Genomic DNA, 57,671 nt, shown 5'->3' on the forward strand with positions numbered 1-57,671 from the left:
TCGTTGGCTCGATCGTGTACCTTCTCCAGCAGTAGCGACCTTATCCTGGATTCGGGATAACCACCTCGGTTGCTGAAAGGCATCGCAACGAAGGTTGTGTACGTGTCCGAAGAAAATTGCTCGGCGAAAGCGTCATCTCTTTGAAGCTGGTAGATTTGATCAACATTCATGTGCTTTGGACTTGTGCCTTATGGGAGCATCGAATTCGGGCAGGACAGTTCGATAGATCTAGGCTTAGAAGAGGTTCTATTTGTCTTCACCCCTTTTGAGTTCTCGCGGTAGAAAAGCATCCACTTCGTCGTCTGAGAATGTAAGGTCTTCCAATTTCTGAAGCGCCTCCTGGGCTTTCTTGTAGGCTTCGTAATTCGTACTAGGAGCTCCAGAGTACAAAGAATGGAGTTCGTTCAAGAGGTCGTCTCTGCGTTCGAGATAGGAATCAATTTTATTTCCGTCCATCCGGATGTCGGTCAAAAGAGACAAATACCTCTCTCTAATTAACCAAAGGTCTGCTGCGGCCTGCCGATGCTTCTGAGCAAGCTCTCCAAGGTCGAAATCCTTCGTATAGGAATTGAGAACAAGCAGCGTAGTTGAAACAAGGGTACCAACAATCGCAGCCCAATTCCCTGAACCAAGCAGAGTTGAAATAAATCCGCCGGTTGCAAGCGCGGACAAGATGAGCTGAGACAGCTTGATTTTGCCTAGGCGAGAAAGCAATAGGTCTGCGCACTTCTCGTGAGTCTTGTGCGAATACACGACCCGACCAAAGCACTCGCGAATCTGACCTTCGAGAGTCGTTAGCTGATCCGGAGTTCGGGCTTTATTCTGGGAATTTAGTTCCATAAATTTTCCTCCAATCCTGCTTTGCCGACCATTCTCTTTTGGGGCTAGATGTTTCGTGTTCGATTGCTGACTCCGCTATATTGAAACACTGAGTCGCTTTTTACTGAAAGTTGCCTTTTTTGTACACATATTGACCACTGCCTGGTGCCTTCCAATAGGACTTCTCCTTATCCTGATTCGCTAGATAGCGAAAAAAGTCACGCGACATGTAGTCATAGTACAAATACGATTTGTCTCGATACTCCCAATTTTCGATAAACTGGTAAGCCAGCGTATCGATGAGGAGACCTCCCATGGGAATATCCCACTCTCTTTTCCAAGCTCTTGCCATTCGGCAAAGCCATATAAGATTTCCATTGCAGACTGAGTTGCGATCCCGAATGGCCTTGATCTCTGGCCTAGGGTTTGTGGTCTTCCAAGTTCCACCTCGGTTGCTATCAGGAAAAGTGTAGCTGTCGGATTTGTTGTAGAAAACAGGCAATACTTCGAACGTTATGCCGTCAGTGAAGCTTACGACGACGACTTGCCCATCGCCATCAATACTAGAGGAAGAGTATGTCTTCTGCATCGAGTTTCGGACTGATTGCAGGAGAGCAGACTGTCCATTTCCTGTGTAAGCGTCGTACTGAAAGTAGAGTTCGGCTGGTAACTCGAAGACCATATCCAAATCGCTAAACCCAGTGATTGCTGTGTTTCGTCCATACGAACCCACATACAAGCTGTGAGACGTCTCCGAGGTCGTGTTCCAGAAATCAGCATTCAGTCGCCGAGTGATTGCTTTGTATCGATTCGCGATAGTACCTCCGTCCTTAACTCGGAGGTTATCGCAAAAGGAGCTGAACCACTCGCCTAGCCCCATACCAGTCGGGTTTTGCCGGTTAGGAGTTCTTGCATCATGCCTTGCTTGAGTTGGCGGGCTTTGGAGAGCTTGGCTTCGAGGGCGGCGATTTCCTCGTCCATGTCGCTGAGCGTTTCGGCGATGGCGGTTTGCTCATCTACTGTCGGAGGAACAAGAAGCTCCATCGACGCATATTCATTTCCGTTGATTCCGGGTTGACCGCTCCTCATCGAATTTACCCGAACCCAATCCCAGTACTGTTCAGTTTGGGTGAAAAAGAGCAGAAACTTAGACGAAAGCTTCTTAGGATCCACCTTAGCTCGAATTAGGAATCCAGCAAAGACCACGACACCGTCTTCAGGTTTGTAGAGGTATGTCTTTCCAACGCTAGCTCCCGTTCTCGCAAAGACGATCTCATCTGAACCCAATACATAATCGAGGGCTAGAGGGTGAGACACGCCGACTCTACCGTTCTCGATGAATCTTCCATCGTCGTCGATGTCCGTAATTCTTAGATACACCGGAATGTCTCGCTCCAAAGGAACGCCTGCTGCGTTGATTCCATAGTCAGGATTCGCAAGCAGACATTTGCGAAGCTGTACCTCTTTCCACTCCCCGGTGAAGCCGGGGAGACGTTTTTGGCCGGTGAGGAGTTGCTGCATGGCGCCTTGTTTGATTTGGCGTTTTTTGGCGATGAGGTGCTCCAGGGATTCAATGAGGGCATCCGCATCGCTTAAGGCCTCGGCGATGGCTTCTTGTTCGGCTTTGGTGGGCGGGAGCGGAATCGCGAAGCTCTTAACGGTCGCTATCGAAAACTCCAACCTTGTTGTTCCAACGGTTGCACTAGCAATCCGCGACTGAGTTGATGCACTCTCGAGCTGTTGAGCTACGTATTGCGGAGAGTTCGTCGAATCGATGCGCAATCGTGCTAGCTCACGGCTGATGTTGCCATTGAAACCTTCAGGAACCACACCGACTCGACCAATCGTACCTTTGATCGATATCAGAACATCTCCTGCGCTAACTCGGCTTCTTTGGTAGGGCTTTTCGAGAAAAGGCTCAGTTTTATGAAGATTCGCGCAACCGATCTCTTTCACATACTTGATGGCTACGATCGGTACACCTCCGTCTACATTTCTGCCAACTTGAACAACGCCGTAGCAGATCGGAGAGTCGCTCTTCACCAATTCCACCAAAGGCTTGAAAGACCAATCTTCCGGAATCTCTCCAACCTCCGTTTGCTTGTATCCATTTTTCACTGCCATGCGAAGCCCATCCTTTCTAGGTGCTGGCTGACTTTGGACTCTAGGTTGGTGACGCGGGTGGTGAGTTCGGGCAACGGTTGGGCGTAGCGTTCGGCGAGGTCTTTGACGCGTTGGGTGAGGCTTTGGCTGATACGGTCGGTTTCGCCGTGGATGGCGGTCGCGAGCGCGGCGAGCCACTTGTCGTCGACGACGAGCGTTTTGATGTCGTCGGGGGTGAGCTTGGGGTAGTGGGCGAGGGCGAGAGCATCAAGTTCGGACTCGGCTTGCTTGATTTGCTTTTTGAGGGCGGTTTCTTCTTCGGAGGATTCGAGATAGGCGAGTAAGGCGTTGGCTTCGTCGGTGGGGGTGTCGGAGCCGTAGGTGGCGGGGGACTCGGCGGCTGCTAGTAGATCGGGTTGTTGCGGCGGCCTCGGCGATGCCGCCCTACCTTTTATGCCTAACTCTTTGAGTCGGGCGGTGACAGCGGCTTTGTTGACCTTGTCCATTTCCGAGAAGGCTCCGTCGTCGCCGCTGTGCTCTTCTTCGAGTTCGGCGAGGCGGGCGGTGGCGGCTTCGAGCTGGGACTGGAGGGCGTCGAGCTCGGCTTGCTCGGCGGCGAAATAGCGGGCGACGATGAGGGGCTTGGGCACCAGCTCGCAGGTCCAGCCTTTGTCTACGGTTTGGCCCTTCTTTTTGCCTTTTGTAATTTCCTCGAGGATACGCTCGGGCTTGGCAATCCAGCCGTCTTGCGTGATGAGGTAGCAATCGTCTTGCATGGTCTCTTCCCAGAAGTCCATGAGGTGCTGGTACACGTCGTAGCGATCGATGAGTGGCGACTCGGCGTAGTGCTCGAGCAGGTCTTCCGAGAGCTCGTGGATGAGCGCCTTGGGATGAAAGCCGGGATCGAGCTGCTTGAGCTGAGCGGAAGCTTTCGTTCGCCAGGCGTCGAAGTGTTTTTCGAGGGAGGCGATGAAGGATGCGAATTCCTTGTGGGATTGGATGGTGGGTTTGATTTGGTCGGGAGCGACGGTGAGGTCGGAGTAGGCGCGTTGCGGCTGTCTCGGCGAGACAGCCCTACCTTTGAAAAGTGAGCTTTTCAGGCTGGGGCAGACTTGCCAGTAGCGGTCGAGGGCGTCGATGTCGCGTTGGGGGATGCCGCCGCGGAGGTGGGCCTCGATGTCCTGGATGTCCTCCTTGGCTTGGCTGTCGATGTAGCGCGGGAGGTTGAGGTTGAAGTCGTTTTTCTCGATCTCCTCGAAAGGGACCTCGCGGGCGTAGCCCGGCAGCGCGATCCGTTTCTTGAATACGTCCACGATCTTGTGGATATCCATGCTGCGGAGGCGGTTTTTGTTGCCGTCCTTCATGAAGCCGGAGGAGGCGTCGATCATGAAGATGGGACGGCGCTCCTGGGCCTGCTCCTTGTCGAGCACGATGATGCAGGCGGGAATGCCGGTGCCGTAGAAGAGGTTGGCCGGGAGTCCGATGATGCCGGCGAGGATGCCACGCTTGACCAGCTCCTTGCGAATCGCGGCTTCGGCATTGCCGCGGAAGAGCACGCCGTGCGGGAGGATGCAAGCGCCCTTGGCGGTGGACTTCATGGAGCGCACGATGTGCAGGAGGTAGGCGTAGTCGCCCTGCTTGGCGGGCGGGACGCCGAAGCCGTCGAAGCGATGGAAGTTGCGCGAGGCTTGGTCGACGCTGTCGCTGTCGGCCGGCACGCCGATCTCGTCGGGATGGAGGCCGCTGGTCCAGCGCTTGTCGCTGAAGGGAGGATTGGCGACCACGAAGTCGAAGGTCTGCAGGGCGTCGCCCTGGAGGAACTTGGGATTGGCGAGGGTATTGCCCGGACGCACGGTGGCGGTTGGCCGGTCGTGCAGGATCATGTTCATGCGGGCCAGCTGGGCGGTGGTGGAATCCTTTTCCTGTCCGTAGATGGTTATGTCGGAATCCGCCTCGCCCGCGACCTTGAGCAGCAAGGAGCCCGAGCCGCAAGTCGGGTCATAGACCGTGGTGGCGTTGGTCGTCTGGGCTTCGTGGATACCGAGGATGGCGGCCATGACACGGCTGACTTCGGCGGGGGTGTAGAACTGGCCCTTGGACTTGCCGCTCTCGGTAGCGAAGTGCCGCATGAGGTACTCGTAGGCGTCGCCCAGGATGTCGTCGCCTTCGGCCCGGTTCTTGGAGAAATCGAGCTCCTTCTTCTGAAAGATGGAGATGAGGTTGGTGAGGCGGTCGACGATCTCCTTGCCCGAGCCCAGCTTGTTGGCGTCGTTGAAGTCCGGGAAGTCCGCTTGGGAAAGCTGCTCGTTGGCGGCGGCCAGGGGGGCGATGATGCGCTTGTTGATCTGGTCGCCGATGTCGGTCTTGCCCTTGAGCTTGACCATGTCGGCGAAGCTGGAGCCGTCCGGGATGACGATGGGAGCGTACGGCTGTCCGGCGTACTTGTCGGAGATGTATTTCAGGAAGAGCAGCACCAGCACGTAGTCCTTGTACTGGGAGGCGTCCATGCCGCCGCGCAGCTCGTCGCAGCTCTGCCAAAGGGAGGAGTAAAGTTCGGATTTCTTAAGGGCCATGTAAGGAGGGAAAGTGATGGGTGAGCGCCGCGGAAAGGGAAGCGGAAAAAAGCAGTCTCGCGCCGGCGAGGGCGGCGCGTGGCAGCGTCAGCGAAAGTACGGAGCTAACGAAGGGCTGGGCAACGGGAAAAGTTGGGCTTTTGAATCGGGTACCTGGGGGGGCGAGATACGGCCGCGGGGGGGACGGAAAATTGTGTAATTTTTTAGGTAGGGGATAGCAAGTAAGGCAAATCCCCCCAGATCGACTTACACTATATTGGAAGGGGGCGTCGGTTGGGATCAGGATACACTGTGGTGGATGTTGTCGGTGTGTTTGCACTTGGGATTGTAGATGGAAAATGCAAAGCGCCGCTCCGTAATACGGAGCGGCGCTGAGTTTTGTGAATAGTGACAAGCCTTGCTAGAGTCCGAACGGTGTGGAGTCGTCGTTGTCCTTAGGCTTCTTAGGATCGGAATGGCCCTGCTGATTGTTGTCCTCGGAACGCTTCCGTTTTTTAGCTTTCTTCTTTGCCTTAGATAACGGCGGAAGTGGCGAAGGTTGAGGATCCAACCCAGCAGCTGGAGGCGACTTGTCGGCATCGTTGGATTTGTCATCGTTTGATCCCGAATCCTCTACTTCGGTCGGCGGTGGCGGAGTGGGGCGAGGCGCTTTATTTATTTCGCCGAAGCCCGCTGCTTTTATTTTCTTGGCAAGCTCCTTGTAGTACTCGTTGACCTTGTCCGCGCTTGGCTTGAGCACCCGCTGCATCACTTGGAATTTCATCTGGAAAGACTCTTCCAGTTCCGCCTCGGTGAGCGCTCTTTTCACGTTTTCGTGCAGGGGCATGACCGTGCGGTGTAAGACTCCAAGGAGTTTCAGAACGCTTTGGGCGTCTAGCACATTTTGAACGAGGGCTTCTGCGAACTTCTGCAAGGTGTACTTGGCAGCGTAACTTTCGCGAGCGTCCTGAATCACGCGGGCGAGGTCCTTGTCCCTTGAGAGCTCCTTCAGAAATTTCTCGGTGCTTCGGTCGACGTAGCAACTCAATACATAGTCAGGCGGTGGACGTCCGCTCGAAGCGCTCTTCTTGGCGAGCGAGGCCTCGGCTTCGGCGATGACAACCGAGTCGGTGATATGGCCGGTCCCAATAAGTCTTAGTGTACCGATGAGTCCCTCGCCTGCGCGAGGGGATTTTTGGTTGCCGGGGGTAGGTGGACCGATCTTTTTTCCATTGTCATCAATTTCTGTGGTTGCGAGGTGAGTGTGTATTGATCCAGCTTCGGTGTGTAGAATGGAGGCTAGGGCCATTGACCTCCAGTCGCACTCGCCCCAGCGACTGGGCAAGGACAGCACGAGTTTTTCGGTGAACGGCCCGAGGTCGTAGCCGTACTTGTCGAGGGCTTTCAGCACATAGTCGTGCTCGCCGGAAAACGTGACGGTCTCCTTTCGCAAGGGATGAGGGACATCATGCCAACGGGTGCGGCGGCCTTTGCCCTTGCCGCGGGACTCGGTCGCTTGGCGCTTCCGACGTTTCGCGGCCTTCGCTTCCATGTCGGGCACGAACTCGCCTTTTTTGTAGGCGGTGCCGTCGCGTCGCCAGGCCTTGCCGACACCTAGGGAGCGGTACTGGTAGCCGTCGATCTCGACGTATGCCTTAGTTACGACGAAGGTGAGCTCGGTTTCGGCCTCGGTGCGGGAGAGAACCTGATCCTTTCGAGAGCGATCTGACTTAGGATCGAGGTGTTCCTTGGACCCCTTGCTGTTCATTGAGCCGTTACTGGATCGTTTCTTTGGCGAGCTCATTGTGCGTTTTCTCCGTCGACGGTGAAGGGCTTGGCGATGCCGGTCTTAACGACTTCGGCGATCACGGCCATCGCATGCTTTCGCAGGTCGGCCTTACCGGCCTTGTCTGCGTACGCCCTCGCTGCTTTGCGACGGGTTTCCTTTTTGGCTAGGAAGGTCAAAATCTCAACTACGAGGTAGGTCATGATGCGCTCGCTGGTACTTGCCTCATAGCGCTTGAGGTATCCCTTCAGCTCCGCAGGGCTAAAGAAGCTAGTCGATCCTGCTTGAGGCTTGATGGAGACGGGCTCTTCGAACGTTTCGCCCTTACCAATAGCCTGCTCTGCTTTATTCAGTGCCTTTCGTGCGGCGGAGATGGCAGACTCGATGAGTCCTGGCATGGCGGCGATTACCTGTTCGCGTACCTCTTCAATAAGTTCGCTGGGGAAGTCTCGCGTTGTGGTTAGATCTCCGCTCAGCAAGCGCGAGATAGTTGTGGTTGGGAGGTAGTAACAGGCGACAGCGTCGTCGGCACCCTCGAGGTTCATTTGTGTGGATTTTTTTTCCATTTCGAGGGCGGTTATGGGCCGTTAGATCGCTCGCGAAAGTGATCCGACGAAGTTTTTTGAAATTTCTTCGACTGTTTTGTTTGGGCACCTCGCCTATAATAGTGCTGCGCGATAGGGGCCTCCTGACTTCCCGAGTGCCAATAATTTGAGATTCTGACTCAGGTGGGGCCTATCGCCAGCAAAGGTTGCCGAGGTTCACGATCCCTTCCAACAAGGTTTCCTCTGGGTCAAAAACCTTCCAGATCTTCAACCCTGGGGGATCCTGACAAGGTTTCCCCGAGACCAAAAACCTTCCCCGGCATGATCCCTTTGGAAACCTCGCCAAAGGTTTAATAATTAAACCTGCCCAATTTGAGGGTTCGGTTTAATTTTTAAACTTTCCTGCCGTAACCTTAAGGGTGCGCAAAGTTACGTTAGCGGCAAAGGTGCCCACAAACCTATCTGCAGGCTTAGACGAAATGGTGGCGCGGCACGGTGTGGGTAAGAGCTTGATCCTCCGACAAACGTTAGGCGCTTTGCTTGAGAGCGTTCCGGCGGGCCGTGTTTGTCGACTCGACACTACTGATCTGACGGGACCGGATTTGATCTCGGTCCAGCTTGATGAGAACTTCGTCGGGCGGCTGGTCGAGCGTTTTCCGTCGAAAGTGCCGGGGGAGATCCTCAAGTTTGCGGCCTGTTTGGCGGGCGAGGTTTTTGGTAGCGAAGAGCAGCTATGCCTGCCGTTGGGCCTAAGTCTGCTTTGGCCCAAGTCAGGGGAGTTCGTGGGGGTGCGCAACTTTGCCGCTGTCGTGCCAGGCGTTGGTCTGGCGTCGCTTGTCGGCAGCGAGGTTTTTGTGCGAGGCAAACCTTCGGGGCGCTCCTGGCGCAGCAGAAAACCGCCCCTATTCGACATGGAAGGCAAGGCCGTTAAGGGGTATTTGCGGCCAGGCAACAGATAATGCCGCCCCCGGTTGATGCAGTCTAGGATTGGTCGGAGCTTTGGAGTGCCGCAAGGATTGAAGCGAGCATCAGCACTTCTGGTTTCGATTTTCGAACACCGTTTTGCAGGGCCGCTTGCAGGTTGCGGGGCAGCTCGCGGTATACGCCGTCGGCGAGCAGCTTGAGCTGCTCGGCAATGCCGAGTGCAAGTTTGGTTTGCTCACCCAAATCGGACGTACTCGGAACCGGCACGCTGGTTGAGGGCAGCTCGACGTAGAAGCCAAGGAGTTGCTGTTTCGAAAGGCCCAGTTTGTTGGCCTCCTCCATGCTCGGTTCTTTTTGCAGCAGCCTTGAGACCTCCGCGAGCTGGCGGAGCGTGTACTCGACCGTGGTTCTGTTGTGCGTTTGTGGAGCGAGGTGAGGGCGGGCCACGTCGATTGAGATAAGCGTCGGCCGTGAGGTTTTAAGCAGCCTTGCGGCTGCTGATCGTGTAAGGCGTGATGTTCCCATCCTCCTTCTATGAGTGTTAACAGGGCGAATCCAAATCAGGCGACGAAAGCCAGGGTAGACGCTCTCGAAAACTTTTTTTTGCTTTGGCTTCCTTAAATAAAATAGGGGTAGCATGGCATTAGATCATGCAGATAGGAACGACCCTCAGGGTCAATTGACAGTAACCGTCGACGGTCGGAGCTACAGACTCGTCCATCGCATCCACTATAGGGGAGGCAAAGGGAAACGGAGCAAGAACCTTTACCTGCGAATGTCCGTGGGGGGCAAGCAGCGTTGGATCAATCTCAAAACCAGCGATCCCGACTTGGCCGTCTTAGCGGCGCGAAAAAAGCTTCTAGTTGGCCCGTCGCTCAAAGTCGAGGATGTCGATTTTTCGCCGGCTACCGTCGCGCAGTACTTGGCTGCCTTCAAGGCGCTCGGAACTTTGCCGCCGAAGACCTACCGAGACTACCGGAACAGGGTTCTGCGTGTCGTCGCGTGGATCAAGGGTATCGAAGTTCCAATCGCGACGAGAGGTCCTCGACGTATAGCTTTTGAGCGAGAGGTGGGAGCCGTAAGGCTATTGATGATCAAGGAGCGGGATCTGATGGCCTGGCGAGAGCGCCAGGTGGAACTTTGCCGTCGCGACGCGAAGGATCGGCTGAGCCCACGAACAGCAAACGGCTCGATCGCCGCCTGGTGGGCTGTTTTTCGGAAGTCATCGCTTTGGCCACTGTTTGGCCTGACAAGCTTTCCAGGGCTCGGGATGAAAAAGCTCTCTGCGAAGAAAGTAATTTTCCGTACTTTGGTCCCTCTGCAAGGCTTGATTGATAAAGCTAAACAAGAGCTCAGGGAGCAGGATCCCGATTGCTACGACCTGTTCCTGCTCGCTACTGCCCTGGGGCTCCGGCTCAAGGAAGCGGACATGTTGTTGTGGTCCGCTTTTAATTTCGACCGCAAGATTCTCGATCTCAAGGCGAGCGTCTTGTACGGATACAAGAGCTACCAGTCTGAGGGGGAGGTGAAAATCTATAGCGACAAGGTTCTGGATCATTTCCGTTCGCGCTTTGAAAATCGAGCCGGCGACTTCGTCTTGAAGTCCGAGCGCCCGGCCGGGGAGGACAAAGACACTACCTACTATCGCTGCGAACCGACGAGTGATCGCCTGAAGGCATGGCTTCGCTCCCATGGTGTTGTATGCGATAAGCCGATACACTACTTGAGGGGGACGGGTGGGAACCAAGTCCGCATCGATAACGACATATTCGCGGCGCAGTGCTTCCTGCGGCATGCCAGCGTCCAAACGACCATTGAGTTCTATTCTGAGGTAGACACGAGCTACAGCACGACTCTGGAATTCTAGGATCTTCCGGGAAGCCGAACTAACGTAAACCCCAGCCATGCCATCGCGTGCAAGGCTGGTGATTTTTTTTGGTTCTTCACCATTTTGCGGCGGCTGTCCGAAGCTCGGGAATTGTCGCTTGGGTAGCTCCGTTGGCTTCGAGCCGGTCGTTGCGGTTTGGGGGCTATCGGACCTGGGGGGCTGGTCCATTCGACGCCGAGAGGGCGGAGCTTAGCTGGGCGGGAATCTTTCTGGAAGGTGCGATTCTAGTGCCTTGTGCAAATCTCCTTGCCGCCAGCCTTTCGAAGAGGCAGCTTTTCCGTCGAAAGGCGAATCTAGTACAGAACTAGTACAGAATCGGAAAACGCTTTACATGCGGTTTTGGTGTCTCTCGTAAGTCGTTTATGATTAACGACTTATTGGTAGGCCCGCTCGGACTCGAACCGAGGACCAATGGATTATGAGTCCACTGCTCTAACCAACTGAGCTACAGGCCCAACTTACTGTCGTTTCACTCATAAGTCTGCACTTAGTGCAGGCTGATGTGCAATTTTTGCGAGTGCAAACTTATGTGCAATTTTGCGAGTGCAAATTCATGCGCAATTCGATGCCAGTGCAAACTTATGTGCAAACAACAACCAGTAATGGTGGATTAGCTGGATGCCTAAAATTCCAGCTACTGCAAGCCAAGAGTTAACCTTGGATTGTCGTAACCCTGATTCCCGTCTTCAGGGTTACATGCCGAGGGGGCATCGGAAGGGTTTTGTTTGGAGTCCCCGGGGGAGGGGTCTCCTTTTGGGGTGGCGTTCCTTGGGGCCTACGCCTTGTTCTGCAGGTCGGCGACGAAATCGTTTGTCCACTCGGCCCTGAAGACTCCAGGATTTTTCATGAAATGGACCATGTTTCGTTTGTTTGCTGGCATGCCAAGCTCGTGGCAAAGTTCCGCTGCTTCGGTGATTTCCGCTTTGATTCCCGCCGTTGCGACTCTGCTTCGCGCGCTCCTGAATAGAAGGTGCTTCGAACAGTACTCTTTCGCCATTTCAGGGTACCTGTTTCTGACGGCCCCGTGGGACTGTTTCAGTTCGTTTTCGCAAAGCGACCGAAAGGAAACCCTTGAGTACGCTCTGCTTGCTAGGGCTTTGTTGAGGAACTCTTCGGTTCTCTCGTGATCGAGCTCAGCTTTGCTTCTCCGCTTTTTAGGTCGGATGGCCAGCTTGAGTGGGTTTTGGGTTCGTTCTGCTGATCCTAACCCGAGATGTCGCTGGGTGAAGAACTCGACTGGTTTCACGTTGAAGCACTGGAGGACGTTGAGGAATTCGTCGATCTTTGGCAACGCGTTGTCCGCAAGCCACGAGCGAATGCATGATTTCGAGACCCCGAGGCTCTGGCTTTGCCCAGAGCTGCTGTCCAGGTTGAAGTATTCGAAATGCGCATGGAGCGACTTGCTGAAGCTAAAGCCGGAAGTGGCCCCGGTATAGGCGAGCAATTCGCCAATAGATCGGCTAGACCAGATGTAGTACTTGCGATTGTTGTAGCTACGGTGGGACCTTTCGTATTGATCTAGCTCCTCGGGCGGGTTTTCGCAGTATTCCTCGAGTTTGGCGTCGCAGTGGCTGCAGTATCCTATTTTGCCAGCAAGAGTACTGGCTTTGGCTTGCTTCTTGCAGCGGTTGCAAAACGTTTCAAGTAACTCGCCTTCCTCTGTCCAGTGTACCGGTTTGATTTCGAAGAGCAGGCGTTCGTATTGCGAGCTTTCCCACGGGGCGAAGTACTTTTGGGTCTTGAGGATTCCAGGTCCAATCACGTGGTTCCATCGAAGGGTTGTGAGGAGGGCCAATTGAGAGGCAGCCGTTAGCCTTTCAACCGCTTTTATCAGCTTAACCGCAGTTTCGGTTCCTGAATTCAATGTGCTGAACAGGCTGTTGTTGAAGCGATTGCGTTTCCCGAGATCGATTGAGGCATTTCGTGAAAGGTACGTCATCAGATCTGATAGCGGCACGTAGTTGGCGCTTGCCAGTCGTGTCAGGTAGGAGGTAAGCGACTCGACTGACGCTGTTCCAATTCCGAGGGGGGCGACGGTAACCAGTGAACTTTTCATGGGCGTGCTCCCAGTTCGTCCTCAGGCTTTTTGCGCTTCCCTGGCCTTCGGCTTCCTTTCGAGGACTCTTTGCGTTGATCTGGTGCCCTGCTGCGAGCGAAGAAGCTTCGGACTTCGTCTATTTCTTGAGGCCGTTGATTGTAGGGGTCCACAGGGTTGACTTGTTTAATTAGTTCCTTGGTGACCGTGCTTATCTCGAATTCCGACGCGACGGCTTCGCATCTTACCAGGAGTTCCTTCAACGCACCGATGCAGCCGTTCGTTGCGTCAAAGATGTGCTGAGCGTCCTTCCTTAGGTCCTCGCACAACTCGAGCGAAGTCTCTTTGAGGAATGCTGTGAGGGCCTGGCTGAAGACTTTACGTTCCTTTTCGTTGTGCGCGGAGTACGGTTTGAAGTGTAGGACGTGTGACCTGTTGATGACTTGGCCGTCCAGCGCTATAATCTTGGTCAAATGTCCCGTGCCGACGAACATATGCGGCACTTGGGTAATATTCATCAAATTCTTCAGGAACTGAAGGTTTGCGTATGTTTGCCTTGTACTTTCCAGGGATATGAAGAGATCCGCTTCGTCGATTATAACAAGCTTAACGTTCTGTTCCTTTATTCTTTTTGTGATCAGCTTGAGGGACAGGTCTTGGGTGGTCCTTTCTCGTACTCGAGATTCGGCGAAGGGATCGCCCAGCGCTTTTAGGTAGCTTACGAGAAAGGGTTTGTAGGTGAAAAAATTGGTTTGTCGAGGCGGGCAGTTAAAGTATATTGCGTTAGGTCCTCTGTTGTTATAGTCATCGTAAATCTCTCGGGCCAAGGTTGTCTTTCCGACTCGAGACACTCCGACCAGAAATATCATAAACTGTGTGAGTCTAGAGTTTATTAGGGATGTTGCTATCCTTTTGGCGCGCGCGTAATTGCCGTGCCGATATGGTGCGTTTTGCTTCATGATGCTAGATTGAGCTTTTTAGTCTTCGAACAGATCCATCTCGATGGGGTCAGTTGTCGTGTCGTCTAGGGCTATTTCGAGTTTCTGGTTCTCCTTCTTGTTGTTCTTTGGGGCGGGCGATTGGGGTTGCTTTGGAAGGGTCTTCTCCTTGATTTTAAGTTCCTGCAGCCATGCCGCCTTGTCGGTGACTCGTAATTTTTTAAGTAGCGGTCGCAGCGCTGCTTTTGCGCTTTCTAGGATGCTGAACTCTCTGATTTCCGCGACGGACATGATGTTTTTCTTGTGCCCTTTAAGTTCCGCCCTGTGGTATTCCCCCTTGTAGGCGAATTCGATGTAAGTGAGATCAAGTGGGTCGTATCTTACCGGTAGGCTTTCCTTGTCGAGTTCTGGTCTGCTGAGGATAGCGGAACAGTATGTGAGGTTGTGCAGCTCCAAGGCCCCTCTGCGTACTGTTCGCTCTCCGTTACCCGAGGCTTCCGGGAGTGTCGCGGAACGAAATTTGTCAGCGTCGGATACTATCCGTTTTTCTTCGCTCAAAAGCTTTGAGAAACTTGCATCGTGTTTTTCGCGAGGTGTCGTGCAGATGCTGCTGTGTATGAGCGTTTCGTTGTACTTTTTAACGTAGTTTGCGAAGGTGTCCTCGACGTCACATATTCGCCATACGGCACGGTTCTTCGCTTTGAATTCCCTTGAGACTGATCGTGGGTTTACCATGAGTACCGTGTTGCCTTTCATGTTGTGCCACAAGTCGAGGTTCGCCGTCTTGAAGAACCGTTCGACTTTGTTCCCGCACCTTGGCTTCCCTACGGGTCTGTAGTGGATATCCGTGCGGTATCTAGCGCATAGCCCCTGAAACATGCCGGAGCTAAATTCGCTTCCGCCATCGACGCTAAAGCAGGTTGGCATGTATCCTACGTTCGATAGGATGCTCCTCATCGTAAGCATTATGGACGCTCGGGAAGGCGGGATCATGAGGAAGCACCACCCCAGTATCATGCGACTGAACGTGTCGATTGCGACAGTCAGCCATAGCCTGCCTGATAGTTTTATCGACTCCTCCCCGATCGCTTCGAGGTCAATCTTCGTGTGGTCGATCTCGACGACGTGCCCGGCGTATTTGCCTACCGCCATCCCGGAGTGTTTCCCGGAGTAGTGTTGCTCCTTTTGGTAGGCAGCCTTTGGTCCTTCTTTTTTGAGGGTGACCAGACGTTCGCTAATTCTCTTGAAGGCCCTTGTGAAGCTTGAATAGGTAACGGCTGGAAGCTTTCTGCGTTCCGCTTCAATCGCATAGTCCGCCCATGCTTGATGCAAGTTCTTGCTCTCTCGAGAGACCGAATCGGTGAGTCCGAAATTTTCGACATCCCTGATGTTGGCCTTCTCAAGCTCCTTGTCGCTCAAGCCCAGGTACGCCCTAAATATATAGCTTTTTAGGAGGTTGATCGACTTGCGATCCGTTTTAGGTTTTGTATTGCCGTTTCGTATTCTAGGTATGAGCCCTGAGATTCCGCAGCCGTACGCTGAGAGTCCAAACTTGTACTGCGCTTTGTAGCTGTAATATGTTCGTCTCGTTAGGCATTTCTTGTCGCCTCTTTCGTATCTGGATATTTTTTTTAGCTTCTCTAGCGCAATTCTTTGCCTGTCTGGACTAGAGGCGTTGTAGGGGGTGTCTGGCTGTTGTGTATTGGAGGTATTGATCGTGCCCTCGCGAAACTTCTCTTCGATCGCGGCAGCGTTTAGTTCGGTGGGTTTATCGTTCTCGTCTATGGCTTGCAGTTTGCCGTTGTGCGAGCCGCAGATGCGGTAGGTTTTTGTGCCCCAGCGTATTTCCGATCCTTCGGACAGATTCAGCTCTCTTGGAAGGTCTTTAAGTCTTTGGGCACGCGGAACTGTATGTTCCGAGCATAATGAGCTGTATAGACGGAAATTCTTTATATCGTCAAGCGAGGTGCTGAAAACGTCGCTGTGAAACTTGCCGTTCGCGACGAGCCAGCGAGTGCATTCGAGGGTATCGTTCTTTCCTAATTCCTCGATGATTTCTGCCTGGGTGACCAATCCTCGGGAGCCAACCAGTTCGGCTATTTTTGTGGCCAACGCCTTGTTGGGTGCCTCCCTTTTTGTATAGCTTTTAAGTCGGCTTGCATTTTCGTGAAGAGCCGGACCTAGCTCCTCCCTCGTTACCAGTATATGCTGGATTCCCATCTTGGCGAAACTGGCTTCAGCTTCTGGATCGCGGTAACCGTTATGGTCCTTGATGAACTTGCTGTTCTGCTTTTTCAGCTCCTTTTCAATTTCCTCTTCCGGTTTCGTTTCGATGGCCACTTGGGTTCCGGTGTTGAGGGCTGCGAGGAAATCGGTGATGTAGTCCCTGGATGTCTCGCGCCCTAGCTTGTCGATGCGCTTAACCCGCACTGGAGGTGGTTGCTCCCAATATGCTGCGACGTGCGGGCAAACTTCCAAGGCGAGAGCGGTTTCGTACTCATGGTCAGATTCGCACCAAACCGTACGTCCCATTTTGTCGGACGCGAATTTCGTGAGGCGATTTCCGTAGCCTGTATCTGTTGGGTATCTCGAGGGTCCTTCGGCGATCCTTCTTTCGAGGTAGTGGCGATCGGGAGTGAGGTGGCTGATTTTGCTTAGTATGTGGTTCAAGTTCATGAGGAGGGTGTGGTTTAGGTTTAAGTGTTAAGAAAGTGTTAGAAAGGGGACGAAAGTGACAAATGGCAAGTGGAAAGTGAAAGGTGACTGGGGGTCGCGCTGTTAAAAGGCGGAAAACCTGGGCGACTTCGCACGAAATAATTTGAAGAAGTTGTCCTGATTGGCTCATCTTGAGGGCTGAAATGAAACTATCTGCGACAGGAACAGACTCTTTTGTGGAGCGAATGAAGGAAATCGTGGCCGACTCCGGCGGAATGAAGGCATTCTCCGAAAAAGTGGGGGTTTCTTATTCGTCTGTCAGGAAATACTTGAATGGAACTGACCCTTCTAGGGCGGTAGTTGCCCGTATTGTAACAACTTATAAGGTTAATTCCGATTGGCTGTTGAATGGCGTTGGCCCGAAGTCGCAAGCGGCCAAAGGGGGTGCCGAGCCTGAAAGTGCGTTCTTGAGGCAGTATCTTAAAGGATTTGCCAATGACCCTGATGTCGTGGCTGAAATTTGCAGTGGAGCTCGCCTTGAAGCAGGACGTTTGATTTCGATCGCAAACGGGGAAGAGCCCTCGTTGAGCGAGGCAATTAGGATATCGGAGGCCTCGAATTTGGGCAGGGTAGTGGGCGGTGGTGTCTCGGAGGAACCGAGGGCTGAGCTGGTTTGGGTGCCCGAGTTTGATTTATCTCTGTACAGGGAGATTTTGTTGGAATACTTCGATTTTCGGGAAGAGTTCCAGCGCAAGCGCGAGTTCTTGAGGAAATCGAAAAAGAAGGGTGCGGTCGTATTCCGCAGGGAATTTTTGCGGCAGGAGTTTTCCGGTGACCTGCACGATTTGGTTTGTTATAGGATGGACAACGACTCGATGTTTCCGGATGCCCCTCGCGGAAGTATTCTTTTTTTGGATATCTCTAGGACGAATCTAGAGAACGGTCGAATGTTCCTGCTTTACTTCAATGGCAGTTTGCTTGTTCGGGAGGCCAGGGACACCGGAGTTGTGGCTAGCTGGGAGCTTCACGACAAACGTTCGTCCAAGCCCATCCAGCTGAGCAACACCGAGCTATCGGATAACAACATTGTTGTTGGCATGGTGACCCATGCTTTCAAGAGCTGTGGTTAGGCGGATGGTTAGAGTGGGGGCTCGGTTTCCGTATCGGCTGCTGCAACCCCCGGTTGATCGAGAGAGGCTCATTTGGCTGCTGGAGGGCATATTGTTCGAATTTCTGGATTCTCAGGCTTGCAACCTATATATAAATCAAAGGGGGATTGGAGAGTTCGAGGTTCGGATGCGTCGACGAAAAGGGGAGGAGCTGCGTCGACTCTTCAAGGTCGACGCTGCCTATATGGACCCGTTGATTGGATTGATATTGCACTTGGCGAACAGGGCGTTTGCTGGGGAGGGGCCTCTCTTGTCTGAGTTTGGTCAGGAAAGGATGCGGATTTATGCGCAGTTCGAATCCAAAATCTACGAGATTCCCGTTCTTATGGTTATCAACCCTAAGGATAAGCGATTTATAGATTTTGGGCGCCCGGAGGTTCAGGAGGAGAATAAGGGCATCTGACCTGGGGCTAGCTCTGGTTGGGAATCTGCCGTTTTTTTAGTTCTGACATCGGTTGGGTTGCTCGTATTCAGATTCGTTGAATACTCGAGGAGGGTAGTGCTTTCTTTCGAGAATCAATCGCAGGATATGGGCAGGAGGATGCGTTTTGTCTGGTTTTTTAACTACGCTTCCCCGATCGCGTCCGGGGATCCTTGTTCGATGATATTTGTCGTTAGTTTTTGTTCCTGTAATCCCGAGTTGTGGGTTTGGCAATTGCCACCTCGCTGTCTTGGGGATCCGACAAATTTAATGCTCGTCGCATTTTTCCCGTTGGGACCTTTCCTGGCAGAGTTTTTTTCGGGGGGCGGTCAAGTCGGTCACGCTTGAGGCAGTTCTTCTCTTCGTTCGAGAAGTTTAGATCTACTCATTTCGTATGCTTGTTCTGGAGCATCGCGGATCTCTTGGATTAGTTCTGAAGCCCACTTAAAGTTCAATATCTTTGGTTCTGTAACCAAATGCGATATCGACGATCCCGTTATAGGGAGGCCCATTTTTGAGCAAATCCATGCGGCCTCTCTGATTTCCTCTTCGCGAGCGGTTCGTTTCACGTGCGCTCTCAGCTTTTTGTAAAGCGAGTGCGACTGTAGGAAGTCTTCCGCTAGGTCGGGAAGCAGTCGTTTCACTGCCTCAGGTTTGATCTCTAGGTCTTCCTTACAAAACTTATAGAACGATTGCGTTGCAAAAGCTTTCCTTTTTATTGCTTTGCTTAGCGATGCTTCAATGAAATCTCGCTCAATTCGGAGCGAATTGGTCTTCGTCGCGGGTGGTTCTGAGATTGGTTGTGTGTTCGTCTCAAAGTCTATCGCGATTTGCAGCTTGGTTTGGGTCAAGAGCTCGATCGGAGAGGTCTGTAGTGAGTGGCAAAGCTGAATGAATTGTTTGAGGGTGGGAAGCGTTTTTTCGTCTATCCAATCGTGTAGTAGTTTTGCGGAAAATGGAAGTCGACTTTTAGTCAGTTTAAGCTCCCCTTTACTCATGCAGGATAGGTGAGCCCGTAAGGCTTCGCTGAGGGAGAGTTTTGATGGGGACTTGCCGTAGGAGAGTAGATCGCCAACTGCTTTTGTGGCCCACGAGTAGTACTCGTTGTATTGGAGGTTTAGCATTACTCTGCTAGTATTGTCGAATCGTTTCGCTGTAGGATCGCTGTATCGGTCGAGGAGCCTGCCGCATTTGTAGCAGCAGTTGAGGCTGCTTGGGGAGGGGTGATACCCCGATGGCCTATGGCATGCGTGGCAGTGTTTTTCTAAGGCCTTTCCCTCTAGGCTTTGGTAGACTGGGGTTAGGGAGAAAAGGAGTGGCTCGTAGGTTAGAACTGAATTTGGATCGAACCAGCGGTCCCTTTTTTGGATTCCGTTTCGTATTATATTGCTCCACCTTGAGATCGTAAGGAAGCTTAGGTTTTGTTTGCTGGTCAACGTTTCAAGCTCTGTAATTATTTTATTTGTTTCTTCGCGAACGGAATTGATAGTGCTGAGAATCTTGCTTGTTTGGAATTGACTGGTCTTGTCCGAGATTAGTCCTGCTTTCGTATACAAAAGCTGGAGCAGCTTTGTGGGTTTAACGTCGTTTGCCCAGGCTGTGCGAATGATGTACGAATAAAGGGATTCGACCATCGGCGTACCGATGCCGATTGGTTCTACGGGAATCAAGTTCTCTTTGAATGCCATCGGATGTATAGTTTAGATAGTTATTTAGACGAAAATTGATCAGCAACGTTCCGGTGTGTGACGTGATTGTTGCTCGGTAAAACTCGGATGGGATTTTTTTTGGGGGGGCTCGCTAAGGGAGACATGGTAGGTCATCGGGGAGCGTTTTCCAGGTCAATGACAAAGAGCTCTGCTGGAAATCAACATTGAAGGCGAGCCTGTGTGTAATGTGGAGCTTGAGAGACATTCAGAATCGAGTCATTTGTGGTTCGGGATACCCCACCTGTAATTTAGCAAAGAATAGAGGTCCAAGTTGCTTGCGATCGCTCACGAGCAAATCGAGGGCTGTTTGCTTGTTCGGCTAGACCGAAATTTGCAGGACAATTAGTATTATGCATGTCATGCGGATGCTGAGTTCACAAAATTTCGGTTTTTAGCCTAGGGAGTGTCTTCAAATGCCGAGCCTTATAGTTTGAGCCAAATCATAGCGCCGCCCAAGGTGGTGAAGTCTGCGTAGGTTTCGGCCAGCTTTTCGTATCGGGTGGCGATTCTGCGATAACCCTTTGAACGACCGAACAGGTTCTCGATTTTGTGGCGTTCCTTGTAGGTTTGCTTGTCGAAATCGAGCTTTAAGCTTCTGCTGGCATTTGCCGCTATGACGGCGATGCCGCCCAATTGATCGACAGCCGCGCGGTTGGCGTCGATGTCTTAGCCCTTGTCCATCAGGGCGTACGAACCTTCGGGCAAATAGCTCTCCAGCAGTGACCTGGAGTTATCGTAGTCGGACTCGTTCGCTGCCCTGAGGTGGAAGCCTAGGGGGTATCCCAAGGCGTCGCAGGCGATGTGGATCCTGGTGAAGAGCCCTCCTTTCGATCTCCCCATCGCTTGGGCTTTTTGCCCGCCCTGAGGTCCGGAAGCGTCTTGATGGGCCCGGCAGTCGCTGCTGTCGACCATGACCATCTCCAGGTCTTCGCCGACGCGCTTGAGCGCTGCGAGCAGCGCCTCGAACAAACCGTTCTCGGTAAACCTGCGGAAGGCTGAATACACGCTTTTCCACTTGCCGAATCGCTCGGGCAAATCCCTCCAGCTCGCCGAGCAGCGTAATATCCAAAGGATTCCTTCGAGCTTCTTCAGCTCGTCCTTGGGCTTTCTGCCGCATCTCGAGCGCCCTTTTCGGCGCTCCCTGAAGTGGGGAGCTCATTTGAAGACACGCCCTAGTAGATCGAGGTCTTTTGTTAGAGGTGTTTTTTTCGCTGAGGTTGGCGAGTCACGCTCCGCAGCAACTGACCCCCGCAGTCTTTGCCTTCTTGGATCGGCTTCGACAGTTTGAGAATTTTCAACGCGCCTTTCATGACGAAGGTGAAGACGGTGGCGCCGATTAGAAGGTCGGGCCAGCGGCTATCCAGAAGGTAGACGAGGACTCCTGCAATGATCACGCCGCCGTTTACGATGATGTCGTTGGAGGTGAATATAGCGCTGGCTTGCATGTGGGCTTCGCTGCTCTTGGCTTTGGTGATGATGATGAGCGAGACGATGTTGGCCGCTAGTGCGAGCGTGGCTACGAGGATCATCCAGCTGAATAATGGCGTTTGGGAGTCGGTGAAGAAGCGTCGCAGCACTTCGGCGAAACCGAGCAGTGCGAGGCTTATCTGAAAGTAGCCGCTGAGCTTGGCGATTTTCTTCTTGGTGGCGACGGCGGCTCCGACGGCGAAGAGGCTGAGGCCGTAGACCATGGAGTCGGCGAGCATGTCGAGGGAGTCGGCCACGAGCCCCATGGAATGGGAGATCCAGCCGGAGAGCATCTCGATGAGGAAGAAGCTGAAGTTGATGCCGAGCACCCAACTGAGGGCGGCGCGTTGGATGTTGCCTTTCGAACGCTCGGCGGATGGGTCGTCGTCGGTGGTCTCGATGGCTTTGGCTCCGAGACCGAGGGTATCGAGCTCGGCGGCGATATGGTCGGGATCTCCTTGGTGGTAGACTTCTAGGGTACGATTGGGAATGTCGAATTCGAGCTGAGATACATGGCCGAGGGGCTCTAGGGCCATGCGGATGATCTGCTCCTCGGAGGGGCAGTCCATGTCTTTGACGTGGAAGGTGGTCTTATTATTGGGCATCTTCGCGTTTCGAATTCTTCTTTCCGAGCATGGTGTATAGGATGGGCAGAACGATGAGCGTGAGGATGGTCGAGGTCACCACTCCTCCGATGACGACGGTTGCGAGCGGGCGTTGGACTTCGGCTCCTACGCCGGTGGAAATGGCCATGGGGAGGAAGCCGACGGCGTCGGTGACGGCGGTGGCGAGGACGGGCTTGAGGCGTTGTTGGGCCGCGTTTATGACGGCGGTCCCCACGGCTTGCCCTTCGTCGATGAAGCTGCGGATGGCGACGACGAGGATTTGTCCGTTGAGCACGGCGATGCCGGAGAGCGCGATGAAGCCGACGGCGGCACTGACGCTGAAGTTGATATCCCGTAGCCATAGAGCGAATACGCCTCCAATGAGGGCGAAGGGTATGCCGGTGTAGATGAGCAGCACGTCTCGGAGATTCTTCATGCTGAAGTAGAGCAGCAGGAAGACGAGCAGGAGCGTGGCGGGCACGACGAGCATGAGGCGGTTTTGGGCGCGTTCGAGATTCTCGAATTGTCCGCCCCACTCAATGACGTATCCTTCTGGCAATGACACGGTCTGGCTGATCTTTTCTTGGGCTTCTTCGATGAAGGAGCGGGCATCGCGTTCGGCGATGTTGCATTGGACGCGGATGAGGCGGCGGCCCCACTCTCGGTTGATGGTGGCGGAGCCTTCGGTTTCGACGATGTCGGCGAGGGCACGTAGCGGGAGGCGTTGGCCGATCTCGGTAGGCACGATGGTGTTGGCGAGGGTTTCGACGTCGCTGCGGTGCTCGTCTGGGAGACGGGCGACGAGGTCGAAGTGTCGTTGTCCTTCGAATACTTCTCCTACTTCGCGACCGCCGACGGCTTCGACGAATTGGAGCACGTCGTTGGCGGGGATCCCGTAGCGGGCGATGGCTTGCTGGTCGACGCGGACTTGGAGGGTTGGCTGTCCGGTGAGCTGGTCGACGGCGATGTCGGTCGCGCCTTCGACAGTGAGGAGGACGCGCTGGATGTCGTCGCTGATGCGGACGAGTTCATCGAAGTCGTCGCCGTAAACCTTGATGCCGATGTCGGAGCGGATGCCGGAGACCATTTCGTTGAGACGCATCTCGATGGGCTGGGTGAAGACGATGTTTAGCCCGGGGAGATCTGCGACTGCGGCTTGCATGGCGGCGACGAGCTCGGCTTGGTTGTCGGCTTTGGTCCATGTGTCGCGTGGGTTGAGCGAAACGAAGATGTCGGTGAGCTCGGTGCCCATGGGGTCGGTGGCGACTTCGGCGGTGCCGATGCGGCTCCAGACGTGGCGGATCTCGTCGGGAAATTCTTTTTTGAGGAGTTGCTCGATCCGGGTGTTGTAGGCGGTGGATTCGTCTACGGAGATTCCGGCGAGGCGGATGGTGTTGATGGCGATGGCTCCTTCGCTGAGTCGTGGAAGGAATTCGCCGCCGAGTCGGAAGGCTTGCCAGCCCGTGAGGGCGAGCAAGGCGGCGACAGCGATCAGAACGCCTTTCTTGGCTTTCAACGCTCCCGCGAGACAGAGGCTGTAGGTGCCGAGCAAGGCTCTTTCGACGGGACCTTGGCTGTGCTTTTGCTTGCGGGGGAGGAAGTAGTAGCTGAGGACGGGCGAGAGTGTGAGGGCGAGGACGAGGGCTCCGAGCAAGGCGAAGATGAAGGTCCATGCCATGGGCTTGAACATTTTTCCTTCGATCCCTTCCAGGGTGAGAATGGGGATGAAAACGATGACGATGATTCCGATGCCGAAGGCGATGGGTCGCGCGACTTGCTTGGCGGATTCGAGGATGGTTTGCAGGCGCTCGCTGGCGGTGAGCGGTCGGCCGAGCTGCTGGGATTTTTGGGAGAGGTTTCGCAGGTTGGCCTCGGTCATGACGACGGAGCCGTCGATAATGATGCCGAAGTCGATGGCGCCGAGACTGAGCAGGCTGGCGGCGATGGCGAATTCGTACATGCCAAGTATCGCGAGCAGCATGGCGAGCGGGATGGCGAAGGCGACGAGGAGCCCGGCTCGGAAATTTCCGAGCAGGAGAAAGAGAACGAGGATGACGAGGACGGCTCCGAGAAAGAGGTTGTGCTTTACGGTGTCGATGACGGAGGTGGTCAGCTCGGTGCGGTCGTAGACGACTTCTAGGATCACGTCGTCGGGCAACGCGGGACGGACTTGGTCGAGCCGCTGCTTGAGGTTTTCGGTGACCTCCTGGCTGTTTTCGCCCATGAGCATGAAGGCGAGTCCGAGAACGGCTTCGCCTCGTCCGTCTGCGGTGACGGCGCCGCGACGGATCTCGCGGTCGATTTTGACCTCTTCCGCGATGTCTCGGACGCGGATGGGATTGCCGTCGAAGGAGTCGATGACGATGTTTTCGATCTGCTCGATGTTGGTTACGCGGCCGATGCCGTGCACGAGCTGGGAGACGCCGCTGGAGGTGATCACTCCCCCGCCGACATTGCTGTTGTTGGTTTCGAGGGCTTCGTAGACGTCGTCGAGCGTGAGGTTGAATTTGAGGAGCGCGGCGGGTGAAACGACGACGTGGTACTGGCGGACTTCGCCGCCCCATGAGTTGACTTCGGCGACGCCGGAAACTTTTCGTAGTTCCGGTTTCACTACCCAATCGTGCAGGGTGCGAAGCTCTTCGAGGGTGCGTTCGGGATTGTCGGATCTGACGACGTAGTGGAATACTTCGCCGAGTCCGGTGGCGATGGGGCCGAGCTGGGGGCGTTCGATGCCGTCGGGCAGTTCGACGGAGTTGATCCGCTCGAAGACGTACTGCCGCGCGTCGATGATTTGGGTCTCGTCGTCGAAGGTGGCGACGACTTGAGAGAAGCCGAATTTGGATACGGACCTGACGTTGCTCAGTCCCGGTAGGCCTCCGATGGAAAGTTCGATGGGGAGCGTGATTTGCTGCTCGATTTCTTCTGGGTTGAGCGATGGGGCTACGGTGTTGATTTGGACTTGTACGGGCGTGGTGTCTGGAAACGCGTCGATGGGCAGCATGCTCAGTCTCCAAATTCCAATGACGCTGACCGCAGCGAAGAGCAGTGCGATGAGCAGCCGGTTTTTAAGCGAGAATTCGACGAGTTTAGACAACATGATATTTCGTGTAGATATTTTCGAGATGGGCGAGGAGCGGCTTAGTCGTCCACGCAACCGGCTCCGAGGCGGGATTTTAGGAATTCGGACATGACGATGAAGCTGCCGTCGGTGACGACCGAGTCACGAGAGTCTAGCCCGGCGAGCACTTGGGCTTCTCCATTTCTGGATCGGCCAAGGGATACGCGGCGAAGCGCGAAGAGATCGGGAGCGTTTTGCACGAAGACGTAATTCGCCCCTTCATGGCGTTGTACCGATTTATTGGGCACAATTGCGGACAGTCGCTCTTTGCCGGTGGCGATGAGGATCTTGCCGAAGAGACCTGAGGTGAGCTGCTCCGCATTTTCGGAGACTGTAGCGCGAGCTCGTAGCATGCGGGTGTTAGGGTCGATGGTGGTGTCAACCCATGTGATCTTTCCCGTGATTCTGGCGTTTGGCAGCTCTGGGAATGTCGCTTCGACGGCTTGTCCGACTTGAAGTTGGCCGACGTATTCGGCGGATACGGAAATCTCCAGCCAACGAGTGGACAGGTCTGCGAGCGTGAAGAGCGGATAGCCCGCTTCTACTGCTTCGCCCATAACTGCCTTTCGCTCGACGAGAGTGCCGGAGAATGGAGCACGGACGATCAGTCGCGCGGATGTGTCTTGGTCTTCTTCTACTTGGGCGATCTCGTTTTCATCGAGTCCGAGGTTGAGCAAGCGCTGGCGGAGATTGCTGGCAGCGAGTTGGGCTTTGCGGTAGGTGGCCTTCGCTTCGAGCAGGTCTTTCTCGGATGTGACGCTTTCCTTTTGCAGGCGCGTTTCACGTTCAAAGGATTGCTTGCGTATGTCCAGTTCCACTACGGCGGAAAGATAGTCGCTCTTGGCGGCTGCGACTTCGGATGAATGGAGTTCTACGAGAGGCTCGCCCGCGACGACTGTTTCGCCTTTGTCTTTGTGGACACGGCGGGTAACGCCCCCGACGAGGGGCGTTACCTTAGCCAAGGTGTTCAGGTTGTACTGCGTTTCGCAAAAGGCTCCGATTGTTGGAGAGATTTCGCTCATGCGCGGAAACTCCGTTTTGATCCCGGCTTTGCTTGCGGAGGCTTCGGAGATCATACGGACTTTCATTTCGCCGCCTGGGAGAAGCGATGCGGCGAGGTCTGGCTGGCAGATGCCGCATTCGGCTTCAGCCACGCCGTGTTCATTGCAGAAAAGGGCGTGGGAGCTTTTTTCCGAACGGGTAGTCTGATTCGTAGACGCGGATCCGCCGTCGGCCTCTTTTAAATCTGGATGGCAAAGGTGGCATTCGTCTTCGTAGAGCGAGTGTTCTTTGCACCACATGCGGTCTTTTTCCTCAAGCTCGGGATGGCAGAGCCAGCAACGGTCTTCGTAGCGGGCGTGCTCCTTGCACCAGAGGCGGCCTTTGTCGCGTTTCGAGGCGTCGCAGATGAAGCAGGTCTCGCTCGCTACTTCGTGACTATGAGGGATAGGCACGTAAGCGACCTCCGAACCGTGATCGTGGCCGTCATGGTCGTGACCGGCGTGCTCGTCTACGTCGGCTTTCTCCTGCCCGCAGCCGCTTAGGATAAGCGCTCCGAGCGTAAGAGAGATCATCGCTAATAGCGAAGATCCGAATTTTGGATACGTTGTTTTTGATTTCATGATATGGATTGGTATGGGTGGTGATTAGTTGGGCAGGTCGGCGAGACTGCGGCCGATTAGCGATTCGATGGTGGCTGCTGCGAAGTGGTAGTCTTCGAGCGCTTGCAAATAGCTTTCCTGGATTTCGAAAAGGGTTCTTTGGGCGTCGAGCACGTCGAGAAATGGCAGCTTGCCTTCCTTGAACGCGAACTGGGTGCCCTGGTAGGCTTTTTCAGCTGCGGGGAGCGCTCGGTCGCGAATGGCGGTTGCTTCGTCGTAGGCATTTGCGAGCGCCGAGTAGGATTCGCCGAGCTGGCTTTCGAGGCGTAGCTCGGTAGCGCGTTGACGGCTGCGTGCGGAGGCCTCGCTGGCCCGGGCGGATTGGGCTTTGGCTTGTCCTCTGTCGAAGAGAGGAAGTGGTAGCGATATTCCTAATACAAGCGCTTCGTCGCCGCTCTCTCTGTCGCGTTTGAGGCCGATCCTGCCCCGTAGGTTGGGGACTGCTTCGGCTCTGGCTAGGTGTCGCTCTGCTATGCGTGAGCTGATTTCGATGGCCCAACGAGCGACTTCGGGACTATCGCCGATGTATTGGGCAAGCGTGTCTGGACTGGGGGCTGGCGACACTGCGTCCAGGTCGCCAGCGATGTCGGTGAACGTCACTACTCGTTCTCCCCAGCTTAGGGAAAGGTTTCGATAAGCGGCATCGCGGAGCCGCTCGGCTCGTTTGAGGGCAAGCTCGGCGGTGACGACTGGAACGACTACGCGGGAAAGTTCGACCGGTGAAGCGTCGCCCGCATCGACTCGGCTTTGCGTGAGCTGCTCGGTGGCTTTTGCCAGCTCCAGCTCTTGTTTGGCCAGTTCCAGCCTTCGCTCTGCCGCTAGAGCGGCGACGAAGCGGTGGGTCACCGTGACGATTGTTTGGATACGGGCGGCGTGGTAGTCCCAGTCGGCCAATTGCGAATCGAGCTCTGCTATCTTGCGCTGCTGCGTTCTTTTGCCGCCGAGCGGCAGGGTTTGGGCGAGGCTAAGTGTAGACTCTGCTTTGTCGGAACCGGAGAACTTTCCGGTGCCGCCGAAGTTTTCGCGCTCGTATTCAAGTTCTGGATTCTCCCAAAGACGCGCTTGCCTGATCCGAGCGAGGGAGCTCTGGGCATCCCAAGCGAAGGCTCGCAGCTCTGGGCTGCTCTCGATGGCAAGAGAGATCGCTTGCGGGAGCCTTAGCGTTCCTGTCGGCTTGGGCGCGTCTGCGGTTGCGGAGATTTCGCGAGGTGCGGGAAAGTCTGGCGCGGGCGTGTCGGCAGCATTTGCGGGTGAAGCAAGCAGGCTTGCGAGCGCGAGGGTTGTTAGTCCGAGTCGCCGGAGCGGAGATATTGATTGATAGGTGCTTTTGTATCTGGGCATGAAAAATCCTGTTTCATATTCGAAGAGTCAACCCGTGGCTCCTTGTTGGATGCTAGGGCTGGGAATTCGAGACGCGGCTGGGCGCTTCGAACGAATCTAAAACAGGATATCAGATGCGGAGCTGAATCGTCTCCGTGTATTGCTGGGAAGCCTTGGGAAATGCGATGGGCGGAGCTCGCGTGTCGAGGGTCTTGATCGCTCTCAGTTCGCTACAGATGGAAAACAAGTCTGTAGGGACCAAGCCAACTACGATAGTCCCCTTGACCAGCGTGCGGTCGAAACTTGGGGCGATTTCCTCGTCGCTCGCTTCGACTTCGTAGTCCGTGCAATGGTCGCACTCGAAAGGAAGCGGAACGCTCGAAAGCTTGCGGGCTTGCTCGAATGGGCAGCATTTCTCGGATTCTTCCGTAGCTTTGGCTGTCGCCACGCTGCAAACCTCCCCGGTGCTCTTCTCGATGCAGTAAGACAAGGCAGGACCATTCGCCAGCGCTATATTGCAAGCGAGGAGGATCAAGCTGAAGACTGCTACGAGAGGTTTCATGCGGATGGGTTTACGTATTTGAATGGTTCGCGATTGCCGGGACTTCAAGCTTATTATTGAGAATGGTTCTCGATTAATGGAGGAGTGTTTGTGTCGCAATATTGTCGAATTATACGCCCACCGTGGGTTTCACGTTTGTTGTGACGACATACTGGATCCTTTCGAGCGCTTGTTCGGGGGTGAGGAAATCGGGGAATTCGAAATGGACAATTTCCGCGATTCTCTTGCAATTCAGGGTCCCGTCGAAATGGGCCTGGATAAGAAAGTCTGCCCGATCTCGAAGCGGAAGAACAGGCTTGGCCATTGAGGGAATGCTCGCGTGGGTATTGAGGAAAAAGAAGGCGCGGCTAAGGGTATGTTCGATCTCGTCCGTAGAGAGGCTGGGATCTAGTTTTGATAAAATCGTAGCTAATTGGCGCTTTCCGCGGTTGCCATTCAATAACGATAAAACGTATGCAACCCAGCGATTTCCCGAATCGACCGCAGGAGGAACTATTGGACCAATCAAGTCGGGAGGCAGTGAGAGAAGGGGGTAGCGTGTCGCACTGTAGTCGTAGATTTCTTTACCTTGCGAATCGGATACTGTTATTCGCCAAGACGGGACGAACTCATAGCGAGTTTCCCAGGTGCAGAGGTGGATTGTTACGTTGTATCCAACTTCTAAGGATAATACCCTATCAATGGAGAAATACACTTGGTCCCAACTGTTTTTTCCGCCCACAAGTCCATTCGAAATGGATACACCTTCGGATAGTTCTGCGGTAAAGTAGACGATGAATCCTGAAAGGGTTGTGTCGCGGTCAATCTCAAATCGAAGGGTTTTTCTGTTGATTTCAGAATAGGTTTGTTTGGCGTCTAGCTTTGCGCTCAGGAAGAGCTGAGGGGCGGATACTACTCTACTTGAATCGAAGTGCGCGAGGAAGAGCGTCTTCAGTTGCTCGTGCAGAAAAGTATCGAAGTATATGCCGTATAGACTCGATTTCCATGGATCAATGTACCTTCTATGGAAACCGGTGTCCGATACGAGTGTTGCTGAAACCTCCAATCTGCTTGGGATCATCTTTCCGCCTGGTTTGAGGAAACGCTTAGCGGCATCCTGGTACATGGGAAGCATGTTCTCCTCGATTCCGAGGCTACCCAAGTTCTCTCCGACTATGACGTCTGCCAATTCTGGAAGCTCAATGTCATAGCTGACTCCACGAATGAACTCGATTCGATCGTCCATACTATTTCGTTTGGCGATTCTTTCAGCATAGCGAATGACAGGCCCGAGTTCGATAGCGTATACTTTTTTCGCTCCGGCTTCGACCGCGAAGAAAGCCAGCAGTCCAGACCCTGTTCCAAGATCTACAACGACGTCGCCTGCTTTCACTGTATCCAAGATAGCTTTCCGGTAGGCTTCGCATCGTGCCCGATCAGCTAGAAGGCGCTGGTGGGAGTAGTTTCTGCCTTCTAAGGAAGAAAGTGGTAGCTCGCGGAATCGCATTTCAGAGAAGCCTGTTGTCCCTTCTTCTTGGCTCGAATCTTTGTGAGTGGTGAGCGTTTTCACTTGTGAAAGGGAATCAGGTTCCGATCAGGGCAGTCATTTGTCTCACTTGGAGTTTCCAGCTCTAGAGTAGAATGGGCTATACCGAATTTATCGTGGAGCAAGCGCTTGATCTCCCTGCGAACTCGACCTCGGTCGCTGTCTTCGGAAGCTAGCGCTATGTGGGCTTCGAGGGCTCGGTGGTTTTCGTCTAGTTCCCAGATGTGCAAGTGATGGAGGTCGGCGACTCCGTCGATCTGTTGGACGGCTGTCTTGAGTTCGTCGAAGTCTAGGTCTTCGGGAGCGCCTTCCATGAGGATACGTGAGGTTTTTCGGATGAGGCCGAAGGACATGTAGAGGATGTATCCGGCGATAACGAGCGTGAGCGCGGGGTCGACCCAGTCCCAGGAAAACCAATACACAGCGGCTCCTCCGGCCATGACCGCCACGGAGGCTGCGGCGTCGGTGAGATTGTGCAGGAAGGCGGCTTTGACGTTGAGACTGCCTTTGGAGAGAGCCCAGAGGAGCCAGACTGTGCCGAGATCGACGACGAGGGCAACTGCCGAAGCGATCATCATCCACTTGCCAAGGATGGGCTGAGGATCGAAGAATCTGGATACGCCTTCGTAAACGAGGTAGAGGCCGACCATGATGAGAGCAGTAAGCTGGATCATGGCTCCGATGAGCTCGGCACGGCGGTACCCGAAAGTGTATTTACGGTCGGCTCCTTTGCGGGAAATCTTGCGGGCTACATAGGCTATGAGCAGCGCCGCGGCGTCGTTGGTGTTGTGCAGGGCGTCTGCCATGAGGGCCACGCTTCCGGCTATCGCGCCTGCAGCGAACTCGAAGACGGAGAGCCCTAGGTTTATCACTACGGACCAGAAAAGGGCTTTGTCGGACACCTCTTCGGATCCGTGACTGTGGGAGTGATCGTGGCTCATGGAGATTGGCGATGGTTGATCTTAGCGGTGGCGGTACCAGTCGAAGACGGTGAATAGGGTGAGAAGGAGCATAATCGCTAGTAGCATTAGCACAGAGACAGAGACTCGAAAGTGATCCGTTTGGACCATGGAGCGATGCCTTGCTACAAAGAGAGCTCCGAATGCAAGAGCGGTTACGATACTCATACCGGCAGCCAGATTCCTTCGCTCGCGTTGCTCCTTCGCTTTTGCTTTAGCGGAGCGTTTGGAAGTCGCGGGCTTTCTTTTCTTGAGGCTCATTCTGGTTCGTCAGTTTCCGTCCCGCAGGTTTCGGTGTGCTTTTGCGTAAAGGCCTCAATCTCGACGAGGTCGATTTGGGGGTTGGAGAGGTCGATGTACTTGAAGAAGCGTTTGAACTTATTTCCGTCGTCGAAGTCATTGCGCCTAAAACGGTAGGTGATGCGGTCGAGGAGGACTTCCTCCTCTTGGCCCTCGTCGTTCGTTTCTAGGTCAATTAAGTCTATATGCAGATGCGATCCCCAAGGCATGAATTTGTTACGGATTTTGAATACGGATCCGTTGATAGCAGTTTTTCCTTCCTTTTCGATTATCTCTACGTTCTTGATCTTTAGGAATTCGTGCTCGTTGGGTAGTTCGATTTTGGGCATGATCGCCCGCCCGTATGAGGTCGTTGCAATGATGCAAAGCAGGAAAAGCGAAATCTTTCTGGCGGTGGTCGGGGTCATGTTTTTCATGTCTGTCTTTCTGGGGTGTTTTCGCTCATCTAGGCGGCTGGTCCTTTGTTCACTTTTCCGTCCATTTTCGTGGTCGTGCGCTTTTTGAACGCTGCGGATGACTATTTTCGAGATGGCGGCGTCTCGGTTTTGTTCGGTGTCGTAGTTTATTGTCTGCTGCAAGTGGTGGCGACCAATTGCGGTCTTCTGAAAGTCGCGTTGCGAAATTTTCAGATATGCTATTTTCACCAGCGTGCCGTCGGCGTCATGCATTTCTATATGCAGATGGCTATCGGGAGGAAGTTTCTTGAAGCGGATCATTGAAAGGCGCATTTGGATCCATAACTCATCAGATCGATAAAGAGGTTTAGCCCAAACGACATTCACTACTTGCCCCTTGTCTTGAATTTCGACGTGTGGGACGTCCTTCGATTTGCGAGCCTCTGCAAATGTAAGGTGAATTGATAATGCGAAGAAAATCAGAACGTATCTTCGTGCGGTGTTGTGTGTGTGGAATACCTTCATTTTTATGGATGGTTGCAGCACTTCCTTGTTGGTTGGCAGCTCGCGTCCTGGGCAAGTTGGGCGAGAGCTGCTCGATGGTGTGTATGCGACCATTTAGGTCGCTGGCACTCTAGTGATTGTGTCCTTCGTGGCCGTGTCCATGGTCATGGCCTTCGTGATCGTCCTCGCCGTGTTCGCATACGCAGGCGTATTCTTTATATTCGCAAGTTGGGCACTTGCTGAGGTTGAGGTTGAATTTCTCGCGTACTGTCTTGGAATTTGGCGTTGCCTTTATATTGAGGACGATCGGCAAGTTGTTACCAGGCGGTAGCGCTTTATCGGATACGAGCACATTGCCTTTCGCGGCGAAGCTGAGGCGCGTGGGGTTGGAACGGTCGCCACCGATGACGCTGATGTTTTGACCTGCCGGGGCTACTACGTGGCCTTCGTCGTCGAGGAATGTGATCGTTACGGATCCGTCGTCGGCAACGAAGAATTCGAGATGTGGCTCTACGGAGTCTATGATGCGGCCTCCGTTGGGAGCTTTGATCTCTCCATGGTTCTGATCGTCGTGATCACCGTGGTCATGGCCTGCATGGTCGCTGTGGTCATGGCCGGAGTGGTCGTGGTCCGAGTGGTCGTGGCTTTGGGCGTTGGCGGTTTCGTATGCGAGTGTCGTTGCGAGTATTGCTACGAGTGTTTTGATTTTTGTATTCATAATAATATTTCAGTTGATTAGGATTATTCGGAAGCGGCGGCTTCTAGCCGGATCGCTTTTTCGGCCTGCTTGCGGCCAAATAGATAGAAGAGCGCTGGCGTGACGCCGAGGCCTAGAAAGGTGGAACTGACAAGCCCTCCAATGATGACGATGGCTACAGGATTTAGTATTTCCTTGCCGGGTTCGTCAGCGGCGAGCACGAGCGGTATCAGCGCCAATCCTGCAGAGATTGCGGTCATGAGGATGGGAACGAGTCGTTCCAAGGTACCTCGCTCGACCATCTGGCGGCTGAATGTCTCGCCTTCGAATCTCATCAGATGCAGGTAATGCGATATGAGCATGATGTTGTTTCGGGCCGCGATGCCAGCGACTGCGATAAAGCCGACAAGCGTTGCTATGCTGATATTATCGAGCGTGTAGCGCGTGTAGATAACGCTGCCGATGAGTGAGATGGGCAGAATCGACAGCACCAGCAGCACGAAGCCGAATCCCTTAAAGTAGCTATAGAGCAGGAAGACGATGATGAGCATAATGATGCACGACATCACAAATATCGTTTTTCTGGCCTCTTGCTGTGCTTGGTACTCGCCTTCGAATGAGATGGAGTAGCCAGTGGGCAGTTGGACCTGTTCTGCGACTTCCGCTTGGAGCTTTTCTACGACCGCGTTCAGATCTTCGACCGTTGGATTTATGGATACGACGAATCGCCGCACTGTGTTCTCGCGTAGGATCGTATTTGGACCGGTCGCTTGACGAATATTGGCGATGTAACTGAGCGGAACGCGTTGACCGCTTTGCGTATCAAGATAAAGCTTGGCGAGGCGCTGTGGTGACTCTCGCCATTCGAGAGGCAAGCGAACAACGAGATCGTAGACGCGTTGACCTTCGTAGATTTCGGCTACTGCCTCGCCTCCCATAAGTGCGGCGAGTTGTTCGTTGAGGTCGCCGGGTGTAATCCCGTAGGCGAGCGCACGCTTGCGGTCGATTTCGATACGGAGCTGAGGGATGGGAGCCTGCTGCTCGACTCTTGCTTCTTCTAGGCCGGGAATCTCTCTAGCGATGTCGGCGATTTGCGTACCGAGCCTTCTAAGTTCATCAAGATCCGAGCCGTAGACTTTTACGGCAACCTTTGCTGATACTCCGCTAAGCATGTGGCCTATACGGTCGGCGAGTGGTCCGCTCAGAGCACTAAAGGTTCCAGGGATGCCTTGCATGGCAGATCTGATATCGGCCATTACTTCGGCTCGCGAACGCTCGTAGTCCTTCAAGAATTCGATATCGAACTCGACAGTGGATACGGGGACGACGTGATCTCCCCGTTCTGCTCTTCCAACACGGTAGGCTACGGTTTCGACTTCGGGGATCTCAAGCAGCAGGTTTTGAGCAGTGTCTGCGATTTCAGTGGTCTGCTTAAGCGAAGTGCCGGGAGCAGTCGTGGTCGCGACTACGACTGTTGGCTCGCGGAAAGCTGGAAGGAAATTAGCCCCCATGCCCATGAAGGAAACGTAGGCGAAGTAGAGCAGCCCACCAGTCAGTAGAAAAACGACGAACGGCTGTGACAGCGACAGATTGAGCCAAGTCTTACGGAAGAGCCATTTTAGGAATCGCACGAAGAACACGTCTTTGTGCTCCTTGTTTTCCTTAGGATTGAGAAGGAAGGATCCGAGCACGGGCACAATGGTAAGCGACATGAAGAACGAAGCGGCCATACTGACGATGGTCGCTATCGCGATGGGCGAAAAGAGTCGCCCTTCTACTCCGCTGAGAGCAAGAAGCGGCACGAATACCAGTATAATGAGGATGGTGGCGTACAGGATGGAGGACCGGACTTCGGCGGAGGCTTCCGCTATGACGTTCAGGCGGGGTTTTGGGCTACCTTTGGCAGCGTTTTCCCGCAAGCGTCGGTACACGTTTTCTACATCCACGATAGCGTCATCGACTACCATTCCTATGGCGACTGCCAGACCGCCAAGCGTCATCGAATTGACACCTAGACCGAACAAATCGAATACAATAATTGTGGTGCCCAATGATAGCGGAATGGCAGTCAGAGTGATGAAGGTGATGCGTACATTGAGTAGAAATAGAAACAAAACCGCCGCTACCATGATTGCTCCGTCTCGTAGGGCTTCTTCCAGATTTCCAATGGATAGTTCGATAAAGTCAGACTGTCGGTAGATGGTGAGCAGCTTCACGCCTTCTGGGAAAGTGGCTTGGAGCTCGGCCATAGCGGCTTCGACCTTGGCGGTAAGACTCAACGTGTCGAAGCCGGGCGATTTCGTGACGCTGAGGACGATGCCAGGATAGCCTGTTGCTTCGTGGCTGGACTCGTCTTCGGAGAGCAACTTGCTGCCCATGCCGGCGTCGCCGCGCATCGGCTCGACGTCCCAACGAATGTCGGCCACGTCCTTGAGGCGTATTGGCCGGTCGTTCTCATAGTTTACGATCGTGTCGCCAATTTCATCAAGATCGGTGGTCATGGCTAGATTTCTGACCATGATTTCCTGGGCTGATTCGGTGAGGAAACCGCCGGTGGTGTTCTTGACGGCCTTCTGAGCTGCATTGTGTATTTGCTCGAAGGATACACCTAGAGCTAACATTCTGTCAGGATCCGGCTGCACTTGCACTTGCTTGACGCCTCCTCCCATTGAGAGGACTTCGGCGATACCGGGTATGGATTGGAATCGTCGAGCGACAGTCCAATCGGCTATGGTTCGCAGATCCCTGACGTCCGTGTTGCCAGACGGATCTACGAGTCCTACGAGCAGGATGTTTCCCATGAGAGAAGCGACGGGCGTCATGTAGGGGCTCACGCCTTCGGGCAGGGTCTCGGTAGCTCCGGTAATGCGTTCCTGAACGAATTGTCGTGCTCGATAGATGTCGGTGCCCCATTCGAATTCGACGAAGATGAGAGAGAGCCCGATGTCGTTGACCGATCTGATTCGAGTAACCCCAGTTACTCCCATGAGGGAATTTTCCAAGGGAACAGTGACGAGCGTTTCCACTTCTTCGGGGGCGAAGCCGGGAGCTTCAGTCAAGAGTGTAACGGTCGGTTTCGTGAGGTCTGGCAGAACGTCCACTGGAAGTTCGAGTGTCGTCTTGACACCCAAAACCAAGATGACCAGCGATGCGGCCACAATCAGTGCTCTCTGTTTGAGAGAAAAGCGTATGAGTAGATTGAGCATGGCGGCTAGGAATTGTTGTTGGAACGCTTTCTCCAGAGTAGTTGAGCGAAGACTACGCACACTAGTGTGGAGAGGCCGGAGTAGATCATCCACGGTAGGCTTGAGGAGCCGCTGTGCGATTCGTCGCCTTCGCCGTGGTCGTGTCCATGGTCGTCGTCTGACTTTTGGTCGTCGGTGATTTCGGACCCGTCTTCGTTGTGCGCGTGTCCATGGGCGGCGTCGAGGGCCTCCTTGAGCGAAACGCCGCTACCGCCTCCAGCAAAACTCAGGGAGTAGGAACCACGCGTCACGATTTCGTCCCCAGGGAAGAGGCCTGAGAGGATTTCCACGAATTGGTCGTTTTGTTCGCCGAGTCGAACGGGGGTGCGGATAAACGCGTTTGGAAGGTCGAAGTCTTTTACGAAAACGACTCTCTCCGCTGGGCTTCCTTGTAGTGACACCTTGGGTACCATTAGGACGTTCTGCCTCGTGCTGAGCACGATGGAGAACTCGGCTCGCATGCCGGGGCTGAGTTTTCCGTGAGGGTTGTCGAGAGTGAAAATGCCCTCGACTGTACCCGCTTCCCTGTCGGCATCTACGCCGAAACGCTGGAGTTTGGCCTCTATAAGCTGATCGCCAAGGGCTGGTATGCGTATGTGGGCCGAAGAACCGATCGTCACGAGTGCGGCTTCTTGCTCGGGGATCTTGGCTATTGCCCACATCTGCGAGCGATCAGCGATGTCGAGAAGTTCCGTGTCGGGCTCTACTGGCTGGCCTAGGCGAACGTGGGAATCAATGATCTTTCCCTGCTGGGGTGCTTTGAGTTCGATGCTTGGCGGAGGATCGCCGAGCTGTCGGCTTTCCACTCTGGCGAGCGTTTGACCTTTGTTGACGTAGTCTCCTTCGAAGGCTTTGAGCTCGACGACACGTCCCGCGATGCGGCTCGAGAGAACGGATCGGTTGGATGGGATGTCTTCGATGCGTCCGATTGCGAAAACAGTCGTTTCGAACTCTCGTTCATCTGCCTCCACTGTTTGGATACGCAAGTTATGTATGCCGTTCTCGTCGAGAATGACCATGTCGGCTGTATTCTGGGCTAGTAGGCTGTTTGCTCCCATGAGGAGAGCTGCTAGTGAAAGTTTAAGCTTCATTTTCTTCTAAAGGATTTATCGTTGGCTGATATTGAGTGCAGTAACGGCGCGCCACTCGACGAGGGCCTGCTGGTAGTCGTGAGCCATTGTTAGGTGGGCAGACTGGATCTTCAGCCGTTGCTCTTGGGCTCGAAAAAGTTCGTTGAGATCAACGAGCCCTGCTCCATAGGCGGAGTTCATTTGCTCGAGGTTCTGCTCTACGAGATGCGTCATGTTCGTTTCGTAGAGTTGGGCTTGCTCGTAGAGCTTCAGGGCTTTGGCCTTTTGGGCTGCTGCCGCGTTGCGAAGTTCTAACGAAGTAGCCTCAAGCACGGATTTCAGTTGGCTTTGCTTCGCGACGCGTTCCCGTGTCGCTGGCTCGTAGCGCTTTCGAACGGGCAATGGAATCGATACGCTAAGGCCTAGAAATCGGTCCGTGCCGATGCCAGACGGTTCGTCAACGGATCGCTCGTTTTCAAACCCTACGCCTACTGTTATATCGTCCCAACGTCTTCGCAGGGTGAGCTGGGTCTCTTTGTTCGCAATATCGAGAAGCAGAGTTTTTATTCTGTATTCAGGATGTGAATTTAGAAACGTTTCGTTTGCTTCAGCTAAGTCTGGCGAGCCATTGAGATGGACTAGCTTTTCGGCTAGCTGCAACTCTCGAGTGGGCTCCAGATTCAGGAGGGTTCGAAGATCCGATATTCGCGCGTCTCGCTCGTTTTCCAATCTCTGTATCTCCTGTTCAATTACGTATAATTCGATTTTGACTTGATTGGCGTCGAGTTCGGAAGCCTCTGCGGTTTCGATTCGCGACTCCACGAAGCTGGCGAACTCGGTGTTGAGCTTCACCAAAGATTGGCGGAGCTCTAGTTGGGCATCGATGTGGGCAAGGTCGTTGATGGCCAGCTCGACGTCGCGCACCAAGCGTCGCTCGAAGTTGCGAATCTCGGCATTCGCGAGCTGGATCTCGATATCGGCGATCTCCTTTTGAAGCCCGATGCGTTTGGCAATCGGGAATCGCTGTTCGAACGCGATGCCAAAGGAGGATTCGCCCTCGTCGTTGAAGAGCCAATCGTTCGAGTAGTCGATCGACAGCTCAGGATCCGCCCATTTGCCCGCGAGGTCTCGGCGAGCTTTAGCCTGGTCGACCGTATGCCGCGCTGCCAACAAGTACTTATTGTGGTCGAGCGCGCGTTGAACAGCCTGCGCTTTAGACAGCGCTAGGCTTGAAGTTGAGTCAGCATGAAGCGCTGAGATTATGGATACATTGAATGCAAGTATAGAAACTAGTTTTGAAAATCTGGACATAAAAAACTCCTGAAGTGTTTAGCGTGCCCGAACCATGGCAGGTTCGGAAGAGCGCCTGACGAGCATTCGCCAAACGTAGCTAGACAATCAGGAGAATCAGATTCTCAGTATTGTGGTTTCTATATGAATCGCTACCTGTGGAAGCGAAATGGGCGGCCCCCTCGCAGGTGCGAGAGAACCGCGAAAGGTGGATTTCGAAGGTGAAAAGTTTTCAACTTCGATGGCGACCAAGGCTTTTGCTAGATCCGCTGACGTATTAACTCTGTCATTGGATTTGATCGCATCGTTGCGCTCGCTGGTGTCGATTTCGGTATCGACGCATGATCCGCACCCAGTGTTGGCGTTTATTTCATCGGAGTGGGACGCATCGTCGTGGTGACAGCATTCGCCATGGCTTTCCTGCTTGTGAGTCGCTCCGGAAACCCGATGGGATTCCCCGTCCAAATGCTTGCAGAGCGTGATCACGCCAGTGCCCATGCCCGCCGCTTGAAGGGCGAACATAAAGAGGCTTAGGAATGCAACTACTCTGCTCATTGTCGTTTTTTAGACGCCGGTTGACTCGCGCTTATTGCAAGAAGTTTCAAGAATAATCACTTATTGGCTCCACCAATCCTTCTTATCGCCAACGCTTTGCAAAACCAATGCCGACGAAGAAGTCTGGGGCGTTGTCGTCCTTGTCGAACCAAGATTTTCTCATTTGAAGCTCATCGGGGGGGGGGGCTTCCCCCGAAATCAATTCCCTCTGCGTCAGTACGGCGTAGGGTCGAACGCTTTTGATAGTACTTATCGTCAAGTGGTTCTGGCATGAAATTTTGAATTTGGATCGATCTGAATTCTACTGGAGCAAACGTAGTTCTTGGTTGTTCAGCCTACGTTCGGTTGTCGAGCCCTCAGCCCGGAGCGCAGCGACTTAGAAAATCTATTTCGGATTACCGCACAAAGCATCGTGAACCCAAGCTGCAAGCCATTGAGGCCTTCCCGTTTTGATAACTTCCAGAGGGCGCATTCTCTCATCACCGATTAGCGGAAACCTCTCATTCGGAGTACATAGCAAATTGGCGAGCAGATCTCTATCGCCATCGGTTGCGACCAAGCCAAAAATAGATTTCTCGAATGCCTTAAGCTTAGCTTGGACGCTAAGCTAAGCCAGTGTTCGATTCTGCCTAGCAATTCCATAATCCCCGTGGCTCCTTCCCTCGTTTTGCAAGCGTCGCAAGGTCGCCTGCCGCCCAGCCCCGCAAGTGGCCTAGCCAGCTAACCGCTAACGGATTTCCCGTCCCCCGAAGAGTTCCCATGCCCTGCGGCAGACCTCCTGTTCCTTCGTGCTAGCTTGACCCTCGTTGCTCGCTTCAGACATGAGTCGAAGCATGTCCGATGGCCAGCACACCCTCGTTTGGCCAGTCCAAACCAGCTGGCGAGGCTTCTCGCCAACTCTGCCAAAGCATACGTATAGCAAGCAGAGTTCCCCCGACGCGAAACTACAGCCGCTCGAGAAGCCTCGGAGACGAACAACCTTGCGGGCAACCCGAGTCGTAGCGACGAAAATCTACCCTTCAGAACCGGGCGCCTTAGCACGGAGCTAATCACCGGGCCTGGCTGCGAACCAGGTCGCTCCCGTCTGCATGATACTTAGCCCTCTGCTAGCTTTTGTTAATCGATAACCAAATTACGAATTGAGCCGTCGCAATGCCATCAAAGTCATTCGAGGCTCGAACATCGGCTAGAGCACGGCTCGTTCGCAGTTACGAAGGATGGCCACCGAAAACTCAAGGCGGAAGCCAAACAAGGAATCCTAGCCCCGCCCTGCAAGGCTTCTCCTCGAAGCATATTGTCCATGAACTGTCTTCTCGTCTCAATACCTTCACTTCGACAGCCCCCCATGCCAGCAAATCATAAGGGTCAACGAAAAGGCCCCACGCAGTTTGCAAGTAATAACGCGGTATGGGACAGCCTTTGTCCTATGCCTTGGGGTACAGTTAGAAATCCGGGCAAATAGAGCGATAGTTCAACCTCTCTTGGCCGCGAGCTGCCAGATAATTGATCAAACAAGGAGATGAAGCTACAAGACATTAAGCAAGCCCAGCACAGGGCACACGAACTCAAGGACCCAAAGCTCTTTGAGAAAATACTGGTAGACCTTCAGAAGCTTAGCAAAAAGGACGCCGAGAATTTTTTCGGAGCAAAGCTAACCAGACTGGATTGTTACTACATGCTCGGACGCTGGAAAGACCTCGCGGATTACAGCCTGGAGTTAATCAAGAACGACGAAGAAGACCCGCTAGCCTACCTTGGAGCGGCTCAAGGACTCTCCAAGCTAGGGCGAAAGGAAGAAGCGGCTGAAATGCTGAACAAGTCGCTGGAAATCTGGCCGGACAACTATGAGACCTTAAAGTTTCTCGGTTCACTGGAGGGAGGCTCCGAGTCTACCGAAGAGCAAAATGATGCGCCCCAAAAAGGGAGGATTATTTACGTCGGTATGGACGATGTGCTGTGTGATTACTCTACGGCTCACGATGAAGCGCTACATTTACACCCCGAGGTACAGTTTCCTCAAAGCATACCGGGATTCTTTGAAAATCTGCCAGCGATTGACGGAGCTGTCGACGCGGTCAACGAACTGAGGAAAAGCTACGACCTTTACATTCTCACCGCTCCATCAACCCGAAATCCAACGAGCTATAGCGAAAAACGAATCTGGATTGAAGAGCACTTCGATTACGAGCTTACCAAGCGATTGATAATCTGCCCAAACAAGGGGCTACTGATTGGTGACTTCCTGATCGACGACCGGAGTTCGGGAAAGGGGCAGGAGAACTTTAAAGGGCAACTTATTCAGTTTGGATCAACGGGTTACCGGGATTGGGAAACTGTCGTGGAATACTTTCACTGCTTACCAGAAAAACCCGAATAACTCAGTGCGGGACCGAGGGCGTCCATACTCTCAACACATGAAGATACAGGTAATCAGCGACTTACATCTGGAGCGAGATTCAACCCCCTTCCGCTTCATCGACGCTGGGACTGAGCTAGTCGTCCTTGCTGGAGATATTCATTCACTAACCCTCGGAGTTGACTGGGCAGTATCCGCGATACCGAACAAGCCGGTTCTGTATGTCCTAGGCAATCACGAGTACTACGGCGGTAGCTTTCCCAGATTGATTGATGAATGCCGAGCGAAAGCGGAAGGCACTAATGTAACGGTACTTGAGCGGGATATCGTGGAATATGGAGGATTCAGGTTCTTTGGAGCTACACTTTGGACTGACTTCTCCCTGTACGGAAACCCCGGGCTACATTCTCGCATCGCTCGTGTTGCGATGAACGACTATAGGTTAATCCGAAACAACACGACTGGTCGAGGCTTGGACCCTAGGGACACGAAGCACTGCCACTCGGAAACGCTAGTGAATCTGATCGAGTTTCTAGAGTCCGGAGACTTGAGCAGATCCATCGTAATAACCCACCATTTGCCCACATATTGTTCGGTACATCAGGACTACCAAGGCAATCCGCTAAGCGCAGCCTTCGCATCTAGGTTGGACAGCCTGATCGAGAGCGAAGGCCCCTCGGTATGGATACACGGTCACAATCATCAGGGCCTTGATTACCTAATTGATAGAACCCGAATTTTCGCGAACCAGAAAGGCTACTCTGGCGAGATCCCTAAAGGATTGGAGTTCGACCCAACAGCCACAATCGACCTGGAAGCGGAACGAATACGCTACGCTAAACAAACTAAAAAACTATAACTACATGTAGATCTGTAACCTAACAAGCACTCTACTCTGGCCCAAATTCGCTGAATGTCCTCGCTTGAGGTATGCTTGGCTTCCTGAAAAAATCTCGCAAACCAATCGGGATCTCTCGCTCCTTCAGGTATATCAGAGGAAATTTCGTCCACGCTTTTCGCAACGATGGATTCGATGTTCGCCTGCCTCCTAGCTTCCTGAATGGCTAGCCTCATTTCAGCGTTTGTAAGAAGCTCTGAGGCTTGGAATTCCGCAGTCGTCTCCATAATCCTTGCCGGCGGCCTCAGCCTTCCGGACATTTTTGGTTGGCTCATAGAGAGTCCCGCAACCGGGCTCTATCATTATAAGAAATACGGTGATTGGCTCTGATCGCTTGCCGACAGATTCGATGAGTTCTTTCATTTTCGTTGGAGCTCACTCTGAAGATGAGTGCTTTGGTCAAGGTCGCATGTTCGCTGGCAATCCGGCTCACACCATTTGAGGTGGGTGTAGTTGGGTCAGGGGGGCACTCTATCCCGATTGCGGGGATCGGGGACTGTCGTCACTCGCGCGAGACACTTGAGTCTAGCTGGACCCTGTAGAAATTGTCGTCCCTGGTAGCCTACGAGGAATTCGACAGGTGAATAGTCCCCAAATAGCCGGATTTCGAAGGAGTCTGGGGTTCGGATCGCTTCGACGATGTCGAGGACGAACATATCTTCGAGTGAAGGATCGCGTTTGCGAGCTTTCTCCTCAAGCTTCTTTCGCCTGAATGGAAGAAAGCGATAGAGAAGAAATTCTAGCCAGACTTCGCGGAAGAGGGGAAGAGGCCCTCAAGCGACTGGCTTTTGAGGTCGAGGCCGAAGGCGGGTTCGCTTCCCCTGCCGAATTCGCGGCCCTAATAAGGACGTCCGAGAGCGAGGTCCTCGCGATGCTCGCTCGCGGCGAACTCATCGACGCTTCGGACGATGGGGGATTTTCCGACGGGATTCCCGAGCTCCTGGCGTGGGAAGGCAAGCCGCTTCCGCTTCTCCCCTGGCTCCTCGAGCGTGCAGACCGCAAGGGGATGAGGGATTCGCTCTTCATGGTTGACTACCTCCTAGCCGACTTCGAATTGCTGGGCGGCCGTCCGCTGGATTTCCTGAGGGAAGGATCGAAAAGGTCCCTCGATCTCGTCGAGGAGCATTTCTGCCGTTTCGGCGAAATGGGCGGATAGGGCCGTTTCGCTCCTGCCCGTACGGGGGCTTTCGTTCGCTGTCCTGGTGGGCAGCGCATGTGGAAGTTCTGGCCCTTCCAAGGGATAAATAAAAGCAAAATACATGTATGTATCCAGTTGAACCTGACGTGGACCGCGGCTTGTTCAACCGTGGGCAATGCGAACCTGCGGTTCGAAGGTCCTTTTATTGACATGCATTGTCGCGACCGAGATTCTTTTTGAAGAAAACGCGTCCAACCGGTTCTCCGGCTTCAAGAAAAAATGTGCCTCGATAGTCGAGCTTTCCATGGAATTTCAAGTTGCGTGAGTTCCAAAGTTGTTTCTCCCCGTAGGTCAGCCAGAAGACGGCTAGATTGTTCTGTTGGAGCCAGGATTCGAATGCGGTACGATCTACGAGTGCAAAGCTTGGACCTTTTTCATCAACACTTGGATCTCGGAAAACCGTATTCCCTTCAGGGTCTTGCCATGAGCCGAAAAGACCGTACTTGTGCTTGAGCCCCAGTCCTTCAATTAGCTCCAGTGACGGCACATGAATGCTGAAAGACTCTTCAATCGAGTGATCCCGACTTTTGCTTTCCAGTCCGAATGTAGATGTTGGGACGAGATAGTCGACGGGAACCAAAGGCCTGAAACTGTCTTTTGAACTTCTCCAGTTTGAGTCTCCGCAGGTCTGGTGCCAAGGGTATTCCAGATAGAATGTCTCATTTCCGATTTCTGGCGTGTTCATCCATTCACGCTTATTCTTTGGATCGATCAGATGGGCTTTGACTGCATCCACATCTTCTGATCTAACTATAATTGTCCTGATGTAGAATGACGCGTCTAACCGTGGCGCGTGTTTGTCAGCATCGTCTTTTTGGTTTTCGTGCCAACCGCCATTGAGAACAAGCCATTCGCATCCATTGCCCGGCTCTTTTGCGCAGAATAGGGAGGGGAAATCTGGGATGTTATCTTCTGACCAAACGAATTTTTCCTGAGCGTCGTAGTCGTTGAGCTTTTCTAGATTAAATTGAAAGCTTTGCCACCATGTCGGTGTTGTGTCGTAGAATGAATTCGGTGACGCTTTTTTCCTGATCCAGATCGTGGGATCAATGTCACGCTTGGATAATTGCCATGGCCCTTCATATCTGCGGTCTTCATCTTCAGAGTAGTCGTTTACGATCCAGTGCAGGTTGTCCGCAAGCCTTGCGAGTAGCTCATGGAGAGCAATCCATTGGTATTTCTTTCCCATACGCTCCATATGCGATGTAGCACGGCTAGTGCTGCTTCTGTGGGAACAGACCTCTTCGAAAGACTTAAAGAGCTTCTCAGTCCATCCGAACCTATAGGCACGTTTGCAAACCCATCGCTGTGCCCACTTTCGGCTAAATGCTGGCGCTCCTCTTGTATCAACACCTTTGAGCCATCGAAAGTACTCCTTGTCCTCAGGAGAAAGGTTTTGGGTGATCCTCGTGAAAAACTCCTCGCGCTCTTTTTGGAATTCTTGGTTCAATTTGCGAAGATCCTCTAACTTGGCTTTGGTTATGTCCTCTAGAAAATCGATTTGCTGCAAATCGTAGTCTTTGCGGCTTCGAGTGGGCTTTGAAATCGCTAGAAATCTTATCTTATCGATTTCGGAAAAGTGCTTTTCGGCAAATTCATAACATAGCTCGTATCCGGTTTTTGGGGATTGTTCGCTTAAGGGCGTTGGCGACCAGTCATGAACGCAGCTCATCGTGTAGTTGCCAAAGTCTCCTGGAAACCCCATGAGAGAGCTGCGGATGCTTGATCGGTATTGGTCTCCGGTTAGCTCATCGAGTTCGGCCTCGGTCGGGTTTTCGATAGGCCATTCGCTTTTGTATGGGGGACGAAAGCTATCTGGGGCGATTGAACTGGGAAGAACACCTCTATGGAGTGCCAGCTCCAGTATGCTACGTGCATAATCCCGCAAGAGGATATGCGCCGGTGGTTCACCGCCTCGGAAGAGTGTCTCGTAGACCAGGTCGGCGATCTTGGTTTGAAGTCTCCCATCTTCGATGTGGCAGAATACGCCAAGAACGACGGCATATAGTCTCTCGCTCAAATAGGGGTCATTTATGTCTGAGAACTCTTTAATCAAGGAGGGCACGAATGCAGGATGATTCGCTAGAAGTCTTACGATCGCTTTTGTTGTCAGATCTCTGACTCTCCGGTTCGGTGTGGTATGAAACCACATGAGCGCTGTTGCACATAGGCGAATTCTTTCAGCTTCGGTTTCTGATATGTCGCCGAGGCAAGCCCAATCAATGAGAGTAAGGACGATGCTTTCCGGTTGGTCTTCGTCTTCTTCGTAGTCGGAGATCGCGATATAGGTTGACCAGATATAGTCGCGCTCTGCCATTGATCGCTTTTTCAGGCTGTTGTGGAGCATGTCCGCGTTCCACGGATGGTTGGGTTCGGTAGAGAGTTGAAGCAGGATATCGATCGCTGGTTTCTCGTGTAGGCTGGATCTACAAAGATTGAGGAGTTCCCGCGTTCTCTCAGTTATTGAAGTGCCGGATCTCCACAGCACGGTGTTTCTGAATAGATCCTCTAGCCCCCATCTGGAGATATTTATTTCTCCTGGAAGCAGGTCAATAAATTCGAGTTTAAAGTGCTCAGCGATGGCGATGGCCAAAGCCTCATATATCCCTTGTAGGCGGAGGAAGCTATTTTCGGTTAAAAGGGCGTTGATTTGCCCGCCCTTCTCGAAAAGCTGTGAAATGTCTGCGCCCGTGCATCCTTTTAGGATTTGATCTGCTATGAAGTGATCGCTGAATCGCTCATATGTGAATCGAATGACCGGTTGAGACGAGTGCTCCGAATACACGATGTCTTCTGCGAGGATGCCCTCATCCATCAAGATCTTGAACAGGTTCTCTCCTCTTTGAGGATCTGGATCAAAGGCGTTAATGATTCCTCTGGCCTGCGTCATTGGAAAGCCTTCTGTGTGGTTGGGAAAGAGTTCTGAGGCGAAGCTCAGAAGGGTATTGCGAACGATTGCTTCAGCCGGATTGTATCCCTTTATCTTGGCGATATTTGCTTCGACGCTTGTGACAAAGAAATCGAATAGGCGGGTTATGCCGTTTAGCCCTTTAGGGAAGGCGGTTTCGCCGCGCGATTTTAGGGCTTTGCAGCAGGTTTTGAGGAAAAGTGGGTTGCTGAATTCCGGAGCAAGGATGGGTGCGCTTGGTTTGGAGATGCCTTGGCCAGAGAGGTATATGCTGGCAGCACGATGTTCGAACCCTCGAAAGCCTTTATGTTGCACGCGCACCATCAATCCGCTGTCAAAATCATCTGGAAGGATATAGCGCAGGTACGTCGTCCTACAGCTTATCAGGAGGGAGATGTTTTGATATTGTTGAACCTCGACTAGAAATTTGCGGATGTTGTGTTTCCAGTTTTCTCGGCTTGAGCCTTCGTTGATCGCGTCAATGATGATCAATGTTTTGCTTCTTGCGGCTTCACCGGCAGCATCTAGGGCACCGAGTACATCGCCGTCTCTATGGCTCTTTAGATCGAGCTCGGTTTTTATCAGGTCGATTGGATTGCCGCCGCAGTAGTGCTGCCCAAGCAGGAACACTGTGGGGAGATTGCTTTCATTGCGGTGCTCTGATATGTCGCAAAGCGTATGGGATTTGCCGATACCCGCTTCTCCGTATAGGAGGGCTGAGCGTTTGAGGGCTATCTGATAGGCTGTTGTATTCAGAAAATACTTCAAAGATTGCCATTCATTGAAGAATGATCTGAACGTGCTCTTCTCCGAGCTGTGTGTGGCGTTCCTATCGAGTTTGAGGTATTCATCATAAAATGACGCGTCGTATTCCTCTATTCTCTTGAGTGCATTTTTAAGATTATCAGTTCTATCGGAAATGTTGCGGTTTTTGATGGATTCTTTTAGCCTGGAAAGTAGTGTTTCGCTTTCGCTGATTAGAGCCTTGAGTGGTTCTGGCGATAGTGGCGGGGGCTGTGTTTTGGTGAATTCCTGAACGAATCTTTCGTGCCGGTCGGCTATGTTTCGGTGGATCGACTTTAACCTGTCCCACCATTCCGAGTTTGATCCAAGCCCGTCGAAATCTTTGATAATGGGGAGTTCAACGTTTTGCTCGGGCGTGTATCTCTCTCCCAGAACAAGCTTAGATTTTTGGCACAGGTCTTTGAATTGACGTGTGCCTATGATTGGTTCGTTGAACCAGAACAGAGCTCTACCGGTGTAGTGTGGATCGTCTGTTGAGAGATAGGTGGTGATTTCGTGAGCGCCCCAATATTTGATTTCGATGTCACGATTTTTTGCGGCTGCCAGCTTTTGCCATTTTTCGACAGTCTCGTTCCATTTGTCGTCGAATGACTTTACCTTGTTACCCTTCGCACTTTTCTTGCGGCTATCGGTGCGGTCGAAGGGCAGGGCAACATAGAATTTTGTGAGCTTAGGGTGTTTCTGGAGTGCCGAAATAAAAGACTTATCAAGTTGCTTCCATTGGGAGGCGGTCATTCTTCGATCAAAATATTTCGCCTGCCAGCCGTGTTCGGTGCCATCTTCGAGCGTCCAATAACACTCGATCCCCGCATCGCCACCGGCTCCGTCTTTTCGGATAAAGGTGGTTGCTCCTTCGGGGGGAGCGAGATGTGCGAGTTGACAGACTAATTCTTCGAAGCCTTCGTCCTGGCTTCCGTTGTGTATTCTTATTTTAGAAAAATCTAGCTGAATGCTGGCCATTGAACGTGAATAAGTATCTGATAGGTAGTGGGTAACTCCTCATTAGGCGTATAGCATTGTGGCAAATCAACCTATTTCTCTAGCAGCGAGCATTGGGGTAGCCTCAATTGTCTGCTGTTTCCCAGGCATCGGGAGGGGGAAGTTTTGGCTGAGAACGGGGTTCTGTTAGCACCTGTTGCTCGAGGGCATGTGCAATAGGCTCTTATGAACCGTAGGAGATTGTCTCCCATTTCAGAGCCCTTCAGTAAAAAAGACAAGATGGCCCCAAAAGATCACATATGGAGGGGAGTCTCATTGATCACGTGCAAACCTATGCCGCGATTGATGTTCGGAGTTGATGATAATAGACTCAAATTGCGTCCAAAAATGCAAATTGATGGTTGAGGAGAGTGCACGGCTTTGCCTTATGCGACGTGACAGTTCAAATGGTGAAGATCTGATAGCCGCGCGAGAATTCAATATAAGTCGAGATAGAAGGTTCTGAATTTAGGAAAGCGCATCTACACCAGAAGTTTCGGTGCAAACTTATGCGCAAATCTGGGAACTCGCGCATATTCTCTTGGTGCGTGTACGAGAGTGTGATTATCAGCAAGTTTCAGAATATGAGTGAATTACACTGACTCTAGGAAAGGGTGACTTTGGAACGCGTGTACTGAGTGCAAGCTCATGTACAACAAAATCGAGTGCAAACTTATGTGCAATTTACGCGGTGCACGCTTATGCGCAATAATGTAGTTTCGTGCAAACTCATGCGCAAGAAACAGGGGCCCAAGACCTGGAAAAAAGGCATAAAAAAGCCGCAACGTGCAAATATATGCGCAATTGCGGTGCAAGTTTATGGGTGAAACGACACTTACTGGAGTTCAATAGGTTATGAAGTAGACTTTTCGCTCAAGTTTGGTGGGTTGTAACCCGCTTCTGTAATGCAGAAACTGGTTTCAACTCCAACACCCAACTCCAGTATGAAAAAAGTAGCCGAGTGCCTTTACTTGAACGAATCGTCAGGGACCTATTTCGCTCTGGTAAAAAGAGGAGGGCAGCAAATAAGGCGCTCTCTTAAAACTCAAGATCGAAAATTGGCCAATCGTAGGCTCAAGGAATTCCGAGAAAACGCCGCCTGGCTCCCTCATTGGGCGGGCCTAGGGAAACTTCCGTTCGGAGGGCTTGCGGATGGTTAGCTTAAGCGGACCAATGCCATTCTCGTGGATTCCAGCTCTTTTCGAGCTTAAGATTTTAAGGTCGGGGGCAAGGTCCGGCAAATTTGCGTTGTGAGGTTTGGCCCTTATGGATGCCTAGTGACACTTTCTTTGGATAAGGCGGTAAAGGTTGAGCAGCTCTTGGCTTTCCTTTTCGATGGTGAAATTTTGAAGGATGTTTTTTCGGGCGGCCCGGCCCATTGTTTCTAGGCGGCTTGGGTTTGAGAGCAGTGTGTGGAATGCCTTGACCAGAGCTCGTGGATCGTTGACAGGGATGACTTCGCCGTCGATTCCAGGGCGCACGATGGACTCGAAAGCGCCGGTCTGCGTAGCGATCACCGGTACGCCGCTGGCCATGGCTTCAAGGCAGGTGAGGCCGAAGCCCTCGGACCGCGAGACGGCAGCGACAAGCGACATACGCCGAAACCAAATCGGGATCTCCTCGAAGGGGCGTTTGCCAAGCCAGACGACACGGTGAGTGAGGCCGGCATCGGCTATCTTTTGTGCGAGTTTTGCCTGGAAGGACTTAAACTCTGGACGGGTTTCACCTAGGACAACGGCTGTGAAATCTGGATACAAAGGGAGGGTTTCCAGGAGTGCGTTTATGAAGACATCAGTGCCTTTGCTGGGCCTGATGCGTCCGAATATTCCGATGGCGTATCGCCCGGGAAGACCAGCCTCAGCCCAGAGACTTGATCTGTCGGAAGGAGGATGGAAGAGTTGCGTGTCTATACCGTGGGGAACGATGTGGCACGGCGTTCGGTGGAGATAGGAAGCGGACCGATCAGAGGTGGAAAGGAGTGTATCCATTTTCCAGTAGAGAAAACGCGTGATCCATGAGTGCTGGCGCTGGGCAACAGAGGTAAAGATGAGGTGGATGTTTCGGCGAAAGACTTTTTTGAGGATAAGGCCGAGGATCATGTCGTCGTTGCGACGGGCGTGATATATGACGGGACGGTCACTGGAGGTCCGGCTCCGTGTGTGGCGGATAAGTTCGAGAAAGCTTAGGAGGGGGAGATTTTCGAGGGTAGGGAGTGGGTGCCGATAAACTGCGACTTTGAGCAAGGGCGCGAGCTCGGTAAGGACTTGGATCGTAGTGGAAGTGATGCCGGAGAAGCGGCGTTTAACGTTGGGTACCACGAGATCTAATGGAGCGAGAGGCGATTGGCTTGATTGGGTCATCGTGAAATAGCGAGGTGCTGTTGGAAGATGGAATACGGAACTCAGGTGAGCGGGGAGAGGAGGTGAAGGCTTGGGGAGGGACGGAGCGAAGCTGTGGCCAAGACCGCTTCTCTCTTCTTCTCGCTTGAATCGACGGGCGCTAGTAGCAAAAATTTAAGCCGAGATTTCATGCGACTCATCATGCAGGGCTGCCCTCTTCTGCGCTCATTCTCACCGCGAAAGAGGAAGACGTGCGGGTATTAAGCTCGACCTATTTAGAAATGGTAGATGACGCCGAGGCCGAATTCGGTGGAGGTGCTGTCGCCGTATGTTTTTATGAGGGGGCTTTCTTTCGCTTTTGAGAAGTAGCACTCGACGGAAGCTCCGCCGATGAGACTCCAGTGTTCGGTTAGGCGACGTTGAACGGTTAAGTCGAGGGTGGTGGACTTCGAACCGGCCCCCGGGGTGTATGCTTGGTAGCCGGTCGCTGCGGCATCTTTGCTGCTTATTCCGAACTCCGTCATCATGTATTCGCTGTTTCCCCACGCTATGTCGAAGCGGGTGTCGAGCGACCATTTTCCGTCTTCCGTGGCAAAGTCCATTCCGCCGCCGATGAAGTAGACTAGTCCTTTACCGCGACCGAGAACGTCAGGCTGTAAGTGGGCGTAGAGATACTTGTTGTTCCGGCGGTAAGCGAGGATGAGCTCGCCTTCGATCGTGCTAGGAACGGGTGTCAAGCCTTTCAGGATCGGTTCTTCGTCAGCGTCGCGTCCTTCCTCGTATTCAAAAATCACTTGTGCGAACCAGTTTTCACTGAGCGGGAAGGTGGCTTTCGCTTCTCCAAGGCCGAATTGGTAGAGGTTTCCGTTTTTGCTACGGTAGCTAGCCCGAATATTGGCGTTGGGTTCACTCTCGTAATTCTTCGATCCTGCATAGGTGGGCTCGTGCTCGATGCCAGCCATTAATTCGAAGGTCCATTGCGAGTCTTGCATGATGGACTCACTGGCGAGGCTGAGATCATTGAGATCGGTCTGAGAGTAAGCATTGAAGGCCAATGCAGCTATGGATACTGAACTGAGGCGTTTTAGGATTTTTGTCATAGGGGTCGTATCCTAGAGCATCGATGCTTTCGTAGGGGTTGCGCATGAATTAAAACTATTTAATGTTTGGTAGGTATTCGGTAGTTGGATATTATAAAATATTCTAAGTGGCGCAGGGGTTGGAATTACCTTTTGGGACCTATGAAACTCTTCGCGTATAAGATTAAACGCATTTAATGTTTTCTTAACGATGGCGTCAGGTGGCTTCCGATAGAGTGGGGCCATGGATTCTGTTTTCATACTTTTGATGTTCGCGCCTTTTGGTACTTTGATTGCGTGCAGAGGGGCGAAGGGTACTCGGGTATGCTCCGTGGTGAGAGCAATGCAGGCATATGTTTCGCAGTATAGTGAGCACGCGACGGATGCGGGGGTGGTCGGGATCGCCGACGAATTCTAGAAAGCGAAAGTCGATGAAGATTTCGGTAGTGATTAGCACTTACAATTCTTCGGATTGGTTGGAGAAGGTTCTGTGGGGCTACGAAAATCAGCGGGATAGGGATTTTGAGATCGTCTTGGCGGACGACGGGTCGAATGCTGTCCATTGTAGTAGGATCGAGAAGCTCATGGGCAGTAGTCCTTTGGAGATTCAGCATGTTTGGCAGGATGACTTGGGTTTTCGGAAAACGATGATTCTCAATATAGCGATCAGGAAATGTCGGGGCGAGTATGTGATAATCACGGATGGGGATTGTATTCCGCGTAGCGACTTTGTGATGACGCATAGGAATCTCGCCGAATTTGGAAGGTACCTATCAGGCGGATACATCAAGCTTCCGATGAAGACGAGTCGGGCAATCCTAAAGGAGGACGTAGTCTCCGGTTGCGCTTTTCGTTACCGTTGGCTGCGAGAGTCGGGCTTGGCCTGGAATCGAAAAAACTCGAAGCTATTGGTGAAGGGGAGGTTCGCTCGGATGTTGGACAAGCTAACCCCGACGAAGCCTTCCTTTAACGGTCAAAATAGTTCCGCTTGGAAGAAGGACATCCTGAAGGTGAACGGCTTCGACAACCGGATGGCCTACGGAGCGGAGGATTGCGAGTTGGGGATGCGGTTGAGCAATGCGGGCGTAACGGGAAAGTGTATACGTTATTCTGCAATTGCTGTTCATCTGGATCATGCACGTGGTTACGTTACGGAGGATGGCTGGGAACTCAGCCGTAGGATTCGCACTGAGACGCGCAAGCGTCGGTTGGTGGCGACTCGCTTTGGTATCGCGCAGTTGGATAGGGCGGAAGCTGCCAGATTTTCCGTGGTAAGACTTTAAGGTGTGAATCCGTACTGTTTTATATCATCGCTTCCTTTCTTTGCTAGATAGCGCTTGGGGTGTTTCAGCGGCGATCCGCCCGTATGCGGGGAGTTTCGAACATTAAACATTTTTAATGTTCGAGTTCGTTCTTCGAGCGATGCCTTGTTCCTTGTCCGACCGGAGGCCTTTGTCTTAACGGGATCTGGCAGAGTGGGCGGCTAAAATGGGGAGAGGCTTAGTAATTTCCCAAACGAGGTGTGGAGGCGTTCGGGCTCGACAAGCTCGATCGGCTGCCTTTCGAGTTTTCCGATGAGAATTTTGGTGGTCGAGGATGACGAGCAGGTGGCGGCCTATATCGCAAAGGGGTTCAAGGAGAGCGGATCGGTGGTGGACGTAGCGGTCGATGGGCGCGAGGGGCTTTTTCTGGCGACGACGGAGGACTACGACGTGGTGGTGTTGGACCGGATGTTGCCGCAGTTGGATGGGCTGACTGTCTTGCGTACCTTGAGGGGGAGCGGGAAGCAGGTGCCGATCTTGATTTTGAGTACCTTGGACCAAGTCAACGAGAAGGTGGAGGGGCTGAAGTCGGGGGCGGACGACTATTTGGCGAAGCCGTTTTCGTTTTCCGAGCTGCTGGCGCGGGTGGAGGCTTTGGCGCGGCGGGGAGGTGTGGCGGCTGGCGGAGCGGATGCGACGGTGCTGCGTATCCACGATCTGGAGGTGGATTTGCTGGCCCGGCGAGTCAAGCGGGCGGGGCGGGAAATCGAGATGCAAGCGAAGGAGTTTAGCTTGCTGGAGTTTTTGATAAGGCATGCCGACCAGGTGGTGTCGCGCACGATGTTGCTGGAGAAGGTTTGGCATTACCACTTCGACCCGCAGACGAACGTGATCGACGTGCATATAAGTCGCTTGCGTTCGAAGGTGGACAAGGCCTTCGAGGGGGAGCCTGCCTTGCTGAAAACCATTCGCGGGATGGGCTACAAGTTGGAGAGTCCGCAGGCATGAAGCGTAAGGGAAGTCGTACCTTGAGGCGCCTGGGCGTTTTCTACCTCTTGATCCTGGCTGCTGCGATTTGGATGGTGTCGGTCCAGCGGTTTGGAGGGAAGGCGGACAGTATCCGCCTGCGGACTACGGCGGAGGCTGAAGCGGAGACTCAAGCTTTGCTGGCTCTTTTCGAGGCGGAGGGGCCGGCGGGCTTCGAAGTGTATTTGGCGAAACGGCTTGAGCTGGCGGCGCATGGCGCGGCGGGGAGCGAGTGCTATTATCGCTTGGTGGATGGGCAAGGCGAGGTGCGGGTCGGAAATATTCCGGAGTGGGGAGAGGAGAGCGTGCGGCGAATTTCGCCGGGGGTGATCTTGTTGGACGACATCGAGCGGCCTGGGGCGCCGCGATGGTGGAGCCTGTCGTGGCTGCTGCAAGGGGACTACAATCCGGACTATGACCTGTTGCTCGTGGAGCGAGATTTGCCGGGAGGCGGGAAGCTTTACGTGGGAAGGGACACGGAGTATTGGAGCGACTTGCATGTGTTTTATCAGGTGTCGGCTTGGTCGTTGTTGGTGGTGACTTTGGTGGGCTTGGCTGCGGGCATGCTCAGCAGTCGCTCGATCTTGCGGACGATGGGCAAGATCAACGGGATGGCGCAGGAGATCATCCGTACGAAGGACTTGGGGAAGCGAATTCCTACCGATCGCATCGGCAGCGACTTTTTGGATACGGTGGGCAACCTGAACGAGATGCTGGACAAGATCGAGGAGTCGGTGAGCCGGATCCGGGAAGCGTCCAACGGCATCGCCCATGACCTGCGCACACCCTTGACTCGCTTGAGGAATCGCTTGGAGGAGCTTAGCTCCCAGGGGCGTTCGGCTACGCCGGAAGAGATCGACTTGCTGCTGGGGGAGGTGGACGGGTTGCTATCCACCTTTCGCTCCATCTTGCATATTTCACAGCTGGAGATGGGCTCGGCGAGCTTGCCGCAGGAGGAAGTGGACTTGGCGACGATTGCCCGGGATGCGGTGGAGATGTACGAACCGCTTTTGGAGGAGAGGCGGCAGTCGGTGGTATTCGAGGGGGAGTCGGCTCTGCTGAAGGCTGACGGGAACTTGCTGTTTCAGCTAGTATCCAATTTTCTAGACAACGCTCGCAAGTACGGGCCCGAGGGCGGGCGCGTCGTTTGTCGGGTGCAGCGGGAAGCTGATGGGAGCGTGCTCTTGGAAGTGACGGACGAAGGGGCGGGAATTCCCGTCGAGCATCAGAGTCGCGTTTTCGAGCGCTTCTACCGCTTGGAGACGAGTCGTGGCAGTCCTGGGGTGGGCTTGGGGTTGAGCATGGTGGCTGCGATCGCCCAGCTGCACGGAGCCACGGTATCGCTGCGCAACCGGAATCCGGGGCTTGCGGCCCAGGTGCGGTTTCCTGCGTGAGCATCGGCAGCTTAGCGCCGCTCGCAGCCGGGCGAGCGGCACCGGGCGGTAAACATTAATTGTATTTAATGGTCCCTTCACCCTGGCGCCATGCGCTTTGGGCTAAGATCGCCAACGTGAATGTCAGCCCCTTTCCGGGGGTGACGCACGTGAACCGAAAGAAGGACTCATTAAGATGAAATTTGGCGTATCTGCACTTATTTGTACGAACTTGTCGCTCGTTTTGGCCAGCCTGGCCAACGGGCAGCACCGAGCCGAGGAGGGCGATGGCGACTGGGATGTGATGATCGGCGTGGGAGCGATCGTGGAACCGATCTCGCCGGGGTTGGATGAAACGGAAACGGACCCGATGCCGTTCTTGGACATTACGTATAAGGATCGCTTTTTCGTAAACCGCCACGGGATTGGCGGCTACCTTTTCCGAGGTCCGCAGGACGAGCATGGCGAAGGTTTTTCGCTTGGTTTGGCCTTGGGACGAGCGGATGGTCGCGACGAGAAGGACTACGCGGCCCACCTCAAGGGGATGGGGGATATCGACGAAGGTTTCGAGGCGAACTTCTTCATGGAAGGGGAACTGGGGCCTGCCGAATACACGTGGACGGTGTCGAAGGGTTTGAAGTCGGAGGGGCATGACGGCTTGCACTCCGAGCTAGGCTTTTCTTTTGGAGGAGCTTTGACGGACAATTTTCTATTGGAGTACGGTCCCTTTATTCACTACGCGGACTCGAATTATATGCAGTCCTTCTACGGCGTGACTGCGAATCAGGCGGCCTTGTCAAAGTTTTCCGAATACAAGCCATCCAGTGGAATCGACCTGGCGGGCTTTAAGGTGATCGCGAAGACGCGTCTGACGGGTAATTGGATGCTGATGGGAATGGTCGAGTACAATTCCCTGCTCGGGGACGCGAAGGACAGTCCGATCGTGGAGGACGATAGTTTCGTCTCCTACGGCCTTGGTGTCGGTTTCCAGTTCTAAGCGGAATACGGGAAACGAATTTTGGGCGTTCGGGAGTCCGGGCGTCCTACGCTAAGGTGAAATACTTCTCACGAGTTTGGTCGCCGCAAGGAGCGCTGGTGGCGGGCCTTGTCGGAGTGCTTGCTGGCTGCGCTTCGACGCCGCCCGCAGGTGCGAGCCGAGAGAGAATCTCGATGCCGCTGCGGTACCAGGAGGGCGTTGGAGTGGATGGCGGTTCCGATCGAGCGGGCATGCTGTATGCGATGTTTGGCGACGGCGATCTTGTCGCCGCCATGAACGAGGCCCTGTCCCGAAACTATTCCGTGCAGGAAGCGAAGGCCCGGCTCGACGAGCTTGTGGTATCGGCAGTTCGGATACGTGGGAGGCGTCGGCCTCGCCTCGATGTCGGGATCGACGCAGGGCAAGCGCGATCCTATGTTTCGCAGGGGCAGGATACGAGCGCGGATGAGTATCGCTTTTGGTACAGCTTTCGGTGGGATCTCGATTTACGAGGCCGTTTGGCCGCTCTGGAGGAAGCCCAGCTGCGTTACGTGGATGCGATGGAAGCCAATGGGCTGGAAGCGAGGCGACTGCTTTGCCAAGCCTTTGTCCAGACCTGGTTCGATTTGGCGAGCGCTGCGGAGGAGCGGGATGTATTGGACGAGGAAATACGCTTCAGCGAGCATTTGCTCGAAATGGTGAAGCTGCGTGCCCTGAACGGCGAAGCGAGTCGGCTCGATGTTCTGGAGCAGGAGCGAAATCTGGAAGCGCTGCGATCGGAGCGACCGGAGCTGATGGAAACGATCGCGGCTGCTCGTTACCAGCTCGCGGCTTTGTCGGGGCGTGATTCCAGCTTCGCGAGCAAGTACGAGCCGAGGGGCTTGCCGGATTTGCCGGGGTTGCCGCGGGTGGGCGAACCGCAGGAGCTGCTGTCGATGCGGCCGGACCTCGACGCTGCCTTTCGCGAACTGGAAGCGGCCGATTGGGAGCTGGCTTCGGCTTTGGCCAATCGATTTCCGGAGCTGTCGTTGGCGATCAACTACGAGACCTTTTCGGGAAGCGCGAGTGGCTTGTTCGAGCGACAGTTGCTTGACCTGGTGGGATCTGTGGTGGCTCGAGTCTGGAACGGCGGCGAACGGAAGGGACGGGTCGTGGAAGGCCGGGCCGTGGTGGAGCAGAGGCTCTATGCTCTGCAAGGCTTGCTCTTGGCTGCGTTGAACGACGTGGAGAAGGCCTTGCTCGCGGAGCGGATGTCGCTCGAGAGGCTGCAGCACTTAAGGCGGCGAAAGGCCTTGGCCCGGGAAAGCCTCGAGGAAGCTCGGTCGCGCTTTTTCAACGGGGCCGAGAGCTACGCTCGGGTCGTGGAGGCCCTCGGGGAGTGGCAGGAAGTGGAGCGGGCGTTGATTCGCGAGCATCGCCGGGCGCTGGGAGCTCGAGTGGAACTCTATGCGGCGCTGGGCGCTGGGGCGCGAAAGGGTGAGAAGGAAAAGGTTTTGAAATGAATCGTAAGGTGAGACAGGCCGTATTGGCGGGGGTGATCCTGCTTTTGGGGGTTGGAGGATTGGCGTGGATGTCTGCGAGTCGGACTGAGCTGGAGGCGGCGGAGAGCGTCCGTCCACACGTTTTCGTGGAAACGATGCGGGTGTATCCAGAAAAC

Annotated in this window: 42 protein-coding genes, 1 tRNA gene and 1 pseudogene (2 of these 44 cut by a window edge); 12 read left to right on the forward strand and 32 right to left on the reverse strand. The window is 53.6% G+C overall.

Features of this window, described 5'->3' with window-relative positions; translation table 11 throughout:
* From QEH57_RS06835 to QEH57_RS06865, 7 genes are all read right to left on the reverse strand, one after another.
* Positions 1 to 170 carry the 5' end (the start) of a hypothetical protein gene (locus QEH57_RS06835; RefSeq protein WP_309005954.1) on the reverse strand. 724 nt of this gene lie to the left of the window's left edge, so the window shows 170 of its 894 coding nt (coding positions 1–170); the start codon lies at positions 168 to 170; its stop codon lies beyond the left edge, outside the window.
* A 76-nt stretch (positions 171 to 246) separates the two neighbouring features.
* Positions 247 to 840 carry an SLATT domain-containing protein gene (locus tag QEH57_RS06840; RefSeq protein WP_309005955.1) on the reverse strand — a complete coding sequence of 198 codons (594 nt, stop codon included), beginning with the start codon at positions 838 to 840 and terminating at the stop codon, positions 247 to 249.
* Between the two features lie 100 nt (positions 841 to 940).
* A complete protein-coding gene (locus tag QEH57_RS06845; RefSeq protein ID WP_309005956.1) occupies positions 941 to 1,699 on the reverse strand; it encodes a hypothetical protein in 759 nt (252 codons plus the stop codon).
* The gene (locus tag QEH57_RS06850; protein ID WP_309005957.1) at positions 1,690 to 2,943 is read right to left on the reverse strand and encodes a restriction endonuclease subunit S; all 1,254 of its coding nucleotides are present in this window, start codon (positions 2,941 to 2,943) and stop codon (positions 1,690 to 1,692) included. The genes QEH57_RS06845 and QEH57_RS06850 overlap by 10 nt, the downstream gene beginning before the upstream one ends.
* The gene (locus tag QEH57_RS06855; protein ID WP_309005958.1) at positions 2,934 to 5,495 is read right to left on the reverse strand and encodes an N-6 DNA methylase; all 2,562 of its coding nucleotides are present in this window, start codon (positions 5,493 to 5,495) and stop codon (positions 2,934 to 2,936) included. The genes QEH57_RS06850 and QEH57_RS06855 overlap by 10 nt, the downstream gene beginning before the upstream one ends.
* A 400-nt stretch (positions 5,496 to 5,895) precedes the next feature.
* The gene (locus QEH57_RS06860) at positions 5,896 to 7,242 is read right to left on the reverse strand and encodes a hypothetical protein (protein WP_309005959.1); all 1,347 of its coding nucleotides are present in this window, start codon (positions 7,240 to 7,242) and stop codon (positions 5,896 to 5,898) included.
* Positions 7,243 to 7,274: 32 nt separating this feature from the next.
* Positions 7,275 to 7,805 (reverse strand): hypothetical protein, encoded by a 531-nt coding sequence (locus QEH57_RS06865; protein WP_309005960.1) that lies wholly within the window; start codon positions 7,803 to 7,805, stop codon positions 7,275 to 7,277.
* Positions 7,806 to 8,251: 446 nt separating this feature from the next.
* Here QEH57_RS06865 and QEH57_RS06870 point away from each other — a divergent pair, with 446 nt between their 5' ends.
* The gene (locus tag QEH57_RS06870; RefSeq protein ID WP_309005961.1) at positions 8,252 to 8,764 is read left to right on the forward strand and encodes a hypothetical protein; all 513 of its coding nucleotides are present in this window, start codon (positions 8,252 to 8,254) and stop codon (positions 8,762 to 8,764) included.
* Positions 8,765 to 8,786: 22 nt separating this feature from the next.
* Here the strand turns inward: QEH57_RS06870 and QEH57_RS06875 are convergent, their stop codons facing one another.
* Positions 8,787 to 9,071, reverse strand: a complete 285-nt coding sequence (locus QEH57_RS06875) for a hypothetical protein (protein ID WP_309005962.1) — start codon at positions 9,069 to 9,071, stop codon at positions 8,787 to 8,789.
* Between the two features lie 433 nt (positions 9,072 to 9,504).
* On the opposite strand from QEH57_RS06875, the gene QEH57_RS06880 reads away from it, so the two are divergent.
* Complete coding sequence (locus QEH57_RS06880; protein WP_309005963.1) at positions 9,505 to 10,596, forward strand: hypothetical protein; 1,092 nt, start codon at positions 9,505 to 9,507, stop codon at positions 10,594 to 10,596.
* A gap of 399 nt (positions 10,597 to 10,995) precedes the next feature.
* Here QEH57_RS06880 and QEH57_RS06885 read toward each other — a convergent pair.
* From QEH57_RS06885 to QEH57_RS06900, 4 genes are all read right to left on the reverse strand, one after another.
* Positions 10,996 to 11,072: transfer RNA gene (locus QEH57_RS06885), tRNA-Ile, on the reverse strand.
* 320 nt (positions 11,073 to 11,392) lie between these two features.
* A complete protein-coding gene (locus QEH57_RS06890; protein WP_309005964.1) occupies positions 11,393 to 12,061 on the reverse strand; it encodes a hypothetical protein in 669 nt (222 codons plus the stop codon).
* Between the two features lie 608 nt (positions 12,062 to 12,669).
* Complete coding sequence (locus tag QEH57_RS06895) at positions 12,670 to 13,521, reverse strand: ATP-binding protein (protein ID WP_309005965.1); 852 nt, start codon at positions 13,519 to 13,521, stop codon at positions 12,670 to 12,672.
* 108 nt (positions 13,522 to 13,629) lie between these two features.
* Positions 13,630 to 16,266 carry a DDE-type integrase/transposase/recombinase gene (locus QEH57_RS06900; protein WP_309005966.1) on the reverse strand — a complete coding sequence of 879 codons (2,637 nt, stop codon included), beginning with the start codon at positions 16,264 to 16,266 and terminating at the stop codon, positions 13,630 to 13,632.
* A gap of 182 nt (positions 16,267 to 16,448) precedes the next feature.
* Between QEH57_RS06900 and QEH57_RS06905 the strand changes: the two genes are divergently transcribed.
* On the forward strand, positions 16,449 to 17,375 hold the full coding sequence (locus QEH57_RS06905) for a helix-turn-helix transcriptional regulator (RefSeq protein ID WP_309005967.1): 927 nt from the start codon (positions 16,449 to 16,451) through the stop codon (positions 17,373 to 17,375).
* 798 nt (positions 17,376 to 18,173) lie between these two features.
* Here the strand turns inward: QEH57_RS06905 and QEH57_RS06910 are convergent.
* From QEH57_RS06910 to QEH57_RS06985, 16 genes and pseudogenes are all read right to left on the reverse strand, one after another.
* Positions 18,174 to 19,523 carry a TniQ family protein gene (locus QEH57_RS06910; protein WP_309005968.1) on the reverse strand — a complete coding sequence of 450 codons (1,350 nt, stop codon included), beginning with the start codon at positions 19,521 to 19,523 and terminating at the stop codon, positions 18,174 to 18,176.
* Positions 19,524 to 19,967: 444 nt separating this feature from the next.
* Entirely contained in the window at positions 19,968 to 20,207 is a 240-nt protein-coding gene (locus QEH57_RS06915) for a transposase (protein ID WP_343224764.1), read from the reverse strand.
* Between the two features lie 3 nt (positions 20,208 to 20,210).
* Positions 20,211 to 20,684, reverse strand: a pseudogene (locus QEH57_RS06920) (IS5 family transposase); the annotation flags it as partial.
* A 53-nt stretch (positions 20,685 to 20,737) separates the two neighbouring features.
* Positions 20,738 to 21,616: a cation transporter gene (locus QEH57_RS06925; protein ID WP_309005970.1), complete on the reverse strand. Its 879-nt coding sequence runs from the start codon at positions 21,614 to 21,616 to the stop codon at positions 20,738 to 20,740.
* Positions 21,606 to 24,713 (reverse strand): CusA/CzcA family heavy metal efflux RND transporter, encoded by a 3,108-nt coding sequence (locus tag QEH57_RS06930; RefSeq protein ID WP_309005971.1) that lies wholly within the window; start codon positions 24,711 to 24,713, stop codon positions 21,606 to 21,608. Before QEH57_RS06930 ends, QEH57_RS06925 begins: the two co-directional genes overlap by 11 nt.
* Positions 24,714 to 24,754: 41 nt before the next feature.
* Entirely contained in the window at positions 24,755 to 26,308 is a 1,554-nt protein-coding gene (locus QEH57_RS06935; RefSeq protein WP_309005972.1) for an efflux RND transporter periplasmic adaptor subunit, read from the reverse strand.
* A 72-nt stretch (positions 26,309 to 26,380) separates the two neighbouring features.
* Positions 26,381 to 27,736: a TolC family protein gene (locus tag QEH57_RS06940; RefSeq protein ID WP_309005973.1), complete on the reverse strand. Its 1,356-nt coding sequence runs from the start codon at positions 27,734 to 27,736 to the stop codon at positions 26,381 to 26,383.
* Positions 27,737 to 27,845: 109 nt separating this feature from the next.
* Complete coding sequence (locus tag QEH57_RS06945) at positions 27,846 to 28,277, reverse strand: hypothetical protein (protein ID WP_309005974.1); 432 nt, start codon at positions 28,275 to 28,277, stop codon at positions 27,846 to 27,848.
* Between the two features lie 109 nt (positions 28,278 to 28,386).
* Positions 28,387 to 29,826: a 50S ribosomal protein L11 methyltransferase gene (locus tag QEH57_RS06950; RefSeq protein WP_309005975.1), complete on the reverse strand. Its 1,440-nt coding sequence runs from the start codon at positions 29,824 to 29,826 to the stop codon at positions 28,387 to 28,389.
* Entirely contained in the window at positions 29,823 to 30,743 is a 921-nt protein-coding gene (locus QEH57_RS06955) for a cation diffusion facilitator family transporter (RefSeq protein WP_309005976.1), read from the reverse strand. The genes QEH57_RS06950 and QEH57_RS06955 overlap by 4 nt, the downstream gene beginning before the upstream one ends.
* 275 nt (positions 30,744 to 31,018) lie before the next feature.
* Positions 31,019 to 31,981, reverse strand: a complete 963-nt coding sequence (locus QEH57_RS06960; protein ID WP_309005977.1) for a hypothetical protein — start codon at positions 31,979 to 31,981, stop codon at positions 31,019 to 31,021.
* Positions 31,982 to 32,090: 109 nt separating this feature from the next.
* Positions 32,091 to 32,678, reverse strand: a complete 588-nt coding sequence (locus tag QEH57_RS06965) for a hypothetical protein (protein WP_309005978.1) — start codon at positions 32,676 to 32,678, stop codon at positions 32,091 to 32,093.
* Positions 32,679 to 32,701: 23 nt separating this feature from the next.
* Positions 32,702 to 35,863: an efflux RND transporter permease subunit gene (locus tag QEH57_RS06970; protein ID WP_309005979.1), complete on the reverse strand. Its 3,162-nt coding sequence runs from the start codon at positions 35,861 to 35,863 to the stop codon at positions 32,702 to 32,704.
* Between the two features lie 5 nt (positions 35,864 to 35,868).
* Positions 35,869 to 36,993: an efflux RND transporter periplasmic adaptor subunit gene (locus QEH57_RS06975; protein WP_309005980.1), complete on the reverse strand. Its 1,125-nt coding sequence runs from the start codon at positions 36,991 to 36,993 to the stop codon at positions 35,869 to 35,871.
* A gap of 15 nt (positions 36,994 to 37,008) precedes the next feature.
* The gene (locus QEH57_RS06980) at positions 37,009 to 38,283 is read right to left on the reverse strand and encodes a TolC family protein (RefSeq protein ID WP_309005981.1); all 1,275 of its coding nucleotides are present in this window, start codon (positions 38,281 to 38,283) and stop codon (positions 37,009 to 37,011) included.
* Between the two features lie 96 nt (positions 38,284 to 38,379).
* Positions 38,380 to 38,817: a hypothetical protein gene (locus QEH57_RS06985; protein ID WP_309005982.1), complete on the reverse strand. Its 438-nt coding sequence runs from the start codon at positions 38,815 to 38,817 to the stop codon at positions 38,380 to 38,382.
* A 1,519-nt stretch (positions 38,818 to 40,336) separates the two neighbouring features.
* On the opposite strand from QEH57_RS06985, the gene QEH57_RS06990 reads away from it, so the two are divergent.
* Both QEH57_RS06990 and QEH57_RS06995 read left to right on the forward strand, forming a co-directional pair.
* Positions 40,337 to 41,194 carry a hypothetical protein gene (locus tag QEH57_RS06990; protein WP_309005983.1) on the forward strand — a complete coding sequence of 286 codons (858 nt, stop codon included), beginning with the start codon at positions 40,337 to 40,339 and terminating at the stop codon, positions 41,192 to 41,194.
* A gap of 37 nt (positions 41,195 to 41,231) precedes the next feature.
* Complete coding sequence (locus QEH57_RS06995) at positions 41,232 to 42,032, forward strand: metallophosphoesterase (protein ID WP_309005984.1); 801 nt, start codon at positions 41,232 to 41,234, stop codon at positions 42,030 to 42,032.
* 216 nt (positions 42,033 to 42,248) lie between these two features.
* On the opposite strand, the gene QEH57_RS07000 is transcribed toward QEH57_RS06995, so the two are convergent.
* On the reverse strand, positions 42,249 to 42,434 hold the full coding sequence (locus tag QEH57_RS07000; protein WP_309005985.1) for a hypothetical protein: 186 nt from the start codon (positions 42,432 to 42,434) through the stop codon (positions 42,249 to 42,251).
* 349 nt (positions 42,435 to 42,783) lie between these two features.
* On the opposite strand from QEH57_RS07000, the gene QEH57_RS07005 reads away from it, so the two are divergent.
* Entirely contained in the window at positions 42,784 to 43,227 is a 444-nt protein-coding gene (locus tag QEH57_RS07005; RefSeq protein WP_309005986.1) for a hypothetical protein, read from the forward strand.
* A 184-nt stretch (positions 43,228 to 43,411) separates the two neighbouring features.
* On the opposite strand, the gene QEH57_RS07010 is transcribed toward QEH57_RS07005, so the two are convergent.
* From QEH57_RS07010 to QEH57_RS07020, 3 genes are all read right to left on the reverse strand, one after another.
* Complete coding sequence (locus QEH57_RS07010; protein ID WP_309005987.1) at positions 43,412 to 47,941, reverse strand: hypothetical protein; 4,530 nt, start codon at positions 47,939 to 47,941, stop codon at positions 43,412 to 43,414.
* 1,292 nt (positions 47,942 to 49,233) lie between these two features.
* Entirely contained in the window at positions 49,234 to 50,319 is a 1,086-nt protein-coding gene (locus QEH57_RS07015; RefSeq protein WP_309005988.1) for a glycosyltransferase family 4 protein, read from the reverse strand.
* A 254-nt stretch (positions 50,320 to 50,573) separates the two neighbouring features.
* The gene (locus QEH57_RS07020; RefSeq protein WP_309005989.1) at positions 50,574 to 51,398 is read right to left on the reverse strand and encodes a MipA/OmpV family protein; all 825 of its coding nucleotides are present in this window, start codon (positions 51,396 to 51,398) and stop codon (positions 50,574 to 50,576) included.
* Between the two features lie 410 nt (positions 51,399 to 51,808).
* On the opposite strand from QEH57_RS07020, the gene QEH57_RS24940 reads away from it, so the two are divergent.
* The 6 genes from QEH57_RS24940 to QEH57_RS07045 all read left to right on the forward strand — a co-directional run.
* The gene (locus QEH57_RS24940) at positions 51,809 to 52,660 is read left to right on the forward strand and encodes a glycosyltransferase (protein WP_343224762.1); all 852 of its coding nucleotides are present in this window, start codon (positions 51,809 to 51,811) and stop codon (positions 52,658 to 52,660) included.
* Between the two features lie 291 nt (positions 52,661 to 52,951).
* Positions 52,952 to 53,647: a response regulator transcription factor gene (locus tag QEH57_RS07025; RefSeq protein WP_309005990.1), complete on the forward strand. Its 696-nt coding sequence runs from the start codon at positions 52,952 to 52,954 to the stop codon at positions 53,645 to 53,647.
* Positions 53,644 to 55,059, forward strand: a complete 1,416-nt coding sequence (locus QEH57_RS07030) for a HAMP domain-containing sensor histidine kinase (RefSeq protein ID WP_309005991.1) — start codon at positions 53,644 to 53,646, stop codon at positions 55,057 to 55,059. Before QEH57_RS07025 ends, QEH57_RS07030 begins: the two co-directional genes overlap by 4 nt.
* A 175-nt stretch (positions 55,060 to 55,234) precedes the next feature.
* A complete protein-coding gene (locus QEH57_RS07035; protein ID WP_309005992.1) occupies positions 55,235 to 56,035 on the forward strand; it encodes a MipA/OmpV family protein in 801 nt (266 codons plus the stop codon).
* A 173-nt stretch (positions 56,036 to 56,208) separates the two neighbouring features.
* On the forward strand, positions 56,209 to 57,516 hold the full coding sequence (locus QEH57_RS07040; protein WP_309005993.1) for a TolC family protein: 1,308 nt from the start codon (positions 56,209 to 56,211) through the stop codon (positions 57,514 to 57,516).
* Positions 57,513 to 57,671: the 5' portion of an efflux RND transporter periplasmic adaptor subunit gene (locus QEH57_RS07045; protein ID WP_309005994.1), read on the forward strand. 978 nt of this gene lie beyond the right edge of the window; only the first 159 of its 1,137 coding nucleotides appear in the window; the start codon lies at positions 57,513 to 57,515; its stop codon lies off the right edge, out of view. The genes QEH57_RS07040 and QEH57_RS07045 overlap by 4 nt, the downstream gene beginning before the upstream one ends.

This window comes from Pelagicoccus sp. SDUM812005 (genome assembly GCF_031127875.1).
Classification (GTDB): Bacteria; Verrucomicrobiota; Verrucomicrobiia; order Opitutales; family Opitutaceae; genus Pelagicoccus.

Excerpts from the sequence above, each read along its gene's own strand:
- QEH57_RS06840 (WP_309005955.1), bottom strand. The coding sequence starts at position 840 with ATGGAACTAAATTCCCAGAATAAAGCCCGAACTCCGGATCAGCTAACG.
- QEH57_RS06845 (WP_309005956.1), bottom strand. The coding sequence starts at position 1,699 with ATGGGGCTAGGCGAGTGGTTCAGCTCCTTTTGCGATAACCTCCGAGTT.
- QEH57_RS06850 (WP_309005957.1), bottom strand. The coding sequence starts at position 2,943 with ATGGCAGTGAAAAATGGATACAAGCAAACGGAGGTTGGAGAGATTCCG.
- QEH57_RS06855 (WP_309005958.1), bottom strand. The coding sequence starts at position 5,495 with ATGGCCCTTAAGAAATCCGAACTTTACTCCTCCCTTTGGCAGAGCTGC.
- QEH57_RS06860 (WP_309005959.1), bottom strand. The coding sequence starts at position 7,242 with ATGAACAGCAAGGGGTCCAAGGAACACCTCGATCCTAAGTCAGATCGC.
- QEH57_RS06865 (WP_309005960.1), bottom strand. The coding sequence starts at position 7,805 with ATGAACCTCGAGGGTGCCGACGACGCTGTCGCCTGTTACTACCTCCCA.
- QEH57_RS06875 (WP_309005962.1), bottom strand. The coding sequence starts at position 9,071 with ATGGAGGAGGCCAACAAACTGGGCCTTTCGAAACAGCAACTCCTTGGC.
- QEH57_RS06880 (WP_309005963.1), top strand. The coding sequence starts at position 9,505 with ATGTCCGTGGGGGGCAAGCAGCGTTGGATCAATCTCAAAACCAGCGAT.
- QEH57_RS06895 (WP_309005965.1), bottom strand. The coding sequence starts at position 13,521 with ATGATATTTCTGGTCGGAGTGTCTCGAGTCGGAAAGACAACCTTGGCC.
- QEH57_RS06900 (WP_309005966.1), bottom strand. The coding sequence starts at position 16,266 with ATGAACTTGAACCACATACTAAGCAAAATCAGCCACCTCACTCCCGAT.
- QEH57_RS06905 (WP_309005967.1), top strand. The coding sequence starts at position 16,449 with ATGAAACTATCTGCGACAGGAACAGACTCTTTTGTGGAGCGAATGAAG.
- QEH57_RS06910 (WP_309005968.1), bottom strand. The coding sequence starts at position 19,523 with ATGGCATTCAAAGAGAACTTGATTCCCGTAGAACCAATCGGCATCGGT.
- QEH57_RS06925 (WP_309005970.1), bottom strand. The coding sequence starts at position 21,616 with ATGCCCAATAATAAGACCACCTTCCACGTCAAAGACATGGACTGCCCC.
- QEH57_RS06930 (WP_309005971.1), bottom strand. The coding sequence starts at position 24,713 with ATGTTGTCTAAACTCGTCGAATTCTCGCTTAAAAACCGGCTGCTCATC.
- QEH57_RS06935 (WP_309005972.1), bottom strand. The coding sequence starts at position 26,308 with ATGATCTCTCTTACGCTCGGAGCGCTTATCCTAAGCGGCTGCGGGCAG.
- QEH57_RS06940 (WP_309005973.1), bottom strand. The coding sequence starts at position 27,736 with ATGCCCAGATACAAAAGCACCTATCAATCAATATCTCCGCTCCGGCGA.
- QEH57_RS06945 (WP_309005974.1), bottom strand. The coding sequence starts at position 28,277 with ATGAAACCTCTCGTAGCAGTCTTCAGCTTGATCCTCCTCGCTTGCAAT.
- QEH57_RS06955 (WP_309005976.1), bottom strand. The coding sequence starts at position 30,743 with ATGAGCCACGATCACTCCCACAGTCACGGATCCGAAGAGGTGTCCGAC.
- QEH57_RS06960 (WP_309005977.1), bottom strand. The coding sequence starts at position 31,981 with ATGAAGGTATTCCACACACACAACACCGCACGAAGATACGTTCTGATT.
- QEH57_RS06965 (WP_309005978.1), bottom strand. The coding sequence starts at position 32,678 with ATGAATACAAAAATCAAAACACTCGTAGCAATACTCGCAACGACACTC.
- QEH57_RS06970 (WP_309005979.1), bottom strand. The coding sequence starts at position 35,863 with ATGCTCAATCTACTCATACGCTTTTCTCTCAAACAGAGAGCACTGATT.
- QEH57_RS06975 (WP_309005980.1), bottom strand. The coding sequence starts at position 36,993 with ATGAAGCTTAAACTTTCACTAGCAGCTCTCCTCATGGGAGCAAACAGC.
- QEH57_RS06980 (WP_309005981.1), bottom strand. The coding sequence starts at position 38,283 with ATGTCCAGATTTTCAAAACTAGTTTCTATACTTGCATTCAATGTATCC.
- QEH57_RS06985 (WP_309005982.1), bottom strand. The coding sequence starts at position 38,817 with ATGAGCAGAGTAGTTGCATTCCTAAGCCTCTTTATGTTCGCCCTTCAA.
- QEH57_RS06990 (WP_309005983.1), top strand. The coding sequence starts at position 40,337 with ATGAAGCTACAAGACATTAAGCAAGCCCAGCACAGGGCACACGAACTC.
- QEH57_RS06995 (WP_309005984.1), top strand. The coding sequence starts at position 41,232 with ATGAAGATACAGGTAATCAGCGACTTACATCTGGAGCGAGATTCAACC.
- QEH57_RS07000 (WP_309005985.1), bottom strand. The coding sequence starts at position 42,434 with ATGAAAGAACTCATCGAATCTGTCGGCAAGCGATCAGAGCCAATCACC.
- QEH57_RS07005 (WP_309005986.1), top strand. The coding sequence starts at position 42,784 with ATGGAAGAAAGCGATAGAGAAGAAATTCTAGCCAGACTTCGCGGAAGA.
- QEH57_RS07010 (WP_309005987.1), bottom strand. The coding sequence starts at position 47,941 with ATGGCCAGCATTCAGCTAGATTTTTCTAAAATAAGAATACACAACGGA.
- QEH57_RS07015 (WP_309005988.1), bottom strand. The coding sequence starts at position 50,319 with ATGACCCAATCAAGCCAATCGCCTCTCGCTCCATTAGATCTCGTGGTA.
- QEH57_RS07020 (WP_309005989.1), bottom strand. The coding sequence starts at position 51,398 with ATGACAAAAATCCTAAAACGCCTCAGTTCAGTATCCATAGCTGCATTG.
- QEH57_RS24940 (WP_343224762.1), top strand. The coding sequence starts at position 51,809 with ATGAAGATTTCGGTAGTGATTAGCACTTACAATTCTTCGGATTGGTTG.
- QEH57_RS07025 (WP_309005990.1), top strand. The coding sequence starts at position 52,952 with ATGAGAATTTTGGTGGTCGAGGATGACGAGCAGGTGGCGGCCTATATC.
- QEH57_RS07030 (WP_309005991.1), top strand. The coding sequence starts at position 53,644 with ATGAAGCGTAAGGGAAGTCGTACCTTGAGGCGCCTGGGCGTTTTCTAC.
- QEH57_RS07035 (WP_309005992.1), top strand. The coding sequence starts at position 55,235 with ATGAAATTTGGCGTATCTGCACTTATTTGTACGAACTTGTCGCTCGTT.
- QEH57_RS07040 (WP_309005993.1), top strand. The coding sequence starts at position 56,209 with ATGCCGCTGCGGTACCAGGAGGGCGTTGGAGTGGATGGCGGTTCCGAT.